We start from the raw sequence: 57671 nt of genomic DNA on the forward strand, positions 1-57671 counted from the left end.
TACGGTGGGACAGGCTGTGAAGGGCAGTATTTTCGCTTCCGCCGTGTTCCAGCGCTGCGGCTTCACGACCAAGCCTGCCTGGCATGAGCCGCGTACGGATCTGATCCAGGCGGTGGCTTTTGACGGACCTGAGCATCTGATTGCCTTCGTGCAAGGCATCCAGCGCGCAGCAGCGGTAGACAGCCATGTCGTGCCTGAGCCTTGGGATATGCCGGGGTATGAGCATCCGGTCATCATGGCGGCGGGGACGTTCATCCAGGGCGGAAGCCTGGAGCTGTCGGCAGATGCGCCAATCCGCGCACCGTATATAGGATATATGCAAGGCGGATTAACCTATTCTCATGTCAAATACGGGGTATTAATGGCCCTGCAGAGTATGAGGGAGCGCAAGCTGTTATAATTCTCTAATATATAGGAGGCAGAGGCTGATGAACGAAGCAGAAGCTATCGGAGGATTGTTGCAGAAAAGGAGTGCGGACATGGCTCCGCTGGTCGTCCTGATGTGCGGAGTAGCGGGTTCGGGCAAAACGACGTTTGCGCTTAAGCTGGAGCAGAAGGGGTTCGTCCGGCTGTCCATCGATGAGGATATCTGGAGTACACATGGCCGCTTCGGGATAGATTATCCTGAGGAAGAGTATGAATCCTTGAAGGAACAATCGGAACGCAAGCTGCGCAATGAGCTGGTGCAGCTGGTTCAGGCGAAGCGTCATGTGGTGGTGGATTTCAGCTTCTGGCAGCGGCAGCGCCGGGATGATTACAAGCAGCTGATCGAAGACCATGGCGGGAAATGGGCTGTGATCTTCCTCAAGGTACAGCCTGAAGAGTTACGGCACCGGCTCCTGCTGAGGAGCGAGCGGATGGATGCCAATGCGGCATTCACCATTACCGAGGAGATTCTGACCCGTTTCCTGAACGGATTCGAGACTCCGGCTGGAGAAGGGGAATGGATCGTTGAAGCATGACATGCCATGAAGCATGTACAGTAAGCTTTTAAGGCCCCCGCAAAGCACCTGTTTCGTCATCGGAACTAAAGCCCTGTTATGTGGGCGGGTTTTGCCTGCGGATTGCTCTTTGTGATATACTTCGGGGAACCAAATCCCATGCATCGGACACTTTGATCTCTTAATCTCACAATAGGTGAAAGAAATCTTGTGAGAAAAACTCACATACCATTGACACGCCATATAAGGAAATGTACAATGAGATGAGAAAAAGATCATTGGAAGGTTGGATGAGTCATGGGTGATGAAATCCGCAGAAATATGGCATTATTTCCTATTGGAATCGTAATGAAGTTAACTGATCTATCCGCCAGACAAATTCGTTATTATGAGCAGCACAGCCTGATCGTACCTGCGCGTACCTCCGGCAACCAGCGTTTGTTCTCTTTTAATGATGTGGAACGTCTGCTTGAGATCAAGGCGTTGATTGAGAAGGGTGTGAATATTGCCGGCATTAAGCAGGTGATGAATCCTGTCTCGAAGGAATCTGAAGAAGCTACGGTTATTACCCCTGACACAGAGGTGAGACGTAGAGAGTTGTCTGATTCGCAGCTTCACCGTCTGCTGAAGCAGGAGCTGGTTTCCGGTAAAAGACCGGGACAAGTGTCTCTGATCCAAGGTGAGCTATCCCGGTTTTTTAATAAATAATATAGAGCTGTTGAAAGGGAGAGGGTAACGTGAGCTTTACTAAAGAGGATATTCTGCGCATTTCCAAGGACGAGAACGTCCGGTTTATTCGCCTGCAATTCACCGATTTGCTGGGAACGATCAAGAATGTAGAGATTCCGGTAAGCCAGCTTGAAAAAGCACTCGACAATAAAATGATGTTCGATGGCTCGTCCATCGAAGGTTATGTGCGGATTGAAGAATCCGACATGTATCTGTATCCGGACCTGAGCACCTGGGTTATCTTCCCTTGGGTGACTGACAGCCGTGTGGCACGTCTGATTTGTGATGTGTACATGCCGGATGGCACACCGTTTGCCGGAGACCCGCGTGGTATCCTCAAGCGTTGTCTGCAGGAAGCGGAAGAAATGGGCTTTACAGCTATGAATGTTGGACCGGAGCCGGAATTCTTCCTGTTCAGAACAGACGAGAAGGGCGATCCGACTACAGAGCTGAATGACCAGGGTGGATATTTCGATCTGGCGCCAATGGATCTTGGGGAGAACTGCCGCCGCGAAATCGTATTGACACTGGAAGAGATGGGCTTTGAAATTGAAGCCTCCCACCACGAAGTGGCTTCCGGCCAGCATGAAATTGACTTCAAATATGCCGATGCCATCAAGGCAGCGGATCAGATTCAGACCTTCAAGCTTGTCGTGAAGACGGTAGCCCGCCATCACGGCCTGCATGCAACCTTTATGCCTAAGCCGCTGTTCGGTATGAACGGATCTGGTATGCACGCTCACCAATCCCTGTTCAAAGGGAAAGAGAATATGTTCTACGATGAGAGCGATAAGCTGGGCCTTAGCAAGACAGCCCGTTATTACATGGCGGGGATTCTGAAGCACGCACGTGCTTTTGCAGCCATCACTAACCCGACTGTCAACTCTTACAAACGTCTGGTGCCTGGTTATGAAGCACCTTGTTATGTAGCTTGGTCTGCAAGTAACCGCAGCCCGATGATCCGTATTCCGGCTTCGAGAGGACTTAGTACACGCGTTGAGGTTCGTAACCCGGACCCTGCGGCTAACCCTTACCTTGCACTCGCTGTTATGCTGAAGGCAGGTCTGGATGGAATCAAGCGTCAGCTCGATCTTCCGGCTCCTATCGACCGTAACATCTATGTGATGTCTGAAGAAGAGCGGATTGAAGAAGGCATCCCAAGTCTGCCGGCCGATCTGAAGGAAGCCCTGAACGAAATGATCCGCAGCCACGTGATCACAGAAGCCCTCGGCGAACACGCCCTGGCCCACTTCTACGAGCTGAAGGAAATCGAATGGGATATCTACCGCACCCAGGTCCACGAGTGGGAAAGAGATCAGTACATGACGCTTTACTAGGATACAGCAGCCCCCGGCGCTATTCGCGCTGGGGGCTTTTTTTGTGTGTGGTCGGCGTGGACAGTAGGGGCAAAAAATTAATAGTGCCCACAAAATGCCCACAAACTTTCGGTTGGTGCATATGCAGCATAATTTATAAGGGAGCAGACCCTATGACTGAGACGATCGATATGTTAAACATATGCAAATTAAGACGAAAACGAGGACTCTGGTATAGAAAATTTGCCAAGTCGACATTGATTTTCATCCCCCAAATCGAAAGCTGATACTATGGCAACATATGGTATTCCTTCGTTATTCCAAACGATATCATGAATAAAAATAATCTGACCTTTTGGGAGAGTAATCATGTCGGCTACATCTAAGTCTGATTTCAAAGTTTAAATTTGACCGACAATCTCAGGAAAGTTTACAGGGCGATGATAATTATGATAATGGTAATATACCATGGAGATTCTCCTCGTTTCCTTAAAATAAAACACAATTATTTTATATTCATGGGCATGTATTTATGTTCCAAAGGTTGAAGTGAAGGATGCGAATAACAATGATGATAAAAGATAATATACAGCCAGTTGATGATTACGATCTGATTGACAAAGATCCAGAGGAATTCAAGCGGCGAGGTATGGAAGCCTACAGCATAACCAAATCGCAATTATCCGTAGTTACTCCGTATGAAATCCACTCTATACTAATTCCCCCCCCAAGAATGATCTTGCAGATATAACGAAGGCCTATCAGGTTCAATTCTTTATAAGCGCTGACGCCTCGGCACAAGCAACCACATTTCCAATCTGCCAGCTAATGTACTCATAGCCAAAGAGACAGGCATCTTAATTACATGTTCTATAAACGAGTCACAGACGCTGTACAGCATACGGCGAATAATGTGGTAGATCCACCTGAACAGATGATAGTGCAGCTTCTATTCATTAGAGAGCGAAAGTACCGGTATAAAGATGCTGTGGAATACATGCGTAAGGGATATAAGACAGTCGCTGCTTCACTTCTTGTAATTTTGTATGTCATATTTGGCGAAATGGGATATGCTTTACCTCTTTTACGCTTTCTGCGGGGGAATAAAAATTCGAATTCTGCAGAGCTTGATCTTGAAGAGGTCGGTATTCACTCTATGAGAAAGACATTCTGCTGCAGATTGCACCTGTAAACGAAGGACATAGCGTTACTATTGGGTCACTTCAATCATTCGGAGTAAAAGATGACTTTGAGTATGTAGGGCTACTACAGGACACCCTAGACGATGCTTTGGAGGACTTTGAGCAGTAGTGAATGAACTACAACGGAGGCATGATGAATTCATTTCAGGGAATGAAGAACAAAACAAATACTATAAAGGAAAATCCAAATTTAACAAAAGGCATGCAATTCGTATTGAAAACAATTAAAACAATAATTAATTTTATAATACCGCGGACACCCTAAGCTTGGCTTAAACCTGGGGGTTGTTTTTTTGTAACTTTTGAGCAATTTAGACCCTTCAAAAGTGAATCCTACTCAAATAAGTAGTAAGGCTACGGCAGCTACCACAAGGAAAAGAGTAAAGCCTGGTAAGTGAATGCGGGAGGATCGAGAACTGGACTTACGATGAAGCCGAGGATCGCTGGACATGCCTAGAAGGACGAATGCTGTATTTCCTCAAAGAGATAGCATGGATTTGTTAGAAAGCGGATACGAAATTCGGAAGTGTCATTATCGAAGCCAGAACTGCGAAGGATGTCTGCAAAGAGAAAGCTGCGCGAAGGCAAGTGAAAATTGGTAATTTGTGGTTAGCTCGGAACGATTGCGGTTCCAAAAGCAGGATCGGGAGATGTTGCAAAGTGAGGAGTGATACCACTTAGCCGTTCGCTGAATGACGGAGCCAGAAAGCGTATTTGGACAACTGAAGAACAAACGGAACTTCCGACATTTTCTAATTCGCGGTATTGAAAAAGTGACGCAGGAGGTCAGTTGGCTCTCGCTTTCGATACAAGCTGCAAATGACCAAAAACGCAGAGCAGCGAATTCCCAATAACGGGAATCGCTGCTTTTTTGTATTTTAAGCTTTTGAAGATAGAGGCCTGTCTCTGCTAGTATACGTTTGGGACAACCCCTTCGTGTACTAATAATAGTAGATTCAGTGGCCGTGGTGATGTTCGTGGACAGCCCAATGAGCAGGCTCAAAATGATCATGATTACCGTGTTGATCAAAATGTCCTGGGATTGAAATCCAGTGATAACCGTGAGGGACTTGTCCTTGAGGTGGCTCTCCACTTATTGTCTGCATAGGTTCTTCATAAAAACCAATATGAGCCTCTTCATGTTCCCCCAAATCAAAATGTCCATTGTGAAATCTTACTTCATAATGCTCAGGAATTGATATCTCACGCATTGCTCGTTCTCCTTTCTATTTTGAAATCGAATATATAATGATCAAAAACTTATTTGATTATCAGGATTTCATAATGTTGTCACAAAAAAACAATTCGAAGAGGGTCCTTGTGGATATTAGAATCATACCAATTGAACCGTTCAATGCAACTGCTGACAATCCGCGAGCCGTCTTCAACCTGAAAATCCTGAGTATGAAAAGCTTCGCCGCAGCCAGGATGAGTTCGGTTATATTTGATCCAATCGTGTGGAACGGGCAGACTCGGTCATCAGCGGTAAAAGCTTGATGCTCAACGAGCAGGACTACTCAGAACTGGTAATGTCGGTAATCAAACTGAACCCAGAGCGGTTGCTGAACATTGCCTTGAACATAGTATCTGGCCGATGGAATTCAGATGCCCTTGCTCATATTCTTATTGAGTTGCAGCAGGATGGGGTAAACACTTCTCTCTCAGGATTTGATGAAGTCGCCCTGGAATAATTGCTTTGGTGACATCCGTATTCCAAACTTTTACACCTGGACTCCCGAAGATCAAGCGATTTTGGCGTGTTGAGTTTAAAGCTGGTAATTTGTTTGCACTGCGGAGAGGAATTCGAACATGATTGATCTAAAAGTGAATTGGGCGACACATGCCGAGGTAAAGTTTGCTAGTGAGAACTTCCACTACAGCCTCAACAACATCATGGTGGGATCTATCAAGCTACCAATTGGGTTTATGAAGGGAAGACCGGAGAGAAGAAGTAGCCAGAGGGAATCGCAAGTTCTCCTTGGCTACCATTTTATATTGTGCTGAAGACATACCAAAAGAACAGACTTCCCAAAAATAGCACAGCAGTCATGCCAAGAAGCACTCCAATAATGACTTTTTCAGATCTGTTATATTTCTTCACAATGATCCCCCGATGTTCTTAGATTATTCTTCAATGTGAACCGAGGACCGGAAGGCGTACCATAGCAGTCCATAAGCTATTCCGAAGTAAAGGAGTACACCCAGTATGGATATGGACAGAAGAATGATGATAACTTTATTTCCATTCATACATTTACCTCCTAAATAAAAAACTCTCCCGATTTTTCGTGTGGGGGAGAGACTGAAAATGAAGACTGAGCAAAGCCCTTACATAATAATATAAAGGAATTATAATTCCAGATCAATCCACTTTATTTTACATACTATTCCATCTCCTATATACTTAACCAGAAGAGAATTCTAGTGGCAGACATGGGAGTGGATCATGAAGAATACATATAAGGTGATGCTTTCGCTGATGCTCGCCCTGGCGTTGATAGGTCCGGTGGCTGGGGCGGAAGGAGCGGCTTTGCCAGCGGAGACCCAAGCGAGGCTTATGGAGCAATATGGGCTGGATGCGCCGGCTCTCCCGTTGTGGGATTGGAGCAGCGTTGATGTCGGGGGCAGTGGAATTACAGGTGGGATGCTGTTCGTGTGCCGGCTGATGTTGAATCCGCTGGGGTTCTTGTTGCAAGAGATGCTGTATATTCTGTAGTTGAGGGGGAAAAGAATGAATTCGCGTTATGATACGCCAAGTCCTGCACGCAGAGTCCGCAGGAGATCGGGCGGTAAGTCGTTACTGGTCCTTATCCTTGTTCTGGTTGTGATGGCTGTTACGAATCCGGGGAAGGAAGCATTCAGTGAGTATTTTATGAAGAATCTGGAGAATACGCTTGATCAGGAAATAGGCGACGGAATTAGCAAACTGGTGGCCCAGCCTGTAATTGAGTCATTGACCAAGAGGGATAACTACATTTTGTTCTCGGTATTCAGTGTACCGGACCTTAAGAATACCAATTTTTTTACCGGGGATGGCGGGGCCACGAAGAAGTATATCGGATTGTTTAAAATCATGTTCATTAAGCTGTAAATATGGTTTACATATTGTTCCATAACCCGGTATAATTGAATAGATTCGAGACGGAATCTTTAATATGGTTGTGGAACAAGGAGGAACGAAGTTGAATACGGCTTATAAAGTACTGTCCAGTGATGCTGATCTATTCGCTGCCGCACTGGCACAGGTACAGGTCTACGTCGTTCAGCTGGTTGATGGCAAACCGCATGTGATTGCTGATTATGCCGGACCTGTACAGAAATGGACACCGGAGTACATAGTGCTGGCCGGAATGACTTATAGACGCGATGAATTTGAATTCCGGGTACGATTGAACAAGAAGTGAGCATAATTCGCTACCCGCTACCTGCGGCTCTAACATTACTGCCGAATCACACAATCTTTGGAGCCATTCTTGGCATCTCTTATACTATCCAAGTGTAAAAGAGGTGTAAAGATGAGCCAAAGAGAACGTAACCGGATTCGCAGAGCCATTAATGTCCTGCTTACACAGCGGGCTGTCCTGCTGGAGAGACTGGAAGAAATCAATGAGAATCTGCGCAGAGTGCCTAGAGGTTCGCGGGCCAGAAGAGAGCTGCTGGCAGCCAGAGAATCGATCCGCGAGGCCATCCGTTTGAATACGGTGGCTATCCGTCTGTTGAGAAGTGTGCTATAGTCTGTATCCGCTCTAATTCATAGGAGTAACAGGAACCCTTGGGGCGCAATCTGGCGTCTCAAGGGTTTTTGTGACGTTCCTATTCCCGGATGGTGACACGGGTACCTATGGGAACGAGGGCGGCCAGAGCCAGAACATCTGCGTTATACATGCGTATACAGCCGTGCGAGACCATATGGCCGATGGAGGATGGGTTATTGGTTCCGTGGATGCCATAATGCGGCTTAGATAGCCCCATCCAGAAGGCACCGAATGGACCGCCCGGATTGGGCTGCTTGTTAATGATGGTGTATTCGCCTACAGGCGAGACGGTTAACATTTTACCGATGCCGACAGGGAAGCCTCTGGTGACAACGTCATTATCCAGCAGGTACAGCATGCGCTGTGACAGATCGACGATAATTCGGTAATTGGGCATACAGATCAGCACTCCTTTGTAATCAGGATATGTGCGGAGCGGTGCAGCGGTTCACAGAAAAGTGGCTAAAAATCCAATTACGAACAAATGTTTGCGTTGGGCTTTTTGGCGACTATACGAAATGAACAGAAAACAGGCTGCTTCGCATGGTGCGGAGCAGCCTGTTCTTAAGCGGGGAGTAGATTAGTGGATATCGCGGAATAATCCGATGACCCGTCCCAAAATCGTAACGCGGTTAAGGCGGAGAGGCTCGTACGCCGGATTCTCCGGTTGCAGCCTGATATGATCCCGTTCCTTGTAGAAGGTCTTGACAGTTGCTTCATCTTCATCGGTCATCGCTACAACAATATCGCCATTGTCGGCAGTCTGCTGCTGGCGTACGATGACATAATCCCCGTTCATAATTCCGGCATCCACCATACTATCACCAAGGACAGATAGCATAAATACCTTGTTATCGCCTACATAATGAGCAGGCAATGGGAAGTAATCCTCAATATTCTCTGTTGCAGTAATAGGAACACCAGCTGTAACCTTACCCACTACCGGGATGCGGGTAACGGTCTGGACGAATTGATGCACATTCTCTGAATCTTCCTGGCCGAGTAATTCAATGGCACGCGGCTTCGTTGGGTCACGCCGGATCAGGCCCTTCTTCTCTAGCCGGTCCAAGTGACCATGCACGGTAGAACTGGAGGCCAGGCCGACAGCCTCGCCAATCTCGCGGACGGACGGAGGATAACCCTTGCTGCGGACTTCATTACGTATAAATTCCAGGATCGCCAGCTGACGACTAGAAATCTTTGACATCGGAATCAACCCCATATACTATGTTTGGGAAAATTATAACATAGAACTTCCGTTCGTACAAACATAAGTTCTAAAATGAGGAAAATATGAGAACGGAAAAATAGAGAACAAACGTTCCGAGAAAACTATTGATCGAAACACATGTTCGTGTTATATTATTTTCGAAAGCGAGAACAAGTGTTTGGAGGATGATGATCATGTTAAAGTATAGTACATACAACAGCATCTACAATAATGAGGATATCAAGGTGTCTGCTACCGGCAATCCAACTGCTAATAGTAATGTAACCAAGATCAAGGACGCAATTCTTCATAGTCTCGCTGCGCTCTCATCGCTATTCCGTCAGGTCAGCCTGATGAAGCTGCTCCTGGTGCTGATGCTTGTTATTTCGGGATTCACTGTGGTGGGGAATGTTTTTGCCGGTTCGGTCTCTTCAATGAAGCCGGATAAGCGGATCGTAGTCGAGCGTGGAGATACCTTATGGAGCATTGCGTTAAGTAACAAGCCTGAGGACATGAAGACAGCCGTATATATAGAAGGAATAATGAAGACGAATCATTTGGAGAACAGCGTCATTAAGGCCGGAGATATTCTGACTTTACCTTTATACTGAAGGAATGTGTCAGACTAATGATCGACTGTGAGAGCTTTCAGGGGGTAGACCTTGACAAGCTCTTTTTCTCATGGCAAAGTTAAAATGAATTTAGAGGGAGGGAAACGTATTGAATATTGACGAATTGGTCGCACGCATCAATGAATTGGCACGCAAAGCTAAGAACGGCGGCCTGAATGAAGAGGAACTGGCTGAACGTGCCAAGCTCCGCGAGATTTACCTGGGGAATATCCGCACTAACTTTCGGGCCCAGCTTGATACTATCGAAATTGTGGACAATCCGGAGCATGAAGAAGGCAATAACGGACTTAAGCATTAGCCTGTTGCCTTTTCATAGATAATACAGGATGACTAGGGGGAACTTACATGGCCCGTTCTTGGGAAAGAATGGTTCAACGCAACACGAAGCAAATTAATCAGCAACGAAAGAAGCAGGGGAAGGATTCCATTTACACTTCCAGCACTAAGACTGCCGCGAAAAGCATCGATATTTTCAAAGGCCGCAATATTGTATTCCCCGTTGTACTGATGCTGCTTGGCATCATGTTCTGGGTGGTCGGCTCGATTGATGAAGCCAAAGGAAGCGGGATTCTGGCCAACTGGCTGGGGGTAGTGCTGTATTTCCTGCTCGCTGCGCTGCTGTTCTTCCGCCGTCCGTTCCTTAAGGTTGAGCGTGCGCGTATCTCTACTATTAAATACAACCGCGAACGCTTCCTGGCTGCGGCGGATATTGAGAAGATCACCTTATCGCGCAGTGTAGTTACCATTAAGTATAAGGGTAAGCGCAAGCAGTGGATTTTCTCCAAGCTGATTAACCGTTATGACACCGCAGCGATGGGGGAACGTCTGGAGCAGTTCGCCAAGAACAACAATATTGAACTAGTGCACGAATAAGAAGACATACCAGCATATAGGGAGTGGGAGAACAAATGCCGATTACCGCCGTACTATTTGACCTTGATGATACCCTGCTGTGGGATGACCGCAGTGTAGAAGAAGCCTTCCGCTATGCTTGTGAGGGGGCTGGAGATTCCATTGATCCCGGGGATCTGGAAGCTGCTGTACGCAGAGAAGCCCGTGCACTCTATGAATCCTATGAGACGTATCCGTTCACGAAGCTAATCGGTATTAACCCGTATGAAGCGCTATGGGCAAACTTCACTGCCGGTGAACAGCCGGAGTTCCGTCAATTGGAGCAGCTTGCCCCCGTCTACCGTAAGGAATCCTGGCGCCGCGGCCTCGCTTCACTCGGGGTAGAGGATGAAGCGCTTGCTGCACAGTTGGCCGACAACTTCGCCGCTGAGCGCCGCAGCCGTCCCTATATCTATGAAGAGACGCTTCAGGTGCTGGACGAGCTGCGCGGTAAGGTGACGCTGCTGCTGCTTACGAACGGCTGCCCGGCACTTCAGCAGGAGAAGCTGGACGGTGTGCCGGAGCTTACCCCGTATTTTGACCATGTTGTGATTTCAGGAAGCTTCGGCAAAGGCAAGCCGGACAAGGGAATCTTCGAGCATGCGCTCGGATTGCTGGATATTACTCCAGAGCAAGGGATAATGGTGGGCGATAAGCTTACGACAGATATTCTTGGCGGCTTGTCTGCCGGACTGACCACAGTCTGGATCAACCGAAATGCGAAAGCATCGGACCCGGAGATTACGCCGGATTACCAGATCAGCCATCTCTCCGAGCTTCTGCCGCTGGTAAACTCCCTATAATTGAATTTTATGAAGCCAGTATCCTATTTAGTGGATATTGGCTTTTTTATATCTGCTATATTGTTTGAACTTGAAAATATACTGTATAGGGAAAAGTGGCGGAGGCGAATTTGGGAACAACAAAATACTTGAATCAATGATATGACTATTCTCATGTTCTGGAGTGAATCATGCAGCTTCTTTAAGGCAAATTGAATAAAATGTGTATAATAAGGAGAGTAGCGATCTGACTTTCATTGTAATATAGAATTGGTATGTTCGTGGATGAAGAAGAATCTACCTATGAACCGGGAGGACTTCGGATGATGAAGCCAAGGATACGCAGGGGACTTATATGCATTGTGATGGGGATGACGCTAGCCGGATGTTCAGGGAATAAGGAAAATGAGATGCAGATGCATGCTGCGGCCAATTCCTCCATGTCACCGATTAAGGTTGAGCTGAGCTGGACCCCGGAGGAAGTAACCGCAGGGACGGCAGTTAGCTTCAAGGCTGTGGTGACACAGGACGGTGAACCGGTGGATGACGCCAGAGAAGTAATGTTTGAGGTCAACGAGGCCGCAGATAAGAGCAAGAAGGTTGAAATCAAGGGTGAAAGTACCGGAGAAGGGGCTTATGTCGGGGAACATACCTTTGAAGAGGCGGGCGAATTCAGTATCACTTCACATGTGACTGCCCGGACGCAGCATTCCATGCCAAGCAAGAAACTTGTGGTAGCGCCGTAATAGAAATGAAATCAATGGAAATACAAATAATGCAGGGTGGAAAGGAAGGCTTTCCGAAATCCCTTTATTCTGCTAAAATTACTCTAATGTTTCACTGGGGGGATGGAAAGTGGCCAAATACACACTTGCTGAGAGCTTGCAGCAGCGCATATTGATACTGGATGGAGCAATGGGTACCATGATTCAACAGGTGCCGCTCACCGGCGAGGATTTCGGCGGGGATGACCTGGATGGCTGTAATGAAATGCTGGTCCTGACCCGGCCGGAGGTTATTCAGGACATTCATGAGAAATACCTGGAGGCCGGTGCGGATCTGATTGAGACAAATACCTTCGGTGCCACCTCAGTGGTGCTTGCCGAATATGATATTCAGGACCGTGCCCGGGAGATTAATCTTGCGGCAGCCAGACTTGCACGTAATGCCGCTGATAAATATGATACACCGCAGCGCCCGCGTTATGTGGTAGGGGCTATGGGACCAACCACGAAAACGCTATCTGTCACCGGGGGAGTCACGTTCAAGGAGCTTATAGACAGCTATGAAGAACAGGCGGTTGCCTTGATCGACGGCAAGGTGGACGCCCTTCTGCTGGAGACATCCCAGGATACCCTGAATGTAAAGGCCGGAAGCATTGGCATCCGTAATGCCTTCGAGAAGAGCGGAATTACGCTGCCGGTGATGATCTCGGGGACCATTGAGCCTATGGGAACCACACTGGCCGGACAGAATATAGAAGCCTTCTATATTTCGCTGGAGCATCTGAAGCCGGTGTCCATCGGATTGAACTGTGCTACCGGACCGGAGTTCATGCGTGACCATATCCGTTCGCTGTCCGCGATCTCTTCAGCTGCGGTCAGCTGCTACCCGAACGCAGGTCTGCCGGATGAGAACGGGAATTATCATGAATCCCCGGATTCCCTGGCCCGTAAGCTGGGCGGCTTCGCTGAGAAGGGCTGGCTGAACATTGCCGGCGGCTGCTGCGGAACGACTCCTGATCATATCCGGGCGATGGCTGAAGTGATGGCGGCTTACCCGCCGCGTAAGCTTGACGGCCAGCATCCTCCGGCCTTGTCGGGGATTGAGCCGGTGTATGTGGAGAGTGAGAACCGCCCGTATATGGTCGGTGAACGGACCAATGTCCTCGGTTCCCGGAAGTTCAAGCGTCTAATCGCCGAGGGGAAATATGAGGAAGCTTCGGAGATTGCCCGTGCCCAGGTGAAGAGCGGCGCACAGGTTATCGATGTCTGCGTGCAGGACCCGGACCGGGATGAGACGGAAGACATCATGCGGTTCCTGGAGCTGGTCGTGAAGAAGGTCAAGGTGCCGTTAATGATCGATACGACGGACCCGAAGGTCATTGATCTGGCCTTGCAGTATTGTCAGGGTAAAGCTATCATTAACTCCATTAACCTTGAAGATGGTGAAGAAAAGTTCGAGCATGTCACACCTCTGATTCATAAATACGGAGCAGCGATTGTTGTAGGCACCATCGACGAGACCGGCCAGGCCATCCTGGCTAAGGACAAGCTGGAGGTTGCCAGACGTTCCTATGATCTGCTGGTCAACAAATACGGTCTGGCTCCCGAGGATCTGATCTTCGATACTCTGGTGTTCCCTGTAGGAACCGGGGATGAGCAGTATATCGGCTCCGCGAAGGAGACGATTGACGGTATCCGTCTGATCAAGGAGGCCATGCCTGCTGTTCATACGATTCTCGGCATCAGCAATGTCTCCTTCGGTCTGCCGGAAGCCGGCCGCGAGGTGCTGAACTCGGTGTTCCTGTACGAGTGCACCAAGGCCGGTCTGGATTATGCTATTGTAAACACTGAGAAGGTGGAGCGGTATGCATCGATCCCTGAAGAGGAGCGCAAGCTCGCTGAAGAGCTGATCTATAATACGAATGACGATACCTTGTCAGCGTTCGTGGCGGCTTTTCGAGGCAAAAAGGTGGAGAAGAAGGAGAAGATCTCCAATCTCTCCTTGGAGGAGCGCTTAGCTTCTTACGTGGTAGAAGGCACTAAGGAGGGGCTGATCCCGGATCTGGATGAAGCGCTCAAGACCTCGGCTCCGCTGGAGATCATTAACGGACCGCTGATGGCAGGGATGTCTGAAGTCGGACGGCTGTTCAATAACAATGAATTAATCGTGGCAGAGGTGCTCCAGAGTGCGGAGGTCATGAAGGCCTCTGTAAGCCATCTGGAGCAGTTCATGCAGAAGGATGAGACCTCGGTTAAGGGGAGAATCATGCTAGCTACCGTCAAGGGTGATGTGCATGATATCGGTAAAAATCTGGTCGAGATTATTCTCTCCAACAACGGTTATGAGATCGTGAATCTGGGGATCAAGGTTCCGCCAGAGAATATTATTGAAGCCTTCCGCAAGGAAAAGGCTGACGCCATCGGCTTGTCGGGACTGTTAGTGAAGTCGGCGCAGCAGATGGTGCTGACTGCGCAGGATCTGCGGTCCGCCGGTATTGATGTGCCGATTATGGTGGGCGGCGCAGCTCTGACCCGCAAATTCACCAAGACCCGAATCCGTCCGGAATATGACGGACTCGTCCTATACGCGAAGGATGCCATGGATGGTCTGGATATTGCCAACCGGCTGATGAATCCGCTGGAGCGGGTGAAGATTGAGGAGGAGGTCCGCCAGGAGGCTGAGGCTGCCGTAGCTGTCGCTCCGCAAGCGCCGCTTCCCGAGCTTACGCGTGCAGTCCGCTCCAAAATCTCGGCTGATGCCCCGGTGTTCATCCCGCCTGATCTGGAGCGTCATGTCCTGCGGAATTATCCGCTGGGACATGTGATTCCTTATGTGAATATGCAGATGCTGCTCGGCCATCATCTCGGTCTGCGCGGCTCTGTAGAGGCGCAATTGGCAGCGCGGGACCCGCGTACGGTAGAATTGAAAGAGACCGTGGACGATATTCTGCATCAGGCGATGCTGGAAGGCACGATTGTGCCGCATGCGATGTATCAGTTCTTCCCGGCCCAGTCACGCGGGAATGACATTCTGATCTATGATCCGCAGGATCAGGCTAAGGTGCTGCATACTTTCACCTTCCCGCGCCAGAATGTAGAGCCGTATCTCTGCCTTGCAGACTTCCTGAAACCAGTGGAGAGCGGAGTCATGGACTATGTGGGCTTCCTGGTGGTTACTGCGGGCCATGGCGTCCGTGAATTATCGACTGTACTTAAGGATAAGGGAGATTATCTCCGTTCCCATGCGTTGCAGGCAGTCGCTCTTGAGGTCGCGGAAGGTCTGGCTGAACGTGTCCATCATATGATGCGCGATACCTGGGGGTTCCCGGACCCGGCAGATATGACTATGAAGCAAAGACACGGCGCACGTTACCAGGGGATCCGGGTATCCTTCGGCTACCCTGCCTGCCCGGATCTGGAGGATCAGGGGCCGTTGTTCAAGCTCCTGAAGCCTGAAGATATCGGCGTGCAGCTTACCGAGGGCTTCATGATGGAGCCGGAGGCCTCGGTCTCGGCAATGGTCTTTGCCCACCCGGAAGCGCAGTATTTCAATGTGGAGAAGCTCTAAGCCTTCCACAGATTAACCGGCCAGAAGGGGCGTTGCCCCGACTTTTCGGAACCTCCCGTTACCGGGAGGTTTTTTGCTGCAAATATAAGAATTTATATGTTCACGCTATAATTATCCTTCTATTTCTCGCCGGAACGGTACCGTCCTTTAAAAGGACGGCAAAGCCGTTTCCACTTGAAAAGATGCTTTTGCAGCCAAAACAGAGTAGAATTCTTGTCATAAGAACGGTCAAGATCACAAAAAATAATAAAGACATCAGGGCGAGAGAGAGGAGGGGCATAATGGAAATCTATTTTCTCGGCACGAATGCCGGGGTGCCGACGCTGCAGCGCAATGTGACGTCGGTTGCACTCCGGCTGCTTGAAGAACGGCGTACCTTCTGGATGTTCGACTGCGGGGAAGGGACACAGCATCAGGTTCTGCGCTCGCCGCTGCGGCTGGGCAAGCTGGAGAAGCTGTTTATCACCCATCTGCACGGTGATCATCTGTTTGGACTGCCCGGACTCATCTCCAGCAGGGGCTACCAGGGCGGGACTTCACCGCTTACGGTGTACGGACCTCCCGGGCTCAAAGCATATCTGGACATATCGCTGTCCGTCAGCCAGTCCCGCATTCCTTATAAGCTGGAGATTGTGGAGCACAGCGGCGGGCTGATTTTTGAGGACGAGACCTTCAAGGTGGAAGCGGGACTGCTGGAGCACCGGATTGACAGCTATGGCTACCGGGTCACGGAGAAGGACAGTCCGGGTAATCTGAATACGGAGCTGCTGAAGAGCTATGGACTGAAGCCGGGACCGCTGTATGGCCGGTTAAAAAAAGGCGAGGATATCACTACTGATGAAGGCGTGCTGATCCGGGCGGCCGAGGTGATTCATGCGCCCAAGCGCGGACGTATCGTAGTTATTCTGGGAGATACCCGGCCTTGTGCGGGCTCACTGCCGCTGGCGCAGGATGCCGATCTGATTATTCATGAAGCGACATTTGCCCATGAGCTGGCGGAAATGGCTCATCAATATCATCACAGCACAGCACAGCAGGCTGCGGAACTGGCAAGGGATGCAGGCGGGGCTGAGCTGCTGCTGACCCACTTCAGCTCGCGTTACACTTCACAGGAGGAGCTCGCTCCGCTGCTGAAGGAAGCGCAGGGGATCTTCCCGAATACACTGCTGGCAGAAGAATTCTGCACCTTCCCCGTCTACCGGAGAACCCCGGGAAATGACGCTGCGGACTGAATTATTTTCCGGGAAAGCGCAGGAAGTGACAGGCCTGTGCCAAAAATAGCCGGGGGCCGCAGGAGTTCGCTAGCGTTCGACGAAGAACGTTAAATTTAAAGTAAACCCTAAGGATTAAGCGTACGAAGCAGTAGAGAAAATGCCGAAACAAAGCGGCTAAAAATCGCAGGCAGGCGGGTAATAATTCCATTCGCAGCGCGCTTCCCGGAGAAGCTGCCGCTGCTCCGAAATATAGTTCATAGGATTAATAATTAATAGGATGAATCACTCAGTTCGAGTCGACAGGAGGAATTATGAACAATATCGGAGGCTTGTTAATTGATCTGGACGGCACCTTGTATCATGGCGGCAGAATGATCCCCGGGGCCCAGCGGCTGATCGCGGCGCTTCGTGCGGCGGAGATTCCGTTCCTGTATGTGACGAACAACTCTTCAAGAACACCAGCCAGTGTAGCTGCGCATTTGCGCGGAATGGGCATTGAAGCTAGACCCGAAGAGGTCTGCACATCATCGCTGGCTGCGGCCCGTTATATTGCCGGAGAATCTCCTGGAGCATCCGTGGCGATACTTGGAGAAGAGGGGCTGGTGGAAGCCTGCACAGCGGCAGGGTTAACCCTGGTCACCGATCATCCGCAGTATGTCGTGCAGGGGATCGACCGTTCTTTTACATATGAAGCACTGGCCCGTGCTTCACGCTGGATTCGGGAAGGGGCGAGATTCGTCCTGACCAACCCCGATCTGATGCTTCCGTCTGATGATGGAGTGATGCCTGGTGCCGGTACGATAGGTGCAGCTATTGAAGCAGCCAGCGGTGTGGCGCCCGTGGTCATCGGCAAGCCCGAGACGCACCTGGTTACGTATGCGACGTCACTGCTCGGTATCAAGCCGGAGGATGCGGTGATGGTGGGCGACAATATGAGAACGGATATCTTGGCGGGTGCTAATGCGGGCTGCCGGACTGTGCTGGTGCTTACGGGACTTACGACCCGGGATAATCTGGAGCATTACCAGCAGCTGACCGGAGTCAAGCCTGATGAAATTTGTGCTGATTTAGCTGAACTTATGGTACTGCTCGGTGTATAATGACAAAGGTGACCTTTTGACCATCCAAGAAGGGAAGATGACAATATGCCGGAATTGCCGGAAATGGAGAATTACAGAAAGCTGCTTAGCCAACATCTAATAAACGTGCCCATCACAGGGGTAACCGTAAATAGAGAAAAAACCATCAATATGGAGACTGAAGAATTTGTGAATGGGCTGGTCGGTGCCCGAATTGTATTCGTGGAACGCCGTGCCAAGCATATTCTTTTCCATCTGCATGATGGCCGCAGACTGCTGCTGCACCTGATGCTGGGCGGACTACTGTTCTATGGTACAGAGGAAGAACGTCCTGACCGTACTACACAGGTTGAGCTTGCGTTCGGTGAGCATATCCTCTACTTCATGGGACTGCGGCTGGGGTATCTCCATCTGCTGTCTGTCAAGGAAGGCGAAGCGGCAATGGGGAAGCTTGGACCCGAACTGCTGGACCGCCGGATGACGGCCGAACGCTTCGCCGGACTGCTCAAGGGACGGCGCGGCGCACTGAAGAGTCTGCTGGTTAACCAGCATGTAATGGCTGGTATCGGCAACTGCTACGCCGACGAGATTGCTTTTGAAGCCCGTCTGCTTCCGTCTACGCTTGTTCAGAATCTGTCACCGGAAGCGGTGACCCGGCTGTACGACAGCGTGCGTAAGGTATTAACCGAAGCCACTGAAATCGGCGGGTACATGGAAATGCCGTTCATGACCGGCGACACTGTGACCGGTTCTTATAATAATGCCTGTAAAGTGTATGACCGTGAAGGCGAGCCTTGCCTGCGCGACGGGGGAACCATAGTGAAGATAGAGCTGTCTGGACGCAAGGTATTCTATTGCCCGGATTGCCAGCATGACGCATAGCCCCTTCATTGGGGCGCATGTCAGCATACGCGGCGGGTACGGGCAGGCTGCCCGGTCCGCCAGGGAGAGCGGTGCTACATGCTTTCAGTATTTTCCGAAGAACCCCCGCAGCCTGAAGCTGAAGCCGGTAGACTACCGCGATGCAAGTGGCTGCGCGGAATACTGCCGTGAGCAGGGAATGGCTTCCATTGCCCATACCCCGTATCCGACGAATCTGGCTGCTGGCCCGGGCGACAGAGAGGTGATGATTGCCTCCCTGCACAACGATCTGGAGATTGCCGAGGCGTGCGGATCGGTGGGCATTGTGGTGCATTTCGGGCATTTTGCCGGGAGGGAGCCATTGCAGGGTTATCAAAATATAATACAATGTATGAACGAGGTACTGGCAGACTGGACGGGACATACCAAGCTGCTGCTTGAGAATATGGCAGGGAATCATGGGCACGAGGGCATGACTCCCGAAGAGCTGGTCAAGGTCCGTGAGCTGTGCCGCTACCCGGAGAAGATCGGCTTTTGCTTCGATACCTGCCATGCTTTCGCTGCAGGCATCTGGAATCCGGAGCAGACGGACGAGCTTATCGTACGCGGTGAGCGGCTGGGGTACTGGGCGAATCTGGCGGCTGTGCATTTGAATGACTCCCGGTTCTCCTACGGCTCCAGGCGGGACAGACATGCCGGAATCGGCAGCGGTTATATCGGGGAAGCGGCGCTAAGTCGACTTTTGAAGATGGAGGCCCTGGCTGGTAAAGTGATCGTTATGGAAACAGAAAAGGGACCGGATGGCACGCACAGAGCGGAAATTGCTGCTGTGAGGACCTGGTTAGAGGCGGGGGATGATGGAGAATGAAGGAAATGAATCAGCCGGAGCTGCTGGAGCTGCTGGCCACGAAGGGCGAGCCGCTTGTCCTGTTTCTGCATACCCCGCTATGCGGAACCTGCAAGGCAGCCCGGCGGATGATTGAGGTGGCGGAGCATCTGCTTCCGCCTGGCCTTTTAATTACGGAGGGGAATGTCAATAGGCTCCCTGAGCTGGTGAACACCTATCAAATCTCAAGTGTGCCCGCACTGCTGGCCGTATCTGCTGACCGCAGCGCTGAACCGGACATCATCTATTCCATTCACTCTGTTGAACGGGTGCTGGCATACATAAGGAGAGTGACATTATAATGATATCATTACAACATCTGTCCCTGCGCAGGGAGGAAAGCCTGATTCTTGACGATGTATCGCTTACCATGAAGCAGGGGGAGAACTGGGTCATTCTCGGACGTAACGGCTCCGGCAAAACCACCCTGCTGGAAATGATGACCGGCTATCTGTTCCCCAGCAAGGGTTCTGTTGAAGTCCTGGGGTACAAGTATGGTCAATGTGATCTGCGCGAGGTACGCAAGAGAATTGGTTATATCGGCCCGTCCCTGATGGAAAAGCTCTCGCTTACCGACCCTGTCTGGGAGGTTGTCGCTACTGGAGCTTATGCGTATTTACGCTTCTACCAGGAGATTCCGCAAAGTGTGAAGGACCGGTCGCTTAAGCTGCTGGAGGAGATGAACCTTGGCGAACTTGCCTTTCATCCGTTCGGCTTGTTATCCCAGGGGGAGCGCAAGAAGGCTATGCTGGCCCGCTGCCTGATCGGAGAGCCTAAGCTGCTGATTATGGACGAGCCTTGCGCCGGTCTTGATTTATATGAGCGGGAGAAAATGCTCGCCGAGATCGACAAGCTGCGGCAGCATAATGTTGGAGTGGTGTATGTCACCCATCATGTGGAGGAGATTGTTCCGCTCTTCACTCACGTGGCCCTGATACGTGACGGGAAGCTGGCAGGTGCCGGTCCCAAGGAAGAGGTACTGACGCAGGAGATGCTGATGGCTGCCTACGATCTTCCGGTGACGGTTGACTGGGATAATGGACGTCCCTGGATTAAAATAAGTTCTGGAGGCACAACGATTTGAACGATGTTACGGAAGACAAGATCATTTCAAGATATATCTGCACGGCGAACCATGGCTTTGCCCCCTATGCGCAGGAGGAGCTTAGACGTCTGTTCGGAGCGGTGAAAAGCACCTTGCTGCTGCCGGGAGAAATCTTCCTGGCCACACTTGAGGCGGAGCCGGAGGAGGTAGAGCAGCGGCTGGCACAGAATCTGCCGATCTTCCTGCGCCACATCCAGCCTGTTGATTTCCAGGACACCGGCGATCTGCCGGCTCTGGAACGGCTGGCGGTATACTTAAGCCGTCGTACGGAGCTGCAAAGCGAGAAGGTGTCGCTGCATGTCCGTAAAGGCTCGTCCTCCTTCTGGGATCAGAGTCCGGGGGAGCTGCGTGAGTGGCTGCAAGAGCGGCTGGACACCCTTGGTGCCGAGTTCACGGTGCAGGAGCCCGCTTGGGTGATCTCCGTCTATGCGGACGGTGATGCACTATATGCCGGGGTATCCCGGCCGGAGGCGAACCTGTCCAGCTGGAATGGCGGCATGATCCGCTTCCGCAAGGAGGACGGACAGATCTCGCGGGCCAAATTCAAGCTGATGGAGGCGGAGAAGGAATTCGCGATTCCGTTCTACAGCTTCAAGAATGCGGTTGATATCGGCGCTTCTCCGGGCGGCTGGACCTCGTTCCTGCTGGAGCGCGGCCTCAAGGTTACCGCTGTTGATCCAGCGCTGATGCACGAATCCTTACGTAAGAATCCGGCACTCAAGATTCTGCGCAAAAATGCCGGAGAGGTCAAATTCCGTGAGAACGAATTCGATCTGCTGGTCTGCGATATGAGCTGGAGCCCAAAGCTGATGGCTAAGCTGGTCACAGAGCTGCTGCATAGCCTGACACCGGGCGGCAGCGCAATTGTTACGGTGAAGCTGATGCACAAGAAGCCAATGGCGGTGATCAAGGAGATCATCACCATGTTTGAAGGCCAGCGGATGCAGGTTCAGCGTGCGAAGCAACTGTTCCACAACCGGGATGAGATTACACTTTATATGATTAAGTATTAATTCATATTGCAGGATTAAGGGAAAGCATCCCGCAGTCTGCACCTCTGGCCTCGTGCCGGTTACGGTGCGGGCAGTGGGGGCTTTTTTTGCGTTATACATCACTCTATATGAACAGGCGGGGAAGAGATGGAATTCACAGGAAAGCTAAGACCCGGACAGATTCTGGGAGGGCGTTATTATGTAACCGCGCTGATAGGGACAGGCGGAATGAGCCGGGTATATCTGGCGGAGGATGTACGGCTGCCGGGTATGCTGCGGGCCATTAAAGAGAGCGTAATCCGGGAGGGGAGTTATGGTGCGGGCGCCATTCAGGCGGAAGCGGAGCTGTTAGTCTCGCTCCGTCATCCTCTGCTGCCGCAGATTGCGGATTTCTTCCCGCCGGACGCTGACGGCTACACCTATCTGGTGATGGATTATATTGAGGGCATCACCCTGCATCAGTATATGGCAGAGCAGCCTGCTGCAATGACGGGGAAGCGAATCCTAAGTTATGCGCGGCAGCTGCTGGAGGTGCTGCATTATTTGCACAGCCATGAGCCGGCAATCATCTACCGGGATCTCAAGCCTTCGAATATCATGCTGACTGGAGAGCATGAGCTGAAGGTCATTGACTTTGGGATTGCGCGCAGGCTGAGGGGCGGCTCCGGTGAGGACACCGAGAAGTTAGGGACAGCCGGATTCGCAGCGCCGGAGCAATATGGCGGCGGGCAAAGCAGCCCGGTGTCAGACCTGTACGGGCTTGGCGCACTGCTGCTGTATATGGCCTCCGGCGGGGAGTTCAGCGCCTGGCAGCCCGGGATGGAGCGGAAGCTGCAGGGGCGTCTCCCGGGCCGGATGATTCCGGTCATCAGACGGCTGCTGCGGCATCACCCGGAGGAACGGTATGGCAGTGCTGAGGAGGTAAGGGCAGCCCTCCAGCAACTGGAGATTGGCGGTGCGGGGGAAGATCGACATGAGCGGACGAACAAGCGCAAGGCTGCGGATGACAAGCAGTCGTCGCAGCCGTCTGCTGTGGTGGTGGCAGTATTAGGGGTGTCCCCCGGGATAGGGACCACTCATACCTCGCTTGCGGTCAGCCGTTGCCTGTCGCCCGCAGGACGGACGGCATGGGTAGATTGTAATCCCGGTTCGCAGGTATTTAACCGCATGAAGGAAATGGCGGGGAGCCCTGAAATAAGCGGTGTTCAGGGGACACAGGAGCAGCCGTTCACCTGGATGGGGGTAGACTACTGGAAGCTTCCACCTTCGGAGGGACTCCCGCAGGTGCCGGATCAAGCCTATGTTTACATCGTCATGGATCTTGGAACCGGCGGCAGTGAGGAGGCGCTGGAAGCGTTCACCGGCAGCAGCTTCCCGTTATTGATTGCCTCCGGTGCAGATTGGCGGCTGAAGGATACCTTGCACTGGCTGCGCCGCAGAGGTCTGACTCCCCGTCCGGAATGGCGGATTGGTCTGCCGCTGGCCGGGGAGCATACTGTGGAGCTGCTGGCTTCCTTGCTTGAACCTGCCTGTGTATGCAGCCTGCCGCTTCAGCAGGACCCTTTTCAGAGTAAAGGGAAGCTGGTTCAGGCCATTAGGGGGCTGCTTGGACCGCTTAAAGGTGCCCGCTTTCCTGCAAAGAACAGTAGATTGTTTCAGAAAAAGAGCTAACCGCTCATGGATTTTTGACAGTTTTCAGAAATCGGGCTTTATTTCTATTTCAGTGGAGGGTGCAAATGTGCTAAAATGGAGCGATATCTATAATTATTGAACCTCTTGGTATTTACAATATAGAATGGAGCTTGCAGAGAATTTATGAGTTTACTTAGTGTAGAAGACGTTTCCCATAATTTCGGGGACCGGGTATTGTTCAAGGATGTGTCTTTCCGTCTGCTGGATGGAGAGCATGTGGGAATCGTGGGTGCGAACGGCGTGGGCAAATCGACGCTGATGAATATTTTGACCGGCAAATTATTGAAGGACAACGGCAAGGTGGAGTGGACGCCACGGGTCCGTTACGGATATCTGGATCAGCATACCCTGCTTACCGCCGGTAAAACCGTGCGTGATGTGCTTAAGGATGCCTTCTTGCCGCTGCTGGAGCTGGAGCATGAGATGATGGCGATTACCGATAAAATGGGGGAGGCGACTCCCGAGGAGCTGGACCTGCTGCTTGAGCAGATGGGCGACATTCAGGAGCAGCTCGATATCGGCGACTTTTACCTCATCGATGTGAAGGTTGAAGAGATGGCGAATGGACTGGGCCTGACTGCAATCGGTCTGGACCGGGATGTCACTTCCCTGAGCGGGGGACAGCGGACCAAGGTTCTGCTGGCGAAGCTGCTGCTGGAGAAACCGAATGTACTGCTGCTCGATGAGCCTACCAACTATCTCGATGTGGAGCATATTGACTGGCTGACAAATTATCTGAAGCAATATCCGTATGCGTTCATGCTGATCTCTCATGATACGGAATTCATGAATAAGGTGGTCGATGTGATCTATCATCTGGAGTTCTCGAAGCTGACCCGCTATACGGCCAATTACGAGAAGTTCCTGGAGATGGCGGGGATGAACAAGGCCCAGCATATTGATGCATACGAGAAGCAGCAGGATTTCATCAAAAAGCAGGAGGATTTCATCCAGCGCAATAAAGCGCGTGCCTCTACCTCAGGCCGGGCCAAGAGCCGCGAGAAGCAGCTTGGACGGATGGAGCGGATTGACAAGCCGGAAGAGGCGATGAAACCTGTGTTCCAGTTCAAGGAGAGCCGGGCCAGCGGGAAGACGGTGTTTGAGGGCATTGATTTCGAGATCGGGTATGACCGTCCGCTGCTGCCAAGCAAGCTGAATATGATGATTGAACGCGGTGAAAAGATTGCGATTGTCGGCTACAACGGGGTCGGGAAATCGACGCTGCTCAAAACGATTTTAGGCGTGATTCCTACGTACAGCGGAAAAACCTATCTGGGAGATTACCTGAGTTCAGCCTATTTCCAGCAGGAGCTGAAAGCGGAGAACATCACGCCGATTGAAGACGTATGGAATGAATTCTCTGGTCTGACCCAGAATGAAGTTCGTGGCCATCTGGCCCGCTGCGGTCTCAAAAACGAGCATATCACCCGTCCGATGAACATGCTGAGCGGCGGTGAGCAGGCGAAGGTACGCCTGTGCAAGCTGATGATGCGTGAGAGCAACTGGATTCTGTTCGATGAGCCTACGAATCACCTTGATATTGTAGCCAAAGCTGAGCTTAAGCGGGCGCTTATGGAATACAAGGGTACAATTCTGCTGGTATCCCATGAACCGGAATTTTACGAGGATTGGGTGACGAAGGTCTGGAATGTGGAGCAGTGGTCGGCACAGACCGTATAACAATGGAGTCCGGGAAAAGTGGAGGTCTGCGCTTTTCCCGGTTTTTTACCAAAAACCTACGTACTTAGGGGGCTGTTCAGAAATGGGTCCTGACCAAAAAACGCCGCTCCCGGCTTCAGCAGCCGGCAGGGATGGCAGATATTCAAGACAGGTCCGCTTCGCGCCGTTCGGCGCAGCAGGACAACAGGGACTGGCACGTTCCTGTGTGCTGGTCGTTGGCATGGGGGCGCTGGGGACAGGGATCGCCGAGACATTGGCCCGCTGCGGGGTAGGGCGGCTTATCCTTGTTGACCGTGACTATGTGGAATGGAGCAATCTGCAACGCCAGCAGTTGTATACGGAAGAAGATGCACGTGTGCGGACGCCCAAGGCGGCTGCAGCCTGTACCCGGCTGATGGCGGTCAATTCGGAGATTGTGATCGAGGCCCATGTGCTTGATGTGCGTGCAGAGGAGCTGGAGAGCCTGCTTCCCGGCGTGGATTTGATTATGGACGGGACGGATAACTTCGATACCCGGCTGATCATTAATGACCTGGCGCAAAAGCACGGCATCCCCTGGATCTACGGAGCCTGTGTCGGAAGTTACGGCATTACATATACGATTCTGCCGGGTGAAACCCCCTGTCTGAATTGTCTGCTGGGCACGATCCCGCTGGGCGGGGATACCTGTGACACGGCGGGCATTCTTCCGCAAGCGGTGCAGATGGTTACCACGAACGGAACGGCCGAGGCGCTGAAGCTGCTCGGGGGATTCAAGGACAAGCTGCGCGGCAAGCTGCTGACCTTCGATATCTGGTGTAATGAGCAGCAGGAGATTGGGGTTCAGACGGCGAAGAAGAACGATTGTCCCTCATGTGGTGAATCACGGAGCTATCCGTATCTGTCAGCTTCTAACACAGAGCGCAGCGATGTGCTGTGCGGCAGGGATACGGTGCAGATCCGTCCGGCACACCGCAGAAGTCTTGATCTGGAGGAGACGGCTGCCCGCTTGTCCAGGCTGAATAGCGGCAAGGTGGAGAGCAACCCGTATCTGGTTTCTTTCACAGAGGAGCCGTACCGGATGGTTGTGTTCGCAGACGGGAGAGCCTTAATACATGGAACCAGTGATATCGCTGCCGCCCGCAGCTATTATCACCGGTATTTCGGATAATGGAGGAGATCACAATGAACAAGGGAACCATCCGTCATATGGCGGTATTTACACTGAAATCTGCCCCGGATTCAGAGGAGACCAGAGCTTTTCTGCGGGATGGAGCTGAGATTCTTAGCGCTATTCCTATGGTCGGGAATTTCGAGGTCCTGCGTCAGGTCAGCGTCAAATGTGAGCACCAGTACGGCTTCTCGATGGAGTTCGCCGATCAGGCGGCTTATGATGCCTACAATAATCATCCGGCGCATCAGGCCTTTGTAGCAGAGCGCTGGGACACCCAGGTGGCTGCGTTCCAGGAGATCGATTTCGTACAAATATAAGAAATTATAGGTTTCACACGATTAGTACCGCAAAGAGACCATTCCCCCGAATGGTCTCTTTGTTTTACGGGAATTCTAAGCATCATCTGCGGCGGCACAGCCGGTGCAAGACTGGTGGAGGGGGACGATCTCGGTGAATGAAAAGATCGCATGGTACATACCCGGACCGCACCCGGATAGCCTTGAAGCAGATGCAGACAAAGAGGAGCGGGCAACGGGCCATACCAGGCTTGAGGAGGCCATCCATAGCCTTGGGATAACAACAGCAATAAGCGAAGACATGGATAGTCTTCGCTTATTGCTGTCAGGCGGTGAGCCTGTGCTTCTGCTCGCGGAGCTGGATGAACCCGGAGGCTGGGCGGGCTGGGAAGCCGTCTCGGAGGTGCGGAAGGAGGGGATGATTCTGCCGGTAATGGTCCTATCCGGGGGAACACCTGAAGACAGAGGGGAAGCGGCTGTCTCCGTATTCGATGCCGGGGGCAACGAATATATGGAGAAGCCTGTACATACCGGTGAGTTCAAACGCAGATTATTGAATTTACTTAAGCTGACAGGCCGCCGTAGAGATACGGCCACGCTGCTTAAGGTGGACGGATTGATTCTTGATCCCGGACGCCGGCAGGTCAGCAGGGATGGAGCCGAGCTGAAAATGACCCCCAAGGAATTCGATCTGCTGTATTATCTGGCAGAGAATCTGAATGAAGTCTGTCCCCGGGCTGAGATATTGCAGCAGGTGTGGGGGTATCATTTTCATGCGGACACCAATGTGGTAGATGTGTACATCCGGCATCTGCGACTGAAGGTGGATAAAGGCCGCCGGAATAAACTGATTCATACGGTGCGTGGAACCGGATATGTACTGCGGACACCGGAGAGCGGGGCCACAAGCTGACGGCCGCTGCGAAGCAGCTCTCCGGTTATTAGGACTTGTACTCTCTTGGCACAAGCTACATTTAAGCTTCGCGCTGTTACAGTACGCGGCGTGATTTCAGATAGGTTTTTTTCCAGTTCCCTGAATTCAGATCTGAAATGGTCACACCGGGTGAGCCGTAAGTGTGAAGAATCTTGCCATTGCCGGCATATACAGCCACATGGGTGACGTTCTTGCCGTTGGCCCGGCTTCCGCTGGAGAAGAACACCAGATCGCCGACACGCAGATTGGCTTTGCTGACCGATTTACCCATTTTAGATTGGGCTACGGACGTACGGGGAAGATCTACACCATATTTTTTGAAAATATATTGAGTAAAGGAGGAGCAGTCAAAATAACGTGTGGTTGAAGTGGAGGCACCGAACTGGTAACGCGTACCCAGGTACTTTTTGCCGAAGCTGACCACTTTGGAGCCGGTGGCAGATGCGGATACGGAATCGGCACTTACAGAATCGGCAGATACAGCATCAGCGGATACAGCTGAAGCGGCGGCAGGGGCTGTTCCTGCTCCGGTTGCGAGTAAGGCGCTGAACCCGATTGTTGTGCACAGACCAATAGTCATTGCTTGCTTAAACCAATATTGCTTATTCATGTTGTATACCTCCAAGTTTGTAATCTATTTTAGTAGTTTCGTTCTCTGATTCGTAGTATAGCAGGTTATGACAGACCTAAATTATGGTAGGGATGGTCTAAAAGCAGGCGGGATATACAATGTAAGCGTTATATTAAAATCGCATTAAAAGTTACAAAATATTAATATTTAGGCGAATATGTCGACAAAAAAAGCCGAGGAACCCTTGATACTCAAGGGGATTCCCGGCTTTTCGATTTTGAATCAAAGGTTACAGCGATGTCTCCAAAAATCTATGTATTCAGTCCTTGCTCTGAATAATCAGCAGCAGTCCGCTCTCGATATGAACGGTTCCCCAATGCTCCTGCAGCACATTGCTCACGGCCAGGGATTGGCCTAATTTGAGGGTGGCGTTCTCCAGCGGATATTGAAAGCCCTGAAGGGTGATGCCCGTTACCTCGGGGGTCAGAGGCAGCAAGGAGACATAGTTATACCCCCGTTCCTCTACAACCGCCTGAGAGCCGGTAAGTGTAATGTAGTTGTTCGCATCCATAATAGAGCAGGCTACCTGCCGCTGCAGCGCTCTTGTCATCATCTGAATACTGGCCAGCGTATGGTCCAAGCGTGTCCCCGTTACCCCGATCATCAGAATAGACTGCGGTTGGAGGTTCAGGGCAAGATCCAGGGCCATTTCACTGTCGGTGAGATCTTTATTGACCGGATCACAGCTGATCGTCTCCTTGCTTCCCGCCTGAATCCGCTCCAGTGCCTCAGGAGAGACAGAGTCGAAATCACCGACGGCAAGCTGGGGCGTGAAGCCATGGTCAATCAGGAACAGCGCTCCCCGGTCAGCACCGATAATATAATCCTCTTCATCTAATAAGCGCAGGCATTCCGCTGTCAGTTTACCGCCTGCAACAATCACAATACGCCCGGATGGCAATAGCTCCCCCTCCTTATAATTGAATTAAGTTCATCATCCTGAACAGTATATAGCAGTTTCAAAAGTTGTACAATTGCCGCACTGACGCTAAAATAAGGTTAGTGCGGCTGGCCGCACCCATCCATTGAGGATGATAAGGTATGCTTGAGCGCAGGAGGTGAGAGGGATCGTTAACGTGTTGTTTGTATGTCTGGGGAATATTTGCCGTTCGCCGATGGCAGAGGCTGTGCTGCGCAGCAAGATTGAACAGCGTCAGCTTGCGGATCAGATCACAGTGGATTCTGCAGGAACGGGAGACTGGCATATCGGGAAAGCGCCGCATGAAGGGACAAGGCGTATCCTTGATCTGCATGGTATCAGCTATGAGAATATGAGAGCAAGACTGGTTGCCAGTGAGGATTTCGAGAGATTCGAATATATCATCTGTATGGACAAGTCCAATGGGGAGAATGTGCGGAAAATTCCCGGCGGTGAGCAGTCCAAGCTGTTTTTCTTCATGGATCTGTTGCCGGATGAGGAGCTTCGTGAAGTGCCTGACCCGTATTTCACCGGCAATTTTGAGCAGGTCTATGATTTAATCAACGCCGGTTGTGATGTGCTGCTGGAACGGATTATTAAGGAGAAGCTTTAAAATATAAGGATATATATGTGTTACACTATAAATTATCCTTCTATTTCTCGCTGAAACGGTACCTTCCTTTAAAAGGACGGCAAAGCCGTTTCCGCTTGGCAGGCATAGTGTTACAGCCGGACCGGTTGCCGTCCTTAAAATGTAAGGAACGGCACCGTATGTCCGATTGAAGATGAAAGCGCAGTCAGTCGTGCTGCATACATAAGTTCGCAAGATGTTCACTTTTGGGGTTCTATTTGCTGTTTCAGGAGCTGAAGAAATAGAGTAATGATTCCGGGAGCTCTTTTTGCCAAAAACCCCAAAGATGCTGGCCGTTCTTCTCGCGGTAGGACACCGTGGCCCCCTTGGCTTCAAGCATGGCCTTGGTCTCACGGTTCATCTCCACGAAATCATAGACGCCTGTATCGGTCTTATAGTCGCGTTCTTGAAGTCCTACAACCATATTGATCTGAAGCCAGGAGAGATCCTCCTCTTGTGCTAACAGCTCGCGGGTCTCGGGATAGTAAGCGCCGGAGAGGCTGAGTACACGGCTGAATAATCCCGGATACGCCAGCGCCAGGTGGAGGGAGACACTGCCGCCCAGGGAATCACCGGCTACGATTCGCTCCTCGGGTGAACGCCGGACAGGATAATTATGTTCAATGTAGGGAATAATCTCTTCGGCGAAGCATGCGAGGTACTGCTTGAAGCGGCTGCCGAACGGAGCGTATTCAGCGGTGCGGACTGCCACGTTCACTTCGACGCCCACTATAATGAAGGGTTCCACATCCTGCTCCAGAATCAGCTGGCCGGCCAAGGTAGCAATCCTGCCGAAGTTGAAGAATTCTTCACCGTCCTGGCAGTAGATGACGGGATAGCTGAGTACTTCATTATATCCGGGGGGAAGATAGATACGCAGCTTGCGCTCTTCCTGCAGGTGTTCACTCCACAGTGTTTGTTTTACAATTGTACGTTTCAGAAAAACAGGTTCACTCATTGTCAAATCGTCACCTTTCATGTCGAATTTTGCTTAAGACTTAGTGTTGCGTTAAAATTAGCCAAGCGGCAAATGTGGGATATATCATTTACTTGATAAATATCCTTTAATCTGTTATAGGATTTTTCAACGCCTGTTATACATACAAAATTTATGGAAACATAAATTTTATGCGTATTTCTTTGACGAAACAGATACAACAGGTGTATAATAATTCTATAACAGAGACCACTGATATTCAAATTTTTTTATTGAGGTGAAGATAATGACTAGAGTTCCTTATGAAGTGTATACAGAGGACGTTGAAGCCCTTACGGTTCTTTCCCCGGATGGAGAAATTATCAATAAGGAAATGATGCCTGACCTTACCGATGATCAATTGAAAGAAATTATGTACCGTATGGTATTTACCCGTACCTGGGATGACCGTGCTGTCAACCTGGGCCGCCAAGGCCGTCTCGGCTTCTATGCGCCGGTATCCGGACAGGAAGCTACAATGATCGGCAGCGAGTACGCTTTGCAGAAGGAAGATTTCGTCTGCCCGGGCTACCGCGATATTCCACAACTCGTATGGCATGGCCTTCCATTATATCAGGCGTTCCTGTATTCCCGCGGACATCAGCATGGCGGACAGATTCCTGATGGCGTGAATGTACTTATGCCGCAGATCATTATCGGAGCACAGATCCTTCATGCTACCGGTATTGCTATGGGCTTCAAATTGAAGAAACAGCAGAACGTTGCAATCACATATACCGGTGACGGCGGTTCGTCGGAAGGCGACTTCTACGAAGGCCTTAACTATGCAGGAGTATATAAGCTGCCGGTGATCTTCTTCGTTCAGAACAACGGCTATGCCATCACCACTCCGTTCTCGAAGCAGACAGCAGCGAAATCCATCGCCCACAAGGCGGTTGCCGCAGGGATTCCCGGAATCAAGATCGACGGTATGGACGTCTTTGCAGTAATATCTGCTGTACAGCAGGCTGCTGAACGTGCCCGTAAAGGCGAAGGCGCCACACTGATCGAAGCGGTAACCTACCGTTTCCGTCCGCATTCCCTCTCCGATGATGCCAGTAAGTACCGTACGAAGGAAGAAGAAGGTCAATGGAATGAGAAAGATCCGATTGCCCGTCTCGCCAAGTACCTGGAGAAGAAAGGCCTCTGGACAGAAGAGGACACTCTGCGCGTAAGAGAAGAAGCGAAAGCAACTGTGAACGAGCAGATTAAGAAAGCAGAACAGACCGAAAAAATGACCATTCCCGGCTTGATCGACAGCATGTTCGAGGTAACTCCGAAACATCTTGAAGAACAAAAAGCCGATTTTGAATAAGGGGGATATCACGCAATGGCACAGATGAATATGAAAGAAGCAATTCGTGACGCAATGCGCGTTGAACTAACTCGTGACCCCAATGTTCTTATCTTCGGAGAAGACGTTGGTAATGTAGGCGGCGTGTTCCGTGTAACGGAAGGGCTGCAGAAGGAATTTGGCGAGGAGCGCGTTTTCGATACACCGCTGGCAGAGTCCGCTATTGGCGGTTTGGCTTTCGGTCTCGGCGTACAGGGCTTCCGTCCGATCGCTGAGATCCAGTTCGTAGGCTTCATCTTTGAAGCTCTGGATCAGATCGTTATTCAGGCAGCACGCCTGCGCTGGCGTTCCGGGGGCAAGTACAATGCTCCTGTAGTCTTCCGCACTCCGTTCGGCGGCGGCGTTAAGGCAGCCGAGCTGCATACCGATTCCCTGGAAGGCCTGATTGCCCAGAGTCCTGGTATCAAAGTAGTTATTCCTTCTAATCCATACGATGCGAAGGGGCTGCTGATCGCTTCGATCCGCGACAATGACCCTGTATTCTTCATGGAGCACTTGAACCTGTACCATGCTTTCCGGGCAGAGGTGCCTGAAGGTGAATATACCGTTGAACTCGGCAAAGCGAATGTAGTTCGCGAAGGTACGGATGTATCTATCATTACCTACGGTCTAATGGTACATACAGCGACCAAAGCGGCCGACCAGCTCGAGAAAGAAGGCATCAAAGTCGAAATTATCGACCTTCGTACCGTTAGCCCGATTGATATCGACACCATTGTGGCTTCCATCAAGAAGACTAACCGTGCGATTGTTGTACAAGAAGCTCAGAAGAGCTCCGGCGTAGCCGCTGAGGTTATTGCCCAGATTAACGAAAAAGCTCTGCTGCACCTGGAAGCCCCTGTGCTTCGTGTAGCAGGTCCAGATACAATTTTCCCGTTTGCTCAAATCGAAGATACTTGGATTCCTACCCCTGCACGTGTCATCACGGCAGTTAAGAAAGTCATGGAATTCTAGGAAGTAACGACCTTGCCGTCCTTGTATAAAGGGCGGCAGCCGTTTCTGTCTTCTACCAAACAGAATTGTTGGAATATCTCAACATAACTTATAGGAGGTTATCAAGGTGGCAAAATTTGAGTACCGGTTCCCTGAGCTGGGCGAAGGTCTGCATGAAGGCGAAATTATCAAAATGCATATCAAAGCCGGCGACAAAGTAACCGATGACGATATCGTAATGGAAGTTCAGAATGACAAGGCGGTAGTAGAGGTTCCTTGTCCGGTCAACGGCACAGTGCTTGAAGTCTTCACCAAGGACGGCCAAGTATGCCGTGTAGGCGAAGTTGTAGCAATTATTGATGCAGAAGGCGACATCCCTGAGCAAGAGGGCGGCCATCCTGCTGAGCACGCTTCCCAGGAAGCTGATGCAGCTAAGGGCGGAGCGGATACTACTTCTTCTCCGGCAACCAGCAGCCCGGCTACTGGCGGAGCAACGAATTTCGAATACAAGTTCCCTGAACTAGGCGAAGGCCTGCATGAAGGGGAAATCATCAAGATGCACATCAAGGTTGGAGACAAAATCACCGACGACGATATCATTATGGAAGTTCAGAATGATAAAGCAGTGGTGGAGGTTCCTTCTCCAGTCAACGGTACTGTAGTCGAAGTGTTCACCAAAGACGGCCAGATCTGCCGTGTAGGTGAAGTTGTGGCTATCATTGCTGCAGAAGGTGATGTTCCTCACGAGGAGGGCGGCCATGCTGAAGCATCCGGTGCCCAGGCAGCAGCACCTGCCCAAGGTACTGCTCCGGCAGCGGCGGCAGCTCCAGCTCCTGACCGTGAAGTGCTGGCTACACCAAGCGTTCGCAAGTATGCCCGTGATAAGAGTGTAGATATCTCCAAGGTGAACGGCTCCGGCAAGAACGGCAAAATCACACTTGAAGATGTGGAAGCCTTCCTGAAAGGCGGCTCTACAGCTCCTGCGGCAGCGGCTCCTGCAGCATCTGCACCAGCGGCAGCACCGCAAGCCAAAGCCAAAGAAGCAGCACCGGCAGCAGCTTCCGGCAATGCAAATCTGGAAGAAGAACGCGTACCATTCAAGGGTATCCGTAAAGCGATTGCCAATGCTATGGTTAAATCGGCTTACACTGCACCGCATGTTACCATCATGGACGAAGTGGATGTTACGGAGCTTGTAGCTTTCCGTGCCCGCATGAAGCCGGTAGCCGAGAAGAAGGGCGTGAAGGTTACTTATCTTCCGTTCATCGTGAAGGCACTCGTGGCCGCTTCCCGTCAGTTCCCTGCGGTTAACGCGATGATTGACGAAGCTTCGAACGAAATTGTCTACAAGAAGTACTACAACATCGGTATTGCTACAGATACAGACAACGGTCTGATCGTTCCTGTCATCAAGGACGCTGACCGCAAGAGCATCTGGATGATCGCAAGCGCGATTACAGATCTGGCTGTACGCGGACGCGACGGCAAGCTGGCTCCGAATGAAATGAAGGGCAGCACGATCTCGATCAGTAACATCGGCTCTGCCGGCGGTATGTTCTTCACTCCGATTATCAACTTCCCTGAAGTTGCTATTCTCGGAACCGGACGTATCACTGAGAAGCCTGTTGTGAAGAACGGTGAAATCGTTGCAGCACCTGTAATGGCTCTGTCCCTGAGCTTTGACCACCGGATTATTGACGGCGCAACTGCACAGAATTTCATGAATTACATTAAGACCCTGCTTGCAAATCCTGATATGTTAGTTATGGAGGTGTAATTAATGGTAGTCGGAGACGCTTCAATCGAAATCGACACATTGGTAATTGGTGCAGGTCCCGGCGGGTATGTGGCGGCAATTCGTGCCGCCCAGCTCGGCCAAAAGGTCATCATTGTAGATAAATCAGAACTCGGCGGCGTGTGCTTGAACCGCGGCTGTATTCCTTCTAAGGCCCTGATCTCGGCTGCTCATCAATTCGAGGCTGCCCAGCACGGTGAAGTATTCGGTGTTACTGCCGAGAACGTGAAGGTGGACTGGTCCAAGACTCAGGCCTTCAAGAACGGCGTAGTCAAGAAAATGACTTCCGGCGTTACCAGCCTGATGAAGGGTAACAAGATCGAAGTATTCAGCGGAGAAGCTATGTTTATCAGCACAAACGAAGCCCGTTTGTTCAATGATCATGAATCCCCGCGCTATAAGTTCAATAATTGCATTATTGCAACGGGCTCCCGTCCGATTGAACTGAAGCCATTCCCGTTCGGCGGACGCATCCTGTCCTCCACAGAAGCGCTGGATCTGCCTGAAATTCCTAAGAGCATGATCGTTATCGGCGGCGGCTACATTGGTGCGGAGCTGGGTCAGATGTACTCCAAATTCGGCACCAAGGTTACCATCATTGAAGGTCTGGACACTGTTCTGCCTGGCTTCGACAAAGACATGACCCGTCTGGTTGCCAAGAATATGGCTAAGACTGGCATTGAAATTGTAACCAACGCCAAAGCAGAATCTGCGGTTCAGAACGACAATGAAGTTACTGTGAAGTACTCCGTTGGCGGAGAGTCCAAAGAAGTGACTGCTGAATACCTGCTGGTAACCGTAGGACGCCGTCCTAATACTGACGGCGAGCTGGGCCTGGATCTGATCGGCGTTGAGCTGGATGACCGCGGTCTGGTGAAGGTAGACCATCAGGGACGGACTAACATTCCTAATATTTTCGCAATCGGCGATATCGTTCCGGGTCTTGCTCTGGCGCACAAAGCTTCTTACGAAGGTAAAATTGCTGCGGAAGCCATTTCCGGACACAAATCGGTTGTGGATTACAAGGTAATGCCGGCTGTAGTCTTCACAGATCCTGAATGCTCCAGCGTAGGCTTGACCGAGAAGGAAGCGAAGGATAAGGGCTATGCGGTGAAAGCCGGCAAGTTCCCGTTCGCAGGCAACGGGCGTGCCGTGTCCCTGAATGCTCCTGAAGGCTTCATCAAGATTGTAGCGAAGAGCGACAACAATCAGGTGCTCGGTGCGCAAATCGTCGGTATCGAAGCTTCCAACCTGATCGCTGAGCTGGGTCTGGCGATTGAAATGGGCGCAACGCTTGAAGATATCGCACTGACCATCCATGCGCATCCAACCCTTGGCGAGATCGTTATGGAAGCGGCTGAGCTGGTAGAAGGCCACCCGATCCACGTAATGAAATAATACCCGCTTAAGCTTATGCGGTAAGAACATAGGAGGATGTTCCTGAAGCCATGCAGATGGTCAGGGAACATCCTCTTTTGACTGAAGTCACTGTCATGAATGTTCGGAAATAGCTGGCAGTCAGCCCAAGTCGGGTAGAGAAATGTATGTTTTTTTGCTTTTTTTTATCATTAGGGAAGTTACAACGACCGTCAGCTCATGGTAAACTGGTAGAAGAAAAAAGAGAGTGGGGTGCGATACGGCTTGCGTAATTACTTGGATTTATTACAGGATATTCTGGACAACGGTACAGCTAAGAGCGACCGGACAGGTACAGGTACAGTGTCCGTCTTCGGGCGTCAGCTCCGCTTCGATCTGTCGAAGGGCTTCCCGCTGATGACCACCAAGCGCATTCATCTGAAGTCGGTGGTACATGAGCTTCTATGGTTCCTCAAAGGGGATACCAATACAACGTATCTGAAGGAGAACGGCGTCTCGATCTGGGATGAATGGGCCGATGAGAACGGGGAGCTGGGACCGGTGTACGGTTCGCAGTGGCGGGCCTGGGAGAGTAAGGACGGGCAGCATATCGATCAGATTGCGAATGTAATTGAGTCGATTAAGCATAATCCCGATTCACGGCGCCATATTGTTAGTGCATGGAATGTAGGCGAGATCGAGCAGATGAAGCTTCCGCCCTGCCATTTCGTATTTCAGTTCTATGTAGCGGGCGGCAAGCTTTCTTGCATGCTTACGATGCGATCGGTGGATACATTCCTTGGGCTTCCGTTTAACATTGCCAGCTACGCTCTGCTCACGCATATGGTGGCGCAGCAGACAGGGCTTGAGGTCGGGGATTTCATCTGGTCCGGCGGAGATGTGCATATATATACAAATCATATGGAACAAGTGGCTACACAACTTGCACGGGAGCCTTATGCGCTGCCGAAGCTTAACATCCGCAGAGTACCGGACAGCATTTTTGATTATACCTTTGAGGATTTTGAATTTACCGACTATGTCTATCATCCGGGAATCAAGGCACCGGTTGCTATATGAGCATTACCATGATATGGGCGATGGCCTCGAATGGTGTAATTGGCAACAATAACGATATGCCCTGGCATTTGCCGCTGGATTTCGCTTATTTCAAAGCAGAGACACTCGGCAAGAGGATGCTGATGGGCCGTAAAACCTGGGAGTCGCTGGGCAGCAAGCCGCTGAAAGGCCGTACCAGCCTGATCCTGACACGCGACAAGAGCTTCGCACCCGAAGGGGCTGAGGTCATCCATACGCTGGCTGAGGCGCTGGCTGAGGGGCGCAAGGAGGATGAGCTGATGGTGATCGGCGGTGCCGAGATCTACAGCCTGATGCTGCCGTATGCCGACAAGCTGCGTGTTACACGGATAGAGGCGGAGATTGAAGGCGATACGAGATTCCCTGAGGTAGACTGGAGCCAGTGGAAGGAAGTCGCCAATACCACGGGACTCAAGAATGAGCAGAATCCGTATGATTATCGTTTTATGGTGTATGACCGCAAGGAGTGACGATGAAGCGTTTTCTCTGACACAAGATGTGAAATAGTACAAATAATCAGCAGATTAGTCCATTACAGTGCGAAAGTATTGAATGCTAATATAATTAAAATTAGAAATGGTGTACTATACATCAACACGAAGAGAACGGATGGGGGAAACGTATATATGTCTACACCTACTGGATTTATGGAGTATAAGCGCCAGCTCCCAGGGGACCGCGATCCCGAGCAGCGCGTGAAGGATTGGGAAGAATTCCACGAGCATCTGACCGAGGACGAGCTTCGGACTCAGGGTGCCCGTTGTATGGATTGCGGCACACCGTATTGCCACACCGGCATGGATATGAGCGGCGGTACTTCAGGCTGTCCCGTGCATAACCTGATTCCGGAGTGGAATAACCTGGTCTACCGGGGCTTGTGGAAGGAAGCGCTGGAGCGCCTGCACAAGACGAATAACTTCCCTGAATTCACCGGCAGCATCTGTCCTGCACCTTGCGAGGGCTCCTGTACCGTCGGTCTGATTGGACAGCCTGTTACGATTAAGACGATCGAGCTGGCCATTGTGGACAAGGGCTTTGAAGAGGGCTGGGTAGTCCCGAGTCCGCCGGAGAAGCGTACAGGCAAACGGATCGCTATTGTCGGCTCCGGTCCGGCAGGACTGGCCGCAGCCGCCCAGCTGAACAAAGCGGGTCACACGGTAACAGTCTTTGAGCGCAGTGACCGGATCGGCGGCCTGCTTATGTACGGTATTCCGACGATGAAGCTGGACAAACGTGTCGTACAGCGCCGCGTCGATCTGCTGGCTGCAGAAGGTATCGAGTTCGTGGTTAACACAGAGATTGGCAAAGACATTCCGGCGCAGCAACTGGTGGATGAATATGATGCCGTTGTACTCTGCGGCGGTGCGACCAAGGCAAGACGCTTCAACGTGGAGGGCCATGACCTCAAAGGCGTTATGTATGCCATGGATTACCTGAACGGCACGATCAAGAGCTATCTGAATTCCAATCTGGAGGATGGCAATTACGTATCCGCCGCAGGCAAGGACGTAATCGTGCTGGGCGGGGGCGACACCGGCTCCGACTGTGTAGCGACTTCCCTCCGGCATGGCTGCAACAGCATCACCCAGTTCGGCACCCATGACAAAGCGCCGCTTACGCGTGATCCTATTGCTAACCCTTGGCCGCAGTTCCCGAATGTCTACACCCTTGATTATGCCCAGCAGGAGGCCAAAGCGGTCTTCGGTGAAGACCCGCGTGAATTCTCTATCATGACGACGAAGTTCGTCGGTGATGAAGAAGGCAACCTCAAGGAGCTGCACACGGTGCAGATTCGACGGATGGTGGACGAGACAGGACGGAAGATCTACCAGCCGGTTCCGGGAACCGAGGCTGTCTATCCGGCCCAACTGGCGCTGATTGCCATTGGCTTCGACGGACCGGAGCAGGATATCATAGAGCAGCTTAAGCTGGATACGGACCGCCGTACCAATGTGAAGGCCCGTTATGGCAAATTCAATACGAATGTGGATAAAGTATTCGCAGCCGGCGATATGCGCCGCGGACAGAGTCTGGTGGTATGGGCCATCAACGAAGGACGCGAAGCAGCGCGTGAAGTGGATAAATATCTGATGGGTTCGACTGTACTTGCTTAATCCTATATGTACCAAAAAGCCGTCGTTCAGCATTGCTGAGAGACGGCTTTTTATTATGCGCTATCGGATTATGCTGCTATGAGAATGAATGGCCTTTAATGCCCAAAAGATCACAGGAGCTAGTCTTCCAGCTTGAACCGTTCAATCTTAAGCTGCAGATCGCCCGCCATCCTGGACAGCTCCGTAGAGGAGGCGGAGATCTCTTCCATGGAAGCGAGCTGTTCCTGTGTAGCTGCCGTTACACTCTGGAAGGCGTCAGAAGTAGAACGGGAGATACCGGAGATCTCGTGAACGGAAGCGGCGACCTCCTGCGCTCCCGCTGACATCTGCTCGGTAATAGCCGAGATGTCATGCAGCTGGCTGTTGATTTTGGCCGTAGACTGTTCAATGCTGTTGAAGGATTCCTTGGCTTCGGCGGTGACCTGAATACCCAGCTCAACATCAGCTGCGACGGTATGCCGGATCGCTTCATAGGTCTGGTCGATCAACCGGGTCATCTGCTGGAGGGTATCTTGAATATCTCCGGCGGTATTCTTCGATTGATCGGCCAGCTTCCGCACCTCAGCAGCCACGACGGCGAAGCCCCGGCCCTGCTCTCCGGCCCGGGCCGCTTCAATGCCGGCGTTCAGCGACAACAGATTCGTCTGTACGGCGATCGCCGTAATCGCACTGCTCATCGCGGACACCTCATCGTTCAGGCCGTTTAATTGCCCGATCAGCTGCGAAGAGTGGTGGGTAGAGGTCCGGATGGCATCCATTTGCTGGCTGACCTGTTCCATCTTCCGGCTGCCGCTGCGCACATCTGCTTCAGTGCTTGCGGAAGAATCGACGATGGAGGCGGCGGCTTCGGCGATCCTTTGAATACCAGAGGACATTTCCTCCATAGCGCGCGAGGTCTCTGCCATGGCCGAGGTCTGTGTCTGCGCACCCTCGGAGGAGTCCTGCACCAGTTCAGCCACGTAAGCGGTGGCTCTGGAGTTCTCTTCGGTTGTGGCATTTAATTGCTGGCTGGAGGCTGAGAGTTGTCCCGAGGTGTCCGAAATATCCGAGACGATGCCGCGCAGAGAGCCTACCATCAGGTTGTAATTCTGTGCCAGCTGACCGATCTCATCCAGCCGGTTCAACTGAATCTGCTCATTCAGATAGCCTTCGCTTACCCGCTGTGCAGAACGGTTCAGGCTGCGGATCGGCTTCGTGATGGAGCGGACAATCAGGTACATCAGGGTTAGGGCGACAAGCAGGGCAACAGCCAGAACCATCAGTCCTGTATAGATAATGGGCTGTGAGGCATCCGAGAATTCTTGGGTAGGCAGGATGCCGACAATTTTGAACCCTGTATTCGGATCAGTTGTATAATAACCCTGCATGTCCATCTCCGTGTCCGGATTGGTATAGTGCAGGTCCCCGCTGTCGTTTGCCAGCATTTTCACTATATAATCTGCTACATCCTCACCTGCCGCTTTGCCGGGATAAGAGACGAATTTATGATTACGGTCCACAATGTAGAAGTAGCCGGTCTCACCTGGATGGGTGGTATGGATTCTTTCACTCATTGCCTTGAGATTGAGGCTTGTGGTCACAGCTCCTTTGCCATCCTCCAGCGAATGGGAGATGAACAGCGTATAATTGCCGGTTGTTGCGGAGACAAAAGGATCAATGATTGTAGTGGTACCGGCATTCTGCATGGACGCCTTATACCAGTCCCGTGTACGCGGATCATAATCCTGTTTGCCGGGGTCCGGAGCCTTCATCCAGGCACCTTGTTCGTTACCCGCCGTAAGAATCTCCAGCTCGGGATGTGCCTTCATGAACTCATCGATGAGTGCACGTGTTGCGGGAGCCTTCACATCGAGCCCGGAAGACTCAATCTGGCGGCTGAGCAAATCTACATTCCGCATAGCAGCGGATACATATTCCTGGATGGTCCCGGCGACCAGATCGACACTGGAATGCGTGGCTTTCTGCATCTTAAGCTCCAATTCCCGTTTCGCACTGGAATAGGAGAAATAACTGACCAAGAGGATCGGGATCACCAGCATAATGGTGAACAGCATCATCATTTGTTTTTGCAGTGATCGCGATCTGAGCTTGCCGGTGAAGCGGTTGACTGACTTGAACATTGGAACGGTTCCCCCTCTGGTACATGGAAATCGGCTGGTAGCTAGCCGTTTCTCTCTAAATACCTCAACTCCTATTCGGTTTATCGACACATTCTTTTCAGATCTTAAGGATTTGGTGTAAAATATTTAATTGCATTCACAATCTATTCATCGCCCGCTTGACGCGGCCTCGAATATCGTATAGATTAAGAACCAACATTTATAACGTAACAGCGTTGACCAAGGACCTGGTATCCGTAAGCGCCGGAAGCAGAGAGGGGATTCACCGGCTGAAAGATCCCCCGAGTGCGTAAGACACCAATCCTGCCTTGGAAGCTGCAGCTTATGCTGAAGAGGGGCATAATTCTGCCGGAACCGGCCGTTATCCGGATTAGAGGACCGCAGGCTTGGATAGTCTTGGGGTTAAAACAGGGTGGTAACACGGCGCATTCGTCCCTGACGGATGCGTCTTTTTTGCGTTCTCATTATGGCAGCGAAATGTTCTGGGCTGTACACACTTTTCGACGAAAGAGGCTGATCTGTATGCGTCAAACCAATCTATTAGTTACCACTCTGCGCGAAGCTCCTGCCGAAGCAGAGACAAGGAGCCACCAGCTGCTGCTGCGTGCCGGATATATCAGGCAGGTGGCCGCCGGGGTATACACCTATTTGCCGCTCGGACGGCGGGTGCTGCGCAGGATGGAGCAGATCGTGCGCCAGGAGATGGAGTCCGCCGGTGCGCAGGAGGTTCTCATGCCTTCGATGCAGCCGGCAGAGCTCTGGAGAGAATCGGAACGTTATGAGGTGTACGGCAAAGAGCTGATGAAGCTCCGGGACCGTCACGATCGTGAGTTCGTGCTGGGTCCTACCCATGAGGAAGTGGTTACAGCGCTAATGCGCGGAGAGATCAGTTCTTATCGGCAGCTGCCAGTGACCGTCTATCAGATCCAGACAAAGTTCCGGGATGAACGTCGTCCCCGCTCAGGACTTCTGCGGGGCAGAGAATTCCTGATGAAGGATGCCTATTCGTTTGATACGGACTGGGCAGGCCTGGATCTGGCCTATCAGGTGATGTACAGTGCTTATGAGCGGATCTTTGACCGCTGCGGCCTGAAGTACCGGGCGGTGCAGGCGAATGCCGGAGCGATTGGCGGCAAAGGCCAGAATCATGAATTCATAGCCTTGTCAGAGATAGGCGAGGATACAATAGCTGTGTGCTCCCTGTGCGGATATGCTGCGAATCTGGAGCAGGCGGAAGTGCAGAGCGGGGCCGCGCCGCATAGACAAGATTTTGCCGGACGGCCTGCTCCAGAACGATTCCATACCCCTGCCCAGAAGACTATTCAGCAGCTGGAGCAGGAGAGCCAGCTCAGACCGCAGGATATTATCAAGACATTAATCTACACGGGTGGCGGAGGCGATACATTTGCTGTGCTGGTCCGAGGAGATCATGAGGTGAATGAGCTGAAGGTGCAAAAGCACCTCGGCTGCGGTGACATTACGCTGGCTGATGCCATGCATGTACAGGAGACCGCCGGAACCGGAAGCGGTTATGTCGGTCCTGCCGGATTGTCGGTGCCTATCTTGGTGGATGCTGCTGTTGCAGCCATGACAGAAGCGGTCACAGGTGCGGGGGAAGAGGATTACCATCTGCGCGGAGTGGTGCCCGGCCGGGACTTCCCGCTGACGCAGGTGGGGGATTTCCGCAATGCGGTTGCCGGCGACAGCTGTCCGCAGTGCGGTGAAGGGGAGCTGGATTTCCATCAGGGCATCGAGGTAGGGCATGTCTTCAAGCTGGGCACGGTCTACAGTGAGAAGCTGGGGGCAGATTATCTGGATCTGGGCGGCCGCACCAGGCCTATGGTAATGGGCTGCTACGGCATCGGAATCTCCCGCTTGCTGGCCGCAGTGGCTGAGCAGAACAACGATGACCAGGGGCTGGTCTGGCCGCAGGGCCTAGCTCCGTATGCGGTTCATATTCTGCTGATGTCGGTCAAAGATACAGCGCAGCGTGAGCTGGCCGAAGCTCTGTATGCAAGACTGACCGCCTTGGGCATCGATGCTCTGCTGGACGACCGCGATGAGCGGGCCGGGGTCAAATTCAAGGATGCCGGACTGATGGGTACACCGGTTGCACTGGTTGTCGGCAAGCTTGCTGCTGAGCAGAAGGTTGAATACATGGACCGCAGAAAGGGTAACAAGGAAGTAATGGATATGGCTGAGGCCGTGCTGCGCGTAAGCGGGATGCAGTCCGCACCGGATACTGCTTTTGCTTGAATTGAAGCTCTGGTAAAATAGGGGAATACCGCATGAATTGCCGCCTTGGAGAGGAAGGGGAAACATGTTTGGACGCTTAAGACGCAGGCTTGACAATGCCAGACAGATGCAAAAAATACGCAAGGAGCATCCTGATGAGAGCCGCCGCCTCCTGGAAGAGCGGGCCAGGGCACAGCAAGTTCAGGTAGAACCAGCACCCGCAAAGTCCGGGCCGTGGATTATTTTCTTCCGGTGTATTCTGTATATTCTGTCCGTGCTAATTGTGTTGATTACCTTCATCGGGGGGCCGAAGAGTAATGCGCCTGTCTTCACCATACTTTCCTTTGGTCTGCTGCTGGCTGTTCTGTATCTGTTGGCGGGGCTTGCCCAGCCTGTAATCGTATTTTTCCGCAAGCACTGGTCCCGGGGAGATGTGCTTGAGCTGTTCAGCCTGATCGTCGGGGCGCTGCTCATTCTGATGGCTATCTTCCGCCCTTAGGTCACAGGCTTTAATAATGTGAAGCGGATTTTGGGGTCCGGGAATGGTATAATAGACTACTGGACAACTTTTGTAATGAACCGAGGGTAAGGAGCGATTATTGTTGAAGACACTCATTATTGCGGAGAAACCGGACATGGGGCGGAATATCGCCGCCGCAATAGAACCGAAGGCCAAAAACTACCGTTCCTATCTGGAAGGGGAGCAGTACATCATCACCTGGGCGATTGGGCATCTGATTGGCCTTGCAGAGCCCGAAGCCTACGACAATAAATATAAAAAATGGAACATTAATGATCTGCCGATCATCCCCGAGGAGTTCAAGCTGCTGCCCAATGCACGCACCATGGATCAGCTGAAGGTGATCGGGGAGCTGGCAAAACGCAGTGATCTGCTGGTGAACTCCTGCGATGCCGGGCGGGAGGGCCAGCATATTTTCTCGCTAATCCAGCGTTACCTGGAACTGAACCAGCCGGTGAAGCGGCTGTGGATCTCCGATCTGACACCGGAGACGATCCGCAAGGGCTTCCAGGAGCTGAAGGACGGGGCGGAATACGAGAATCTGACCAAAGCGGCCCGGGCACGCAGCGAGGCGGATTGGCTGATCGGGATGAACGGCTCGCGTGCTTTTACCACCAAACATAATGTGCTGCTCTCTGTAGGCCGGGTACAGACCCCGGTGCTGGCGCTGATCTACGACCGTCAGAAGACTATTGAGGCCTTCTCTTCGCTGAAGTTCTTTGAGGTGGAAGGGCATTTCACCCAGAATGAGCTGACGTATAAGGGAATGTGGCAGGGCGACCGGTTAACGGATGGTGCGAAGGCAGAGGCGCTTGCGGCCAAGGTCAAAGGCAAGCCCGCCCGGATTGTTCTCTATGAAGTCAAAGAGACGAAGGAATATCCGAACAAGCTGTACGATCTGACGCTGTTGCAGCGTGAGGCGAACGGGAAATATGCCTTTTCCGCCAAAAAAACACTGGATATCGCCCAGGCGCTGTATGAGAAGCATAAGGTAATCTCGTACCCGCGTACCAACTCCAACTATGTTACGGAGCAGAATATTCCTGAAATGCACAAGACGCTGTCGGCCCTTCAGGGCACGCAGTACGACGATTGGGTGAAGGGTGCAAACCGTAACCTGGTTCATAAAGGCAACAAGTTTATTTGTAATCCGTCCAAGGTCGAGGATCACCATGCGATTCTGCCTACGAACCGTAAGGCGAACGGGCTGAGTGCAGACGAGGCCAAGCTGTACGATCTGATTGTCCGCCGCTTCCTCTCCCAGTTCTATCCGGCAGCGGAATATAAGGTGCATACGGTGATGACCGAAGTGGAAGCCGAGAAGTTCAAGACTACGGTCAAGGAGCTGCTCAGCCTCGGCTGGAAGGTGATTTACGCAGACCAGAAGAAGGACAAATCCAAACCGGCCAAGGGTAAAGGCAAGGAGGACGAGGAGGAAGAGGAGCTTGAGGTGAACGAGCCGTTCTCTGTTCAAGCGGAGGGTGAAGTGATTTGCAGCGATGCGATTGTGAAGGAGAAGGATACCCAGCCCCCAAAAGCTTACACCGAAGGAACCTTGCTTAAGGCCATGGAGAGCGCAGGCAAGCAGATTGAGGATGAAGAGCTGCGCGATGCCATGAAGGATTCGGGGCTGGGCACTCCGGCGACCCGGGCAGCTACGATTGAACGGCTGAAGAATGTCGGCTATGTGGAGATGCAGGGGAAAAAGATCGCCATCACCCAAAAGGGGCGGACGGCGGTTGAACTGATCCGCGGAGCAGGCGTGGAGCTGCTGACCTCCCCGGAAATGACCGGGCAGTGGGAGCGCCGCCTCAATGAAATTGCCCGCGGCACCGCAGCGGACGGACAATTCATGGAGAACGTCAAGCGGTTCGCTTCCATGATTGTGGACAAGGTCCGCGTGCAGTCTCGCGCTGCCAAGACCTCCTTCGAAGGGGATACGCCTTCGCTGAACAGCGGGGGTAAGGGCCGCAGTCCGGCTGCTGCGGCGCGCAAGCCCGCCGAATCCAAAGCGGCTGAACGCCGCAAGCCGGCAGCTGCCAAACCGCGCAGCGCAGCGTCTGCTGCGGCCGGGAAGAGCGGAGATACCGGGCCGAAGGTTATCGGCAGCTGCCCGCGTCCCGGCTGCGGCGGCATGATCTTCATGGGCCGCAAGGGCTACGGCTGCTCTCATTATAAGGAAGGCTGCGGCTTCGTGATCTGGAAGGAGAATCACGGGCGCACGCTCACTGACACTCAGGTGAAGGCCCTGATTGAGAAGGGCCGAACCGGGAAGCTCAAGCTGACCGGAGAGGACGGCGCGCCGCTTGAAGGCAAGCTGGTGCTGCAGAATATGGATACGGGCCAGCTGGCCGTGGAATCATAATTCCTAGATACTAAAAGCGCCCCGGCCAGATTTTCATGGCGGGGCGCTTTTTTATAGGATGATGAGCTTCACCTGCAGGAAAGATTACGGGGATTCATTCAAAGCCGCTTCAATGGTAGCGCTTAAGCCCTCATAGGAGGAATCCGGCAGCAGGACGCCGTTCACCATGAATTTCGGTGTGCCGTTGACGCCGTAGGCTCCGGCGATTTTGAAGTCCTCTTTAACATCGTACATATACGTATGGTTCTTCAGATCCTGCTCGAACCGCTCTTGGTCAATTCCTGTAATATTGTCCTTCACGAACTTAGTGATGAACTTCTGGGTTGCCCAGATCTTGCTCTCATCACCCTGGCTCTCGTAGAGCTTATGGAGATACTCCCAGAACTTCTCGTTATTCTGCTGATAGATAGCTTCCCCGGCACTGGCGGCCAGGTAAGAATCCCGGTCAATGAAGGCGAAGTTCATGAAGTAGAACTGGACTTTCCCGCTGTCTACGTAGTCCTTAATGAACGTATCCAGGTAGGTTGCGGTCCAATTTTTGCAGGCAGGGCATTTGAAATCGGCGAATTCGATCACTTTCACCTTGGCGTCTTCGCTGCCCAGATGCGGCTGCTTCTCATATTTCAGCCCGTCCACTACAATCTTGCCCTTCACATCGGTGTAGTTGGGGAGATTATCGAGCGCCTCGGTGCCGGACGATTTGCCCTGTGTAAGGAAGAAGGCAAGAAGGGCGATCAGCAGCACGGCAATCACTGCAAGCAGCATAGGGAGCAGACGCCCGTGATTCGGGGTGTTCCTGGAACGGTTAGCTTTGTTATTCATGGCCAGCCTCCTGTAGGGTGTGAAAATCTACTCAAACAGTATAATCATACCGGCGGCAGGCTGCCTATGCCATTTGTAACAATTGCCTGATTCTGATGATGCAAGTCAATCAGCCGTGATGCTCCCGCAGCGCAGCGGAGCGGATTACCGGAGGCACCTCGTGAATGGCAGAGATGGTCAGGACGGAATGCTGCATCTCCCGCTCCAGCTCAATCAGATTGTAGAGCCACTCATTCGGCTGCTTCAGATAAATGCTGTTGATCCCGGCAGTCAGCGCTGGCAGTACATCCGTACGCAGGGAGTTGCCGATCATCCAGGTGATTTTGCGTTCGAACGGGTAGGTGGTCAGGATATTCTCAAGTGCCTCCACATTTTTGTGCTGGCGGATATAGATGCGGTCATCGAAATAGGCGTCCAGCTTCATTTGGGCGATTTTGCGCTGCTGGATGGTGTCGTCTCCGCCGGTATAGAGATAGAGGGAGTGGCCCTCCTGCTTGAGGGTATCCAGCGTCTCCACCATGCCGGGATAAGCTTCCACCTCCTGATCGTACACGCTCATCCCCAGCTTCATCAGCTGCCGCTCCTCGAACGCATCCGGCTTGCGGTTATATTTGCTGCAGAAATAACGGTAGGTGGCAATCAGCGATTTCGGGAAATTGTCGCTGGCCAGGCCGCTTGTGCTAACGGTCTCGACATCAATCTCCACCTGCTTGCTGCGCAGTTCGCTGATGGTCGGCTGATAATCGCTGAACCAGTCTGACATCAGCTCGAAATACTGTCCAAGAATGAGCTCAAAATACTTATTGCAATGCACCAGGGTATCGTCAAGATCAAAGATCACTTGTTGGGTCAAATACTTCATGAGGTTCACTCCTAAGTTGGTCTGTTAGATACGGATGTAAGACTCCAGAAACATCTGGAGCTCCGAGGCCCCGTCAGGGCGTATGCTGTAGCGTTCGGTGCCTTCACCGCGCAAATGAACCCGCAGCAGCCCTGCGACCCGCAGACTAAGCAGATGATGCATCAGCATCTCCCGGGACAGGTTCAGCTCGGACTGCATCTCCCACAGCGTCTTCGGTTCATTTGCCACGAATCGCAGCAGTCTCAGCCGGGTAGGGTCAGAGAGAGCCTGTGTTAAACGAAGCAGCACCGTGGGCGGTTCCTCCTCATTGTCTGAAGGGACATCTACCGGATATTGCACCAGCATCAGGTTTTTGAAGAAGCAATACGTGTTGATCGGCCGGTTATGCACGGTAGGCAGCAGCACAATCGTCTCCAGCCCGGGAATGTCCTCAATGACAATTCCGCCGGAAGCATATTCGATCAGCGGGACCATGTCCATTTTGCTCTCCAGCATTTTTTTCTCGGAGGCGTCTTCAATCAGCAGCGGCAGCAGGGTATGCTCCACATGGCGGAAATAATGCTCATACCATATCCGCAAAAGTGGCGTATATCCGTTCTTAATCCGTGCGCACTCCTCGGCCGTGAAGGTATGGAAGAACGGGTCGGTCCGCCGGAGGCAGTCCTCAAGTGAAGAGTTCTCCAGCTCAGCCAGGAACTGCAGCACCTTGGAAGCCTCGCCCCGGCTGTAGGCCCAGGCGTAGAGTACATCATAATCTTCGAACGGCCATTCGGCGGCCTGCTTCAGTGCAGTCAGCTGCGCGGGGGTGAAACGGCCGTCCACATCCCGGATCCAGTCGGTGCCGATGTCCAGGTTGGAGGTCCATTTCTTGGTTACATATAACATGAAACTGTCCAGCAGTTCGTATACGGGGGAAACATCAATCCTCAGTTCATACTTCATTTAAGCCGGGTCACCTCCAGAAAATCAGTCACTTCTGTATATTATCTCTTGTTTTGAAGAGGGTTGTCTACTATAATGTTCGGTGTTTGCCGCATGGACATCAGGTATCGTATATCAATGAATTACATAGGAGGATTTATTTGTGTCAGATTCTACACCGATGCCGCATGGACAGAGCGGTAGGATGAATTATTCGATTTTGATTGCCGTGATTATTCTGGCAGGGCTTAGCCAGGGGATGCTGCTGCCGGTCTTATCCATTCTGCTGGAGCAGGAGGGCGTATCGTCCTCATTGAACGGACTTAACGCGGCTGCGCTGTATGTAGGCTCATTTGCCATGACCCTGATTGCGGAACGGGTGCTTGGCGCCATCGGCTTCAAGAAGCTGATCGCTGCCGGTCTCGCGCTGGTGCTGGTATCACTGCTGCTGTTCCCGCTCCTTACCGGCGTGAAGATCTGGTTCGTGCTCCGCGTGCTTGTCGGGATCGGTGATTCGGCGGTTAACTACGCCGCGCAGCTCTGGGTGCTGCTCATGACACCGGCAGAGCACCGTGGACGGAACCTGTCGCTTTACGGGATGTCCTACGGCCTGGGCTTCAGCCTAGGACCGCTGGGTATCAGCCTGCTGCGGTTCGGACAGTCCGCACCGTTCCTGATTACAGCGCTGCTGTTCGTAATCGTGCTGCTGATTGTCGGCTTCAAGCTGCCTGACTCACGGCCGGAAGCTATGGATCACAGCGAAGGCCAGGCGAGCAGGTTCGGCCGGAGCTACCGGCTTGCTTGGTATGCGCTGATTCCAGCGCTGCTATACGGCTATATGGAAGCCAGCCTGAACAGCAGCTTCCCGGTATACGGGCTGCGCACCGGGTTCAGTGCAGACCAGATTGCCGCTCTGCTGCCCTTTGCAGGCATAGGGGGCCTGCTGCTCCAGCTGCCGCTCGGCATATGGAGTGACCGCTTTGGCCGCAAGGCCATTCTGATTGCTGCGGGGACAGGAGGAGGCCTCGCCTTCACGCTGCTTCCGCTTACCGGCGAGCATTTCCTGCTCACCCTGCTGGTGCTGATGGTGGCCGGGGGACTAGTCGGCTCCTTTTTCTCGCTGGGGTTAAGCTATGCCGCCGATATCCTGCCGCGCAAGCTGCTTCCCGCTGCCAATGTAGTCGCTTCCTTCCATTATAGTCTGGGAAGTATAGCGGGTCCGGGCATCGGCGGGCTGCTGCTGCAATTCGGCTGGGGCGGCAATGTATTTGCCGTGATGGGCGGCCTGTATATTGTATTTGGGCTGGCAGGGTTATTGTTCTCGCCACGGAAGACGATATGAGGTAGAATAAGAACGAATGCTCGCATGGAATTTGATCCCGCTTTCAGAGTACACTATAGAGTAGAGTCGAAGACAGGAGAGGCTGACCTATGATTACAGTTGAACATTTGGCCAAAGCGGTCGGGGAAGATAAAACACCAGTGCTTCAGGATATCGGATTTCAATTAGAACCGGGAGAATTTGTAGCGCTGCTGGGAGCCAGCGGCAGCGGGAAATCAACACTGCTGCGCTGCCTTGCCCTGCGTGAGAAGTGGGACAGAGGGAATTTCAGGGTAGATGGGCAGGATATTATGAAGAGCCCCTTCGCCGGCAAACGTAAGATCCGCCGGGAATGGGCCTATCTGGAGCAGAATGCGGAGCTGAATCCGAACCGCACTGCACTCAAGAATGTGCTGATTGGACAAGCCTCCCAGACGCCGCTGTGGCGGATGGCTACAGGCATGGTCCGCTCAGATGATTATATGGGGGCGATGGACCAGCTCGATCTGCTAGGATTGCTGGACAAGGCCAAGCTGAAGTCCGGCCAGCTCAGCGGCGGTGAACGTCAGCGTGTAGCCATTGCCCGGGCACTGGTCCACGGCGCCAAGGTCATCCTGGCAGATGAGCCGGTGACTGGACTTGACCCCAAGACTGCGGAGAATGTGCTGGAGACCCTCCGCAATCTGTGCAAGGAGACAGGCCTTACCGTGCTTACGGTGCTGCCGATTGAGCTGGCCGAGCGTTACGCCAGCCGTCTGTGGGTGCTGGAGGACGGAAGAATTAAGCATGATGTCAAAGGACGCCGGCTGACCTCACAGGAGCGGCTGCATCTGTGAACTAAGGCAAGGCGTTCAGTAAGGAGAGCGTAAATGAAGTTGAATATGCGTATGCGAGTGCTGGGGGGACTTGCCGCAGCCGCCCTGTCGCTGTTTGCCCTGCCCGGCTGCACCTTCATCAGCGATCCGGTATCCCAGATGAGGGTGCCCCAGCTGCCTGCGGACAAGGCTTCGCTGATGGCAGCCATCAACTCTTCCTTGAAGGCGCTGGATGGCACTTTGATTCGTCCGGCCAATGATGATAACAGCTCTATATTTACAGAGGACCTGGACCGGGATGGCGTGATGGAGACGCTTGTGTTCTACCAGACGAAGAATGAAGCCGTCGTTAATCACGGGATGATTCTGGAGAAGCAGGGGGAAACCTGGGTCAAGAAGCTTACGTTCGATGGTGTTGGCAACATCCTTGATTCTGTAGATCTTCAGGATGTAACTGGTGAAGGTAAGCTCAACATTATTGCCGGTTATTCCCGCACGGAAGATAAGGGTGTGAAGGGCATGGTTGTCTACAGTTATTCCGGGGGAGTGCTGGAAGAGATTCTAACCAAGCCATATACCAAATATATCATCGATGACCTGAATGAAGACGGGATTGTGGATATTACCGTGGTGTACTTCAAGCGTAATGAATTCGCTACATTAACTACCTATCAGTATAATGACGGCTTCAAGGTGCTGGATGAACTCGACGATCTGGACCCCTATTTCAATAGTTATTACAATATTGTCTCAGGAAAAGTAGCTGCAAATAAAGAAGGTATAGTTCTGGATTCTGCTGTGGATGCACGTTCTGCTTATACAACCTTAGTTGTAATGGAGAATAACAAGCTGCGTGTCGCTATTCCAGGGGATAGCCACACCTTCAAGGACCGGAGAATTGTCAGCGAGGATATTGATTCGGATGGAATTATTGAGATAGGGTTGCTGGTGCCCCCCAAGGGCTGGGAGTATTTCGATCCTGAGGCCATACCTTATTTCAATTCTTATTACAAATGGGACGGGAAAGACGGTCTGACCTTCAGTACCCAGCTCTACAACGATCCGCTGGACCGGTTCACCATTAACTTTGCCCCCGAATGGCAGGAGCGGGTGACGGTGGACACGAAGTCGGTTCAGAACAAATCACTCAAATTCATCATGACGGATACCGGAGAGACGGTCGCTGAAGTGAAATTCTTCTCGCCTGCGGAATGGGACAATGTGAAGAACACGGGCTGGAAGCTGCTCGGACGCGATCTGGATAAGATGATTGGATACCGGGGAGAACTGGAACAGAGTACAATCGGAGGAGAGGACGGACGAATCAAATCCTCTATTGAAAGGAAGGGAATCGATGAGTAAAGTACTGATATTGGAGGATGAAGAGTCCATCCGCAGTTTTATTGTCATTAACCTGAAGCGCAACGGCTTTGAGGTGCTGGAGGCGGCAGACGGTAACGAGGCGCTGCACAAGCTGACCACTATACATGATATTGATATCGCCTTGCTGGATGTGATGGTGCCCGGCATCGACGGCTTTGAGGTATGCAGACGCATCCGGGAGACCAATGAACGGCTGGGCATTATTTTCTTGACAGCCAAGGTACAGGAGCAGGACAAGGTCTATGCACTGTCCGTAGGGGCAGATGACCATGTCAGTAAGCCTTTCAGTCCCACTGAGCTGATCGCACGTATCCAATCGCTGCTGCGCCGGGTCAATGTTCACCGCGAGCAGTCAGCCAAGGTATCGTTCCAGTCGGGTCCGTTCACCCTGGATCTGATCTCCAAGCAGTTCAAGCGGAGCGGGGAAGCCATTGAGCTTACCCCAACAGAGTTCTCTCTGGTGCAGTTCTTCCTGGAGAAAGAAAATACACCGCTCAGCCGTGACTCCTTGCTTGATCATGTCTGGGGCAAGGAATATATGGGGGACCCTAAGATCGTTGACGTCAATATCCGCCGCTTGCGCCAAAAAATCGAGAATAATCCATCGGAGCCTGAATACCTGCAGACGGTGTGGGGACACGGCTATAAATGGAAAGGCCAGGTACAATGATTAAGAAGGGGATGCGCAGACAGATCGTACTGCACTATATTCTTGTAGTCTTTGTAGCGCTTCTCCTGGTCGAGACGATCTTCCTTCTGTCGATTCGCACCTATTATTACAACAGTATCTACAGCAAAATCACCACGCATATCAGTGTGGCCGAGACATTGGTGAAATATGAATTTTCAGGAGACAGGTCACAGGCCCAGCTGCAGAAGCTGCTTCGATTATTCAATGTGGAGTTTACTGAGCTTGAGGTCCTAACGCTTAAAGGGGATATTATTACCAGCTCAACCGGGTTCCAGCCGGACCGGACGATTACCACCAGTGATGTTCCCGAGGCAGTAGGCGGTAGTATCGGACGTTGGGTGGGCCGCCAGGCCGGTACCAATGAGAATGTCATGGCAGTATCCAAAATGGTGCAGATCACTGCTCATGACACCTATGTCCTGCGCTATCTGACGTCGATGGAGGGCGTGAACAGTAATCTGCTTAACCTAACTTTGCTCTCCATTGGCATCGGTGTGGCAGTCCTCACCATCGTACTGTTGCTCAGCTTCGGGCTCGCCAATTCGATTGTGCGTCCGCTGAATAATATAACGGCGGTGTCGGTGCAGATGGCGAAGGGCAAGTTCACGACCCGGATCAAAGGTGATTACCGGTACGAGATCGGCGAACTCGCTTCAACGCTCAACTATATGGCGGACGAGATTGTCCGCAGCAACCAGATCAAGGATGATTTCATCTCCTCGATCTCTCATGAGCTGCGCACTCCGCTGACCAGCATCAAGGGCTGGAGCGAGACGCTGGTCTCCGGGGGCTATGACCCTGAAGAGACCAAGCTTGGGGTCGGAATTATCTCCAGGGAGAGTGACCGGCTAATCGGGCTGGTGGAAGAAATCCTCGACTTCTCGAAGCTGCAACAGAACGAAATGAAGCTGTCGATGGGGCAGGTGGATATTAAGGTTCTGCTGCAGGAGACGCTGCTCAATATTTGGGCCAAGGCTGAGAAGAAACGGATTCATCTGCTGCTGGAATGTGAGGAGACGATCTTCATCAAGGGGGATGCCAACCGCCTCAAGCAGGTCTTCCTCAATCTGGTGGATAATGCGGTGAAGTTCTCGCCGGAGGATTCCAGCATCGTGCTGTCGGCGGAGCGTCTATCCGGTACTGAGATGGCTGTCACTGTTCGTGACAGCGGTATTGGAATCAGTGAAGCGCATCTGTCCAGAGTGCGGGACCGCTTCTTCCAGGTCGATGCCCTTAACGGGGGTACGGGCCTCGGGCTGGCGATCTCCCAGCAGATTGTGGAGCTTCATAACGGCAAGCTGGAAATGGACAGTGAGCTTGGCAAGGGTACTCAGGTTACCGTCATTCTGCCGCTGGATGACAGCCAGCAGGGGAATGCTCGCTTGATTAATTCATCAACAACTTGATAAGCAAGCCAAGTGGAAACGGCCTTGCCGTCCTTTCAGGGACGGCACCCGTTTCAGCGAGAAATAGAAGGATAAGTTATTGTGTGAAACCTATAATTTCTTATATTTATACAAAAGGGATACAGCTATTGTCCGGGCGGACCGGAGCTGTATCCCTTTGTATGTAGCAGCCCTTAGGGCTGAACGATGTTGCTGAATTTTTGTTTATGAAGGCATTCCTTCCGCGCGCAGACGGCCGGCCTTTTCATAGACCTCCTGAAGCAGGCGGGCAGGCTGAGTACGGACCAGCGGCTTGGCAGCTACAATCTCATGCGGGCCGACAACCACGATGTTGTCTGCACTGCCTTTGATTACAGCGCCGTCCTTGATCACAGCACCTTCACCGATAATGGCGTGTTCAATCAGAACACTGCGTCCAATACGGGCACCCGGCATTACCACGCTCTGCTTGATTCTGCTCTGCTTGCCGATCTCCACACCGCTGAAGATGACCGAGCGCTGCGGGCTGCCTTCGAGCTGGCAGGTGTCGTGAATCAGGCAGTCTGCTGAAGCAGCTTGAGTGCGGGGTCTGATCGCAGCCAGTTTGGTGCGTTGTGCCCGGCTGTACATCGGCCAGCGGGAGTTATCAAGCTGGAAGCCATCCTCTTGCAGAAGATCCATATGAGCTTCCCAGAGGCTGCCAACGGTACCCACATCTCTCCAGTAGCCTTCGAAGCGGTAAGCGAACAGTTCATCGCTCGCATCCAGCATGGACGGAATAACATCCTTACCGAAATCATGACCGGACTCCGCATTCGCAGCATCCTGCAGTAAATGAGCCTTCAAATAGGACCACTCAAACAGATAGATGCCCATTGACGCCAGGTTGCTCTTCGGAGCTTTTGGTTTCTCGGCAAATTCGGAGATCTTGAAATCTTCATCCACGTTCATCACGCCGAAGCGGCTCGCTTCATCCCAAGGAACCTCCATCACCGATATCGTTGCCTTCGCAGACTTGGTGATGTGATAATCGAGCATTTTGCGGTAGTCCATGTGGTAGATATGGTCTCCCGACAGGATAAGTACATGCTCCGGGTTCTGACTGTCTATATATTCAATATTCTTATAAATAGCATCGGCGGTGCCTGTATAGCTGTCTCTGCCTTCAATCCCTGAAGGGAGCAGCTTTACACCCCGGTCACTGCGGCTATGCAGCCCCCAAGGCTCGCCTTCACCGATATGCTGATGCAAGGATTCTGCTTCGTACTGAGTCAGTACTCCGATGGTATCAATCTTGGAATTCACACAGTTGCTGAGGGGAAAATCAATAATCCGGTACTGTCCGCCGAAAGGGACTGCAGGCTTAGCCATGCTGGTAGTCAACGGGGCCAATCTGCGGCCTTCCCCGCCTGCCAGAAGCATGGCGATACATTCTTTCTTACTCATGTGTTATCCCTCCCATTTTTTTGTCAATGCTTGTAATATACACGCAGAACAAGCGCTTGAAACGACATAGGTGAATTATATTGCTGCATATCTGCAAAAATTACATTTTTATTTTCAATATTCAGAAATTGCCCCGGCGCCGCTCAAAATCATTTTCAAAACCTGTATATTCGGGTAATGTAATAGGTGCATCCTATATCCTAAGGTGGTGATGATTTGGCCGATTTACCAAAAACAGAAAACCTCCCGTCCGCTGAAGATATTTATTTGTTCCATGAGGGCACGAATTATCGCAGCTATACGATGCTTGGCGCGCACATTGCCGTCCAAGAAGGGCAGGCGGGCGTTCGCTTTACCGTGTGGGCTCCTCATGCGGCATATGTAGGATTGGCGGGAGATCATAACAGCTGGGATGGAACATCCGATCTTGATACGTTATATAAGATACCCGATTCAGGATTTTGGAGTCGTTTTTTCCCGGGAATAGCGCCGGGAACTTTTTACAAATACAGGATTACAGGAGCAGATGGTACAAGCTTCCTCAAAGCAGACCCATATGCCTTCCACGCTGAAGTGCGTCCGGCTACAGCATCCGTTGTGGCGAACCTGGACGGCTACAAATGGGGGGATGCCGCATGGCGGCGGAAGAGTAAAGGTCCTTATCAGGCACCTATGAACATTTATGAAATGCATCTGGGCACCTGGCGGCAAAAGGAAGACGGCGAACTCTATACTTATCGGGAGATCAGCAGTCTGCTGATTCCTTACCTGAGTGAAATGAGCTATACCCATGTGGAGTTCATGCCGCTGGCTGAACATCCTTATGATCTGTCCTGGGGCTACCAGGGAACCGGTTATTTTGCCGCTACCAGCCGTTTTGGAGAGCCGCAGGATCTGATGTACCTGATCGATCAGCTGCATCAGGCAGGCATCGGGGTCATTCTGGACTGGGTTCCGGCCCATTTTGCCAAGGATGCCCATGGTCTGCGCTTGTTCGACGGTTCGCCGCTGTATGAGTATGCCGATCCGATGCTGGCGGAGAAGCCGGGCTGGGGCACCCTGTCTTTTGACTTTAGCAAGCCTGAAATCTCATCGTTCCTGATCTCCAATGCCTTGTTCTGGTTCGAGAAGTATCATATTGACGGCATGCGCGTGGACGCGGTTACGAGTATGCTGCGGCTTGATTTCGAGAAGGAACACCATCAGTACCGGACGAATGAGCATGGCGGGCTGGAGAATCTGGAAGCCATCCGGTTCATTCAGCAGCTTAATCAGGCGATTTTCCAGTATTATCCGAAGGCGCTCATGATGGCGGAAGAATCCAGTGCCTGGCCG

Annotated in this window: 56 protein-coding genes (2 of these 56 cut by a window edge); 44 read left to right on the forward strand and 12 right to left on the reverse strand. The window is 52.0% G+C overall.

The features are described from left to right. The 4 genes from MKX42_RS15845 to glnA all read left to right on the forward strand — a co-directional run. Window positions 1-400: the 3' portion of a methionine gamma-lyase family protein gene (locus MKX42_RS15845; protein ID WP_340753320.1), read on the forward strand. It extends 854 nt beyond the left edge of the window; 400 of the gene's 1254 nt are visible here — the last part of the coding sequence; its start codon lies off the left edge, out of view; it ends in the stop codon at window positions 398-400. A gap of 28 nt (window positions 401-428) precedes the next feature. Further along, window positions 429-962, forward strand: a complete 534-nt coding sequence (locus MKX42_RS15850; RefSeq protein WP_340753321.1) for an AAA family ATPase — start codon at window positions 429-431, stop codon at window positions 960-962. A 276-nt stretch (window positions 963-1238) separates the two neighbouring features. Next, window positions 1239-1649 carry a MerR family transcriptional regulator gene (locus tag MKX42_RS15855; protein WP_019910684.1) on the forward strand — a complete coding sequence of 137 codons (411 nt, stop codon included), beginning with the start codon at window positions 1239-1241 and terminating at the stop codon, window positions 1647-1649. A gap of 29 nt (window positions 1650-1678) precedes the next feature. After that, window positions 1679-3007, forward strand: a complete 1329-nt coding sequence (glnA, locus tag MKX42_RS15860; protein WP_340753322.1) for a type I glutamate--ammonia ligase — start codon at window positions 1679-1681, stop codon at window positions 3005-3007. 2137 nt (window positions 3008-5144) lie between these two features. Here glnA and MKX42_RS15865 read toward each other — a convergent pair. Further along, a complete protein-coding gene (locus MKX42_RS15865; RefSeq protein ID WP_340753323.1) occupies window positions 5145-5399 on the reverse strand; it encodes a hypothetical protein in 255 nt (84 codons plus the stop codon). A 246-nt stretch (window positions 5400-5645) separates the two neighbouring features. Here MKX42_RS15865 and MKX42_RS15870 point away from each other — a divergent pair, with 246 nt between their 5' ends. After that, window positions 5646-5879 (forward strand): hypothetical protein, encoded by a 234-nt coding sequence (locus MKX42_RS15870; protein ID WP_340753324.1) that lies wholly within the window; start codon window positions 5646-5648, stop codon window positions 5877-5879. A 433-nt stretch (window positions 5880-6312) separates the two neighbouring features. Here the strand turns inward: MKX42_RS15870 and MKX42_RS15875 are convergent, their stop codons facing one another. Continuing rightward, complete coding sequence (locus MKX42_RS15875) at window positions 6313-6438, reverse strand: hypothetical protein (RefSeq protein ID WP_340753325.1); 126 nt, start codon at window positions 6436-6438, stop codon at window positions 6313-6315. 196 nt (window positions 6439-6634) lie between these two features. On the opposite strand from MKX42_RS15875, the gene MKX42_RS15880 reads away from it, so the two are divergent. The 4 genes from MKX42_RS15880 (at window position 6635) to MKX42_RS15895 (ending at window position 7922) form a co-directional block, all read left to right on the forward strand. Next, window positions 6635-6904 (forward strand): hypothetical protein, encoded by a 270-nt coding sequence (locus MKX42_RS15880; RefSeq protein ID WP_340753326.1) that lies wholly within the window; start codon window positions 6635-6637, stop codon window positions 6902-6904. A 15-nt stretch (window positions 6905-6919) separates the two neighbouring features. Further along, entirely contained in the window at window positions 6920-7279 is a 360-nt protein-coding gene (locus tag MKX42_RS15885) for a DUF4359 domain-containing protein (protein ID WP_340753327.1), read from the forward strand. A gap of 91 nt (window positions 7280-7370) precedes the next feature. After that, the gene (locus tag MKX42_RS15890) at window positions 7371-7592 is read left to right on the forward strand and encodes a hypothetical protein (RefSeq protein ID WP_036695469.1); all 222 of its coding nucleotides are present in this window, start codon (window positions 7371-7373) and stop codon (window positions 7590-7592) included. Between the two features lie 111 nt (window positions 7593-7703). After that, window positions 7704-7922 (forward strand): hypothetical protein, encoded by a 219-nt coding sequence (locus MKX42_RS15895; RefSeq protein ID WP_036695468.1) that lies wholly within the window; start codon window positions 7704-7706, stop codon window positions 7920-7922. Window positions 7923-8001: 79 nt separating this feature from the next. On the opposite strand, the gene MKX42_RS15900 is transcribed toward MKX42_RS15895, so the two are convergent. Together MKX42_RS15900 and lexA are read right to left on the reverse strand one after the other, a co-directional pair. After that, the gene (locus MKX42_RS15900) at window positions 8002-8340 is read right to left on the reverse strand and encodes a L,D-transpeptidase (RefSeq protein ID WP_340753328.1); all 339 of its coding nucleotides are present in this window, start codon (window positions 8338-8340) and stop codon (window positions 8002-8004) included. A gap of 183 nt (window positions 8341-8523) precedes the next feature. Then, window positions 8524-9150 (reverse strand): transcriptional repressor LexA, encoded by a 627-nt coding sequence (gene lexA / locus MKX42_RS15905; RefSeq protein WP_340753329.1) that lies wholly within the window; start codon window positions 9148-9150, stop codon window positions 8524-8526. A gap of 197 nt (window positions 9151-9347) precedes the next feature. On the opposite strand from lexA, the gene MKX42_RS15910 reads away from it, so the two are divergent. The 18 genes from MKX42_RS15910 to MKX42_RS15995 all read left to right on the forward strand — a co-directional run bounded on the left by MKX42_RS15910 (window position 9348) and on the right by MKX42_RS15995 (window position 27622). Then, on the forward strand, window positions 9348-9764 hold the full coding sequence (locus MKX42_RS15910; protein WP_340753330.1) for a LysM peptidoglycan-binding domain-containing protein: 417 nt from the start codon (window positions 9348-9350) through the stop codon (window positions 9762-9764). A gap of 109 nt (window positions 9765-9873) precedes the next feature. Then, entirely contained in the window at window positions 9874-10083 is a 210-nt protein-coding gene (locus MKX42_RS15915; RefSeq protein ID WP_036695465.1) for a DUF896 domain-containing protein, read from the forward strand. 47 nt (window positions 10084-10130) lie between these two features. Continuing rightward, a complete protein-coding gene (locus MKX42_RS15920) occupies window positions 10131-10658 on the forward strand; it encodes a hypothetical protein (RefSeq protein WP_036695464.1) in 528 nt (175 codons plus the stop codon). A 35-nt stretch (window positions 10659-10693) separates the two neighbouring features. Next, entirely contained in the window at window positions 10694-11479 is a 786-nt protein-coding gene (locus tag MKX42_RS15925) for an HAD family hydrolase (protein ID WP_340753331.1), read from the forward strand. A 302-nt stretch (window positions 11480-11781) separates the two neighbouring features. Then, complete coding sequence (locus tag MKX42_RS15930) at window positions 11782-12204, forward strand: FixH family protein (RefSeq protein ID WP_340753332.1); 423 nt, start codon at window positions 11782-11784, stop codon at window positions 12202-12204. 169 nt (window positions 12205-12373) lie between these two features. Continuing rightward, entirely contained in the window at window positions 12374-15751 is a 3378-nt protein-coding gene (gene metH / locus MKX42_RS15935) for a methionine synthase (RefSeq protein ID WP_445669378.1), read from the forward strand. Window positions 15752-16032: 281 nt separating this feature from the next. Beyond that, complete coding sequence (gene rnz, locus MKX42_RS15940; RefSeq protein ID WP_340753334.1) at window positions 16033-16983, forward strand: ribonuclease Z; 951 nt, start codon at window positions 16033-16035, stop codon at window positions 16981-16983. A 293-nt stretch (window positions 16984-17276) separates the two neighbouring features. Then, window positions 17277-18065: a TIGR01457 family HAD-type hydrolase gene (locus tag MKX42_RS15945; RefSeq protein ID WP_340753335.1), complete on the forward strand. Its 789-nt coding sequence runs from the start codon at window positions 17277-17279 to the stop codon at window positions 18063-18065. Between the two features lie 45 nt (window positions 18066-18110). Continuing rightward, window positions 18111-18926 (forward strand): Fpg/Nei family DNA glycosylase, encoded by an 816-nt coding sequence (locus tag MKX42_RS15950; protein ID WP_340753336.1) that lies wholly within the window; start codon window positions 18111-18113, stop codon window positions 18924-18926. Next, window positions 18916-19773, forward strand: coding sequence for a deoxyribonuclease IV (locus MKX42_RS15955; protein WP_340753337.1), 858 nt, complete (start codon window positions 18916-18918; stop codon window positions 19771-19773). Before MKX42_RS15950 ends, MKX42_RS15955 begins: the two co-directional genes overlap by 11 nt. Next, window positions 19770-20093 (forward strand): thioredoxin family protein, encoded by a 324-nt coding sequence (locus tag MKX42_RS15960; protein ID WP_340753338.1) that lies wholly within the window; start codon window positions 19770-19772, stop codon window positions 20091-20093. The genes MKX42_RS15955 and MKX42_RS15960 overlap by 4 nt, the downstream gene beginning before the upstream one ends. Next, entirely contained in the window at window positions 20093-20875 is a 783-nt protein-coding gene (locus MKX42_RS15965; RefSeq protein ID WP_340753339.1) for an ABC transporter ATP-binding protein, read from the forward strand. Before MKX42_RS15960 ends, MKX42_RS15965 begins: the two co-directional genes overlap by 1 nt. Continuing rightward, window positions 20872-21909, forward strand: coding sequence for an SAM-dependent methyltransferase (locus tag MKX42_RS15970; RefSeq protein ID WP_340753340.1), 1038 nt, complete (start codon window positions 20872-20874; stop codon window positions 21907-21909). The genes MKX42_RS15965 and MKX42_RS15970 overlap by 4 nt, the downstream gene beginning before the upstream one ends. Window positions 21910-22035: 126 nt before the next feature. After that, a complete protein-coding gene (locus MKX42_RS15975; protein ID WP_340753341.1) occupies window positions 22036-23559 on the forward strand; it encodes a serine/threonine protein kinase in 1524 nt (507 codons plus the stop codon). 144 nt (window positions 23560-23703) lie between these two features. Beyond that, entirely contained in the window at window positions 23704-25260 is a 1557-nt protein-coding gene (locus MKX42_RS15980) for an ABC-F family ATP-binding cassette domain-containing protein (RefSeq protein ID WP_340753342.1), read from the forward strand. Between the two features lie 82 nt (window positions 25261-25342). Further along, window positions 25343-26410 (forward strand): ThiF family adenylyltransferase, encoded by a 1068-nt coding sequence (locus tag MKX42_RS15985; RefSeq protein ID WP_340753343.1) that lies wholly within the window; start codon window positions 25343-25345, stop codon window positions 26408-26410. Window positions 26411-26424: 14 nt separating this feature from the next. Beyond that, window positions 26425-26730, forward strand: a complete 306-nt coding sequence (locus MKX42_RS15990; RefSeq protein ID WP_340753344.1) for a Dabb family protein — start codon at window positions 26425-26427, stop codon at window positions 26728-26730. 133 nt (window positions 26731-26863) lie between these two features. Next, entirely contained in the window at window positions 26864-27622 is a 759-nt protein-coding gene (locus MKX42_RS15995; RefSeq protein ID WP_340753345.1) for a winged helix-turn-helix transcriptional regulator, read from the forward strand. Window positions 27623-27698: 76 nt separating this feature from the next. Here the strand turns inward: MKX42_RS15995 and MKX42_RS16000 are convergent, their stop codons facing one another. Both MKX42_RS16000 and MKX42_RS16005 read right to left on the reverse strand, forming a co-directional pair. Next, entirely contained in the window at window positions 27699-28253 is a 555-nt protein-coding gene (locus MKX42_RS16000; RefSeq protein ID WP_340753346.1) for a C40 family peptidase, read from the reverse strand. A gap of 280 nt (window positions 28254-28533) precedes the next feature. Next, window positions 28534-29175 (reverse strand): thiamine diphosphokinase, encoded by a 642-nt coding sequence (locus MKX42_RS16005; RefSeq protein ID WP_340753347.1) that lies wholly within the window; start codon window positions 29173-29175, stop codon window positions 28534-28536. Window positions 29176-29341: 166 nt separating this feature from the next. Between MKX42_RS16005 and MKX42_RS16010 the strand changes: the two genes are divergently transcribed. After that, window positions 29342-29806 (forward strand): low molecular weight protein-tyrosine-phosphatase, encoded by a 465-nt coding sequence (locus MKX42_RS16010; protein ID WP_340757698.1) that lies wholly within the window; start codon window positions 29342-29344, stop codon window positions 29804-29806. A 244-nt stretch (window positions 29807-30050) separates the two neighbouring features. On the opposite strand, the gene MKX42_RS16015 is transcribed toward MKX42_RS16010, so the two are convergent. Continuing rightward, window positions 30051-30782: an alpha/beta hydrolase gene (locus MKX42_RS16015; RefSeq protein ID WP_340753348.1), complete on the reverse strand. Its 732-nt coding sequence runs from the start codon at window positions 30780-30782 to the stop codon at window positions 30051-30053. A gap of 265 nt (window positions 30783-31047) precedes the next feature. Between MKX42_RS16015 and pdhA the strand changes: the two genes are divergently transcribed. From pdhA to MKX42_RS16050, 7 genes are all read left to right on the forward strand, one after another. Next, the gene (gene pdhA / locus MKX42_RS16020; RefSeq protein WP_340753349.1) at window positions 31048-32115 is read left to right on the forward strand and encodes a pyruvate dehydrogenase (acetyl-transferring) E1 component subunit alpha; all 1068 of its coding nucleotides are present in this window, start codon (window positions 31048-31050) and stop codon (window positions 32113-32115) included. Window positions 32116-32130: 15 nt separating this feature from the next. Further along, on the forward strand, window positions 32131-33108 hold the full coding sequence (locus MKX42_RS16025; protein ID WP_036726449.1) for an alpha-ketoacid dehydrogenase subunit beta: 978 nt from the start codon (window positions 32131-32133) through the stop codon (window positions 33106-33108). A gap of 106 nt (window positions 33109-33214) precedes the next feature. Continuing rightward, window positions 33215-34864 carry a 2-oxo acid dehydrogenase subunit E2 gene (locus MKX42_RS16030; RefSeq protein ID WP_340753350.1) on the forward strand — a complete coding sequence of 550 codons (1650 nt, stop codon included), beginning with the start codon at window positions 33215-33217 and terminating at the stop codon, window positions 34862-34864. 3 nt (window positions 34865-34867) lie between these two features. Continuing rightward, window positions 34868-36280, forward strand: coding sequence for a dihydrolipoyl dehydrogenase (gene lpdA, locus MKX42_RS16035; RefSeq protein ID WP_340753351.1), 1413 nt, complete (start codon window positions 34868-34870; stop codon window positions 36278-36280). Between the two features lie 243 nt (window positions 36281-36523). After that, complete coding sequence (gene thyA, locus MKX42_RS16040) at window positions 36524-37318, forward strand: thymidylate synthase (RefSeq protein WP_036726453.1); 795 nt, start codon at window positions 36524-36526, stop codon at window positions 37316-37318. Beyond that, window positions 37315-37806: a dihydrofolate reductase gene (locus MKX42_RS16045; RefSeq protein WP_340753352.1), complete on the forward strand. Its 492-nt coding sequence runs from the start codon at window positions 37315-37317 to the stop codon at window positions 37804-37806. Before thyA ends, MKX42_RS16045 begins: the two co-directional genes overlap by 4 nt. 156 nt (window positions 37807-37962) lie before the next feature. Then, a complete protein-coding gene (locus MKX42_RS16050; RefSeq protein ID WP_036726458.1) occupies window positions 37963-39450 on the forward strand; it encodes a glutamate synthase subunit beta in 1488 nt (495 codons plus the stop codon). A gap of 119 nt (window positions 39451-39569) precedes the next feature. Here the strand turns inward: MKX42_RS16050 and MKX42_RS16055 are convergent, their stop codons facing one another. Continuing rightward, window positions 39570-41570, reverse strand: coding sequence for a methyl-accepting chemotaxis protein (locus MKX42_RS16055; protein WP_340753353.1), 2001 nt, complete (start codon window positions 41568-41570; stop codon window positions 39570-39572). Between the two features lie 522 nt (window positions 41571-42092). Between MKX42_RS16055 and MKX42_RS16060 the strand changes: the two genes are divergently transcribed. The 3 genes from MKX42_RS16060 to MKX42_RS16070 all read left to right on the forward strand — a co-directional run bounded on the left by MKX42_RS16060 (window position 42093) and on the right by MKX42_RS16070 (window position 46690). Continuing rightward, window positions 42093-43826, forward strand: a complete 1734-nt coding sequence (locus tag MKX42_RS16060; protein WP_340753354.1) for a proline--tRNA ligase — start codon at window positions 42093-42095, stop codon at window positions 43824-43826. Between the two features lie 64 nt (window positions 43827-43890). After that, the gene (locus MKX42_RS16065) at window positions 43891-44304 is read left to right on the forward strand and encodes a hypothetical protein (RefSeq protein WP_340753355.1); all 414 of its coding nucleotides are present in this window, start codon (window positions 43891-43893) and stop codon (window positions 44302-44304) included. Window positions 44305-44407: 103 nt separating this feature from the next. Then, on the forward strand, window positions 44408-46690 hold the full coding sequence (locus MKX42_RS16070; RefSeq protein WP_340753356.1) for a type IA DNA topoisomerase: 2283 nt from the start codon (window positions 44408-44410) through the stop codon (window positions 46688-46690). An 84-nt stretch (window positions 46691-46774) separates the two neighbouring features. Here the strand turns inward: MKX42_RS16070 and MKX42_RS16075 are convergent, their stop codons facing one another. From MKX42_RS16075 to MKX42_RS16085, 3 genes are all read right to left on the reverse strand, one after another. Beyond that, on the reverse strand, window positions 46775-47512 hold the full coding sequence (locus MKX42_RS16075) for a DsbA family protein (protein WP_340753357.1): 738 nt from the start codon (window positions 47510-47512) through the stop codon (window positions 46775-46777). Window positions 47513-47621: 109 nt separating this feature from the next. Continuing rightward, window positions 47622-48374, reverse strand: coding sequence for an HAD family hydrolase (locus tag MKX42_RS16080; protein WP_340753358.1), 753 nt, complete (start codon window positions 48372-48374; stop codon window positions 47622-47624). 24 nt (window positions 48375-48398) lie between these two features. Further along, a complete protein-coding gene (locus MKX42_RS16085) occupies window positions 48399-49316 on the reverse strand; it encodes an ArsR/SmtB family transcription factor (protein WP_340753359.1) in 918 nt (305 codons plus the stop codon). 160 nt (window positions 49317-49476) lie between these two features. Here MKX42_RS16085 and MKX42_RS16090 point away from each other — a divergent pair, with 160 nt between their 5' ends. The 5 genes from MKX42_RS16090 (at window position 49477) to MKX42_RS16110 (ending at window position 54911) form a co-directional block, all read left to right on the forward strand. Next, window positions 49477-50637 carry an MFS transporter gene (locus MKX42_RS16090; RefSeq protein WP_340757699.1) on the forward strand — a complete coding sequence of 387 codons (1161 nt, stop codon included), beginning with the start codon at window positions 49477-49479 and terminating at the stop codon, window positions 50635-50637. An 89-nt stretch (window positions 50638-50726) separates the two neighbouring features. After that, on the forward strand, window positions 50727-51452 hold the full coding sequence (locus MKX42_RS16095; protein ID WP_036726471.1) for a phosphonate ABC transporter ATP-binding protein: 726 nt from the start codon (window positions 50727-50729) through the stop codon (window positions 51450-51452). Between the two features lie 33 nt (window positions 51453-51485). Beyond that, entirely contained in the window at window positions 51486-52793 is a 1308-nt protein-coding gene (locus MKX42_RS16100; RefSeq protein ID WP_340753360.1) for a hypothetical protein, read from the forward strand. Further along, window positions 52786-53484: a response regulator transcription factor gene (locus MKX42_RS16105; protein ID WP_076079320.1), complete on the forward strand. Its 699-nt coding sequence runs from the start codon at window positions 52786-52788 to the stop codon at window positions 53482-53484. Before MKX42_RS16100 ends, MKX42_RS16105 begins: the two co-directional genes overlap by 8 nt. Further along, window positions 53481-54911 carry a sensor histidine kinase gene (locus tag MKX42_RS16110; RefSeq protein ID WP_340757700.1) on the forward strand — a complete coding sequence of 477 codons (1431 nt, stop codon included), beginning with the start codon at window positions 53481-53483 and terminating at the stop codon, window positions 54909-54911. The genes MKX42_RS16105 and MKX42_RS16110 overlap by 4 nt, the downstream gene beginning before the upstream one ends. A 204-nt stretch (window positions 54912-55115) precedes the next feature. On the opposite strand, the gene MKX42_RS16115 is transcribed toward MKX42_RS16110, so the two are convergent. Beyond that, entirely contained in the window at window positions 55116-56336 is a 1221-nt protein-coding gene (locus MKX42_RS16115) for a glucose-1-phosphate adenylyltransferase (RefSeq protein ID WP_340753361.1), read from the reverse strand. Window positions 56337-56639: 303 nt separating this feature from the next. Here MKX42_RS16115 and glgB point away from each other — a divergent pair, with 303 nt between their 5' ends. Beyond that, a protein-coding gene (gene glgB / locus MKX42_RS16120; protein ID WP_445669379.1) for a 1,4-alpha-glucan branching protein GlgB crosses the window boundary here: on the forward strand, window positions 56640-57671 show its 5' portion. Its footprint extends 798 nt past the window's final position; only the first 1032 of its 1830 coding nucleotides appear in the window; it begins with the start codon at window positions 56640-56642; the stop codon falls past the right edge of the window.

Source organism: Paenibacillus sp. FSL R7-0204 (genome assembly GCF_038002225.1).
Lineage (GTDB): Bacteria > Bacillota > Bacilli > Paenibacillales > Paenibacillaceae > Paenibacillus_AQ.

What these genes read in the sequence shown, in the direction of transcription:
- MKX42_RS15850 (WP_340753321.1), top strand. Translation starts at nt 429, where the DNA reads ATGAACGAAGCAGAAGCTATCGGAGGATTGTTGCAGAAAAGGAGTGCG.
- MKX42_RS15855 (WP_019910684.1), top strand. Translation starts at nt 1,239, where the DNA reads ATGGGTGATGAAATCCGCAGAAATATGGCATTATTTCCTATTGGAATC.
- MKX42_RS15865 (WP_340753323.1), bottom strand. Translation starts at nt 5,399, where the DNA reads ATGCGTGAGATATCAATTCCTGAGCATTATGAAGTAAGATTTCACAAT.
- MKX42_RS15875 (WP_340753325.1), bottom strand. Translation starts at nt 6,438, where the DNA reads ATGAATGGAAATAAAGTTATCATCATTCTTCTGTCCATATCCATACTG.
- MKX42_RS15880 (WP_340753326.1), top strand. Translation starts at nt 6,635, where the DNA reads ATGAAGAATACATATAAGGTGATGCTTTCGCTGATGCTCGCCCTGGCG.
- MKX42_RS15885 (WP_340753327.1), top strand. Translation starts at nt 6,920, where the DNA reads ATGAATTCGCGTTATGATACGCCAAGTCCTGCACGCAGAGTCCGCAGG.
- MKX42_RS15895 (WP_036695468.1), top strand. Translation starts at nt 7,704, where the DNA reads ATGAGCCAAAGAGAACGTAACCGGATTCGCAGAGCCATTAATGTCCTG.
- MKX42_RS15900 (WP_340753328.1), bottom strand. Translation starts at nt 8,340, where the DNA reads ATGCCCAATTACCGAATTATCGTCGATCTGTCACAGCGCATGCTGTAC.
- lexA (WP_340753329.1), bottom strand. Translation starts at nt 9,150, where the DNA reads ATGTCAAAGATTTCTAGTCGTCAGCTGGCGATCCTGGAATTTATACGT.
- MKX42_RS15910 (WP_340753330.1), top strand. Translation starts at nt 9,348, where the DNA reads ATGTTAAAGTATAGTACATACAACAGCATCTACAATAATGAGGATATC.
- MKX42_RS15920 (WP_036695464.1), top strand. Translation starts at nt 10,131, where the DNA reads ATGGCCCGTTCTTGGGAAAGAATGGTTCAACGCAACACGAAGCAAATT.
- MKX42_RS15925 (WP_340753331.1), top strand. Translation starts at nt 10,694, where the DNA reads ATGCCGATTACCGCCGTACTATTTGACCTTGATGATACCCTGCTGTGG.
- MKX42_RS15930 (WP_340753332.1), top strand. Translation starts at nt 11,782, where the DNA reads ATGATGAAGCCAAGGATACGCAGGGGACTTATATGCATTGTGATGGGG.
- metH (WP_445669378.1), top strand. Translation starts at nt 12,374, where the DNA reads ATGGGTACCATGATTCAACAGGTGCCGCTCACCGGCGAGGATTTCGGC.
- rnz (WP_340753334.1), top strand. Translation starts at nt 16,033, where the DNA reads ATGGAAATCTATTTTCTCGGCACGAATGCCGGGGTGCCGACGCTGCAG.
- MKX42_RS15945 (WP_340753335.1), top strand. Translation starts at nt 17,277, where the DNA reads ATGAACAATATCGGAGGCTTGTTAATTGATCTGGACGGCACCTTGTAT.
- MKX42_RS15950 (WP_340753336.1), top strand. Translation starts at nt 18,111, where the DNA reads ATGCCGGAATTGCCGGAAATGGAGAATTACAGAAAGCTGCTTAGCCAA.
- MKX42_RS15955 (WP_340753337.1), top strand. Translation starts at nt 18,916, where the DNA reads ATGACGCATAGCCCCTTCATTGGGGCGCATGTCAGCATACGCGGCGGG.
- MKX42_RS15960 (WP_340753338.1), top strand. Translation starts at nt 19,770, where the DNA reads ATGAAGGAAATGAATCAGCCGGAGCTGCTGGAGCTGCTGGCCACGAAG.
- MKX42_RS15965 (WP_340753339.1), top strand. Translation starts at nt 20,093, where the DNA reads ATGATATCATTACAACATCTGTCCCTGCGCAGGGAGGAAAGCCTGATT.
- MKX42_RS15975 (WP_340753341.1), top strand. Translation starts at nt 22,036, where the DNA reads ATGGAATTCACAGGAAAGCTAAGACCCGGACAGATTCTGGGAGGGCGT.
- MKX42_RS15980 (WP_340753342.1), top strand. Translation starts at nt 23,704, where the DNA reads ATGAGTTTACTTAGTGTAGAAGACGTTTCCCATAATTTCGGGGACCGG.
- MKX42_RS15985 (WP_340753343.1), top strand. Translation starts at nt 25,343, where the DNA reads ATGGGTCCTGACCAAAAAACGCCGCTCCCGGCTTCAGCAGCCGGCAGG.
- MKX42_RS15990 (WP_340753344.1), top strand. Translation starts at nt 26,425, where the DNA reads ATGAACAAGGGAACCATCCGTCATATGGCGGTATTTACACTGAAATCT.
- MKX42_RS16000 (WP_340753346.1), bottom strand. Translation starts at nt 28,253, where the DNA reads ATGAATAAGCAATATTGGTTTAAGCAAGCAATGACTATTGGTCTGTGC.
- MKX42_RS16015 (WP_340753348.1), bottom strand. Translation starts at nt 30,782, where the DNA reads ATGAGTGAACCTGTTTTTCTGAAACGTACAATTGTAAAACAAACACTG.
- pdhA (WP_340753349.1), top strand. Translation starts at nt 31,048, where the DNA reads ATGACTAGAGTTCCTTATGAAGTGTATACAGAGGACGTTGAAGCCCTT.
- MKX42_RS16025 (WP_036726449.1), top strand. Translation starts at nt 32,131, where the DNA reads ATGGCACAGATGAATATGAAAGAAGCAATTCGTGACGCAATGCGCGTT.
- lpdA (WP_340753351.1), top strand. Translation starts at nt 34,868, where the DNA reads ATGGTAGTCGGAGACGCTTCAATCGAAATCGACACATTGGTAATTGGT.
- MKX42_RS16045 (WP_340753352.1), top strand. Translation starts at nt 37,315, where the DNA reads ATGAGCATTACCATGATATGGGCGATGGCCTCGAATGGTGTAATTGGC.
- MKX42_RS16050 (WP_036726458.1), top strand. Translation starts at nt 37,963, where the DNA reads ATGTCTACACCTACTGGATTTATGGAGTATAAGCGCCAGCTCCCAGGG.
- MKX42_RS16055 (WP_340753353.1), bottom strand. Translation starts at nt 41,570, where the DNA reads ATGTTCAAGTCAGTCAACCGCTTCACCGGCAAGCTCAGATCGCGATCA.
- MKX42_RS16060 (WP_340753354.1), top strand. Translation starts at nt 42,093, where the DNA reads ATGCGTCAAACCAATCTATTAGTTACCACTCTGCGCGAAGCTCCTGCC.
- MKX42_RS16065 (WP_340753355.1), top strand. Translation starts at nt 43,891, where the DNA reads ATGTTTGGACGCTTAAGACGCAGGCTTGACAATGCCAGACAGATGCAA.
- MKX42_RS16075 (WP_340753357.1), bottom strand. Translation starts at nt 47,512, where the DNA reads ATGAATAACAAAGCTAACCGTTCCAGGAACACCCCGAATCACGGGCGT.
- MKX42_RS16080 (WP_340753358.1), bottom strand. Translation starts at nt 48,374, where the DNA reads ATGAAGTATTTGACCCAACAAGTGATCTTTGATCTTGACGATACCCTG.
- MKX42_RS16085 (WP_340753359.1), bottom strand. Translation starts at nt 49,316, where the DNA reads ATGAAGTATGAACTGAGGATTGATGTTTCCCCCGTATACGAACTGCTG.
- MKX42_RS16090 (WP_340757699.1), top strand. Translation starts at nt 49,477, where the DNA reads ATGCCGCATGGACAGAGCGGTAGGATGAATTATTCGATTTTGATTGCC.
- MKX42_RS16095 (WP_036726471.1), top strand. Translation starts at nt 50,727, where the DNA reads ATGATTACAGTTGAACATTTGGCCAAAGCGGTCGGGGAAGATAAAACA.
- MKX42_RS16100 (WP_340753360.1), top strand. Translation starts at nt 51,486, where the DNA reads ATGAAGTTGAATATGCGTATGCGAGTGCTGGGGGGACTTGCCGCAGCC.
- MKX42_RS16105 (WP_076079320.1), top strand. Translation starts at nt 52,786, where the DNA reads ATGAGTAAAGTACTGATATTGGAGGATGAAGAGTCCATCCGCAGTTTT.
- MKX42_RS16110 (WP_340757700.1), top strand. Translation starts at nt 53,481, where the DNA reads ATGATTAAGAAGGGGATGCGCAGACAGATCGTACTGCACTATATTCTT.
- MKX42_RS16115 (WP_340753361.1), bottom strand. Translation starts at nt 56,336, where the DNA reads ATGAGTAAGAAAGAATGTATCGCCATGCTTCTGGCAGGCGGGGAAGGC.